This is a genomic window from Streptomyces sp. NTD91, from assembly GCF_059510455.1.
In genome coordinates this window covers 1-56900 of record NZ_JCAJZW010000046.1, presented here as the reverse complement: position 1 = coordinate 56900, position 56900 = coordinate 1, and the positions used below count along the sequence as shown (strand labels likewise).

Annotated in this window: 45 protein-coding genes and 3 pseudogenes (1 of these 48 running past the window's edge); 25 read left to right on the top strand and 23 right to left on the bottom strand. The window is 71.2% G+C overall.

Features of this window, described 5'->3' with window-relative positions; all coding sequences use genetic code 11:
• The 4 genes from AC5WRT_RS32475 to AC5WRT_RS32460 all read left to right on the top strand — a co-directional run.
• On the top strand, positions 1–1016 hold the 3' portion of the coding sequence (locus AC5WRT_RS32475) for an NAD-dependent epimerase/dehydratase family protein (protein WP_496100864.1). 34 nt of this gene lie to the left of the window's left edge; 1016 of the gene's 1050 nt are visible here — the last part of the coding sequence; the start codon falls outside the window, past its left edge; the stop codon is at positions 1014–1016.
• Positions 1017–1047: 31 nt separating this feature from the next.
• Positions 1048–2310: a sensor histidine kinase gene (locus tag AC5WRT_RS32470; protein ID WP_496092382.1), complete on the top strand. Its 1263-nt coding sequence runs from the start codon at positions 1048–1050 to the stop codon at positions 2308–2310.
• Positions 2295–2948, top strand: a complete 654-nt coding sequence (locus AC5WRT_RS32465) for a LuxR C-terminal-related transcriptional regulator (RefSeq protein ID WP_496092381.1) — start codon at positions 2295–2297, stop codon at positions 2946–2948. The genes AC5WRT_RS32470 and AC5WRT_RS32465 overlap by 16 nt, the downstream gene beginning before the upstream one ends.
• Positions 2949–3084: 136 nt before the next feature.
• Positions 3085–4614 (top strand): DUF1996 domain-containing protein, encoded by a 1530-nt coding sequence (locus AC5WRT_RS32460; RefSeq protein WP_496100863.1) that lies wholly within the window; start codon positions 3085–3087, stop codon positions 4612–4614.
• A gap of 107 nt (positions 4615–4721) precedes the next feature.
• Here AC5WRT_RS32460 and AC5WRT_RS32455 read toward each other — a convergent pair whose 3' ends face one another.
• A complete protein-coding gene (locus AC5WRT_RS32455) occupies positions 4722–5123 on the bottom strand; it encodes a hypothetical protein (RefSeq protein WP_496092379.1) in 402 nt (133 codons plus the stop codon).
• Positions 5124–5235: 112 nt separating this feature from the next.
• Here AC5WRT_RS32455 and AC5WRT_RS32450 point away from each other — a divergent pair, with 112 nt between their 5' ends.
• The 4 genes and pseudogenes from AC5WRT_RS32450 (at position 5236) to AC5WRT_RS32435 (ending at position 9230) form a co-directional block, all read left to right on the top strand.
• Positions 5236–5745 (top strand): tetratricopeptide repeat protein, encoded by a 510-nt coding sequence (locus tag AC5WRT_RS32450; RefSeq protein WP_496092378.1) that lies wholly within the window; start codon positions 5236–5238, stop codon positions 5743–5745.
• 70 nt (positions 5746–5815) lie between these two features.
• Complete coding sequence (locus AC5WRT_RS32445; protein ID WP_496092377.1) at positions 5816–7735, top strand: hypothetical protein; 1920 nt, start codon at positions 5816–5818, stop codon at positions 7733–7735.
• A 48-nt stretch (positions 7736–7783) separates the two neighbouring features.
• A pseudogene (locus tag AC5WRT_RS32440) lies at positions 7784–8493 on the top strand (PDR/VanB family oxidoreductase); the annotation flags it as partial.
• Between the two features lie 47 nt (positions 8494–8540).
• The gene (locus AC5WRT_RS32435; protein WP_496092376.1) at positions 8541–9230 is read left to right on the top strand and encodes a TetR/AcrR family transcriptional regulator; all 690 of its coding nucleotides are present in this window, start codon (positions 8541–8543) and stop codon (positions 9228–9230) included.
• A gap of 1 nt (position 9231) precedes the next feature.
• Here the strand turns inward: AC5WRT_RS32435 and AC5WRT_RS32430 are convergent.
• Positions 9232–9594: pseudogene (locus AC5WRT_RS32430) on the bottom strand (5-carboxymethyl-2-hydroxymuconate Delta-isomerase).
• A gap of 32 nt (positions 9595–9626) precedes the next feature.
• On the bottom strand, positions 9627–14999 hold the full coding sequence (gene pulA / locus AC5WRT_RS32425; RefSeq protein ID WP_496100862.1) for a pullulanase-type alpha-1,6-glucosidase: 5373 nt from the start codon (positions 14997–14999) through the stop codon (positions 9627–9629).
• 252 nt (positions 15000–15251) lie between these two features.
• Between pulA and AC5WRT_RS32420 the strand changes: the two genes are divergently transcribed.
• Positions 15252–17273 carry a carbohydrate-binding module family 20 domain-containing protein gene (locus AC5WRT_RS32420; protein WP_496100861.1) on the top strand — a complete coding sequence of 674 codons (2022 nt, stop codon included), beginning with the start codon at positions 15252–15254 and terminating at the stop codon, positions 17271–17273.
• A 116-nt stretch (positions 17274–17389) separates the two neighbouring features.
• Here the strand turns inward: AC5WRT_RS32420 and AC5WRT_RS32415 are convergent, their stop codons facing one another.
• From AC5WRT_RS32415 to AC5WRT_RS32400, 4 genes are all read right to left on the bottom strand, one after another.
• Entirely contained in the window at positions 17390–19078 is a 1689-nt protein-coding gene (locus AC5WRT_RS32415; protein WP_496092373.1) for a glycoside hydrolase family 13 protein, read from the bottom strand.
• Between the two features lie 169 nt (positions 19079–19247).
• On the bottom strand, positions 19248–20153 hold the full coding sequence (locus tag AC5WRT_RS32410; protein WP_496092372.1) for a sugar ABC transporter permease: 906 nt from the start codon (positions 20151–20153) through the stop codon (positions 19248–19250).
• Positions 20154–20172: 19 nt separating this feature from the next.
• Positions 20173–21177, bottom strand: a complete 1005-nt coding sequence (locus tag AC5WRT_RS32405) for a carbohydrate ABC transporter permease (protein ID WP_496092371.1) — start codon at positions 21175–21177, stop codon at positions 20173–20175.
• Positions 21178–21277: 100 nt separating this feature from the next.
• A complete protein-coding gene (locus AC5WRT_RS32400) occupies positions 21278–22555 on the bottom strand; it encodes an extracellular solute-binding protein (protein WP_496092370.1) in 1278 nt (425 codons plus the stop codon).
• 343 nt (positions 22556–22898) lie between these two features.
• Here AC5WRT_RS32400 and AC5WRT_RS32395 point away from each other — a divergent pair, with 343 nt between their 5' ends.
• Together AC5WRT_RS32395 and AC5WRT_RS32390 are read left to right on the top strand one after the other, a co-directional pair.
• Complete coding sequence (locus AC5WRT_RS32395) at positions 22899–23933, top strand: LacI family DNA-binding transcriptional regulator (protein WP_496100860.1); 1035 nt, start codon at positions 22899–22901, stop codon at positions 23931–23933.
• Positions 23934–24001: 68 nt separating this feature from the next.
• On the top strand, positions 24002–24874 hold the full coding sequence (locus AC5WRT_RS32390; RefSeq protein WP_496092368.1) for a phosphatase PAP2 family protein: 873 nt from the start codon (positions 24002–24004) through the stop codon (positions 24872–24874).
• Here the strand turns inward: AC5WRT_RS32390 and AC5WRT_RS32385 are convergent.
• The 3 genes from AC5WRT_RS32385 to AC5WRT_RS32375 form a co-directional block, all read right to left on the bottom strand.
• Positions 24862–27855 carry a bifunctional [glutamine synthetase] adenylyltransferase/[glutamine synthetase]-adenylyl-L-tyrosine phosphorylase gene (locus AC5WRT_RS32385; RefSeq protein WP_496092367.1) on the bottom strand — a complete coding sequence of 998 codons (2994 nt, stop codon included), beginning with the start codon at positions 27853–27855 and terminating at the stop codon, positions 24862–24864. The two genes, AC5WRT_RS32390 and AC5WRT_RS32385, sit on opposite strands and share 13 nt — an antisense overlap.
• A 40-nt stretch (positions 27856–27895) precedes the next feature.
• Positions 27896–28789, bottom strand: coding sequence for a DUF72 domain-containing protein (locus AC5WRT_RS32380; RefSeq protein WP_496092366.1), 894 nt, complete (start codon positions 28787–28789; stop codon positions 27896–27898).
• A 257-nt stretch (positions 28790–29046) separates the two neighbouring features.
• Positions 29047–29415, bottom strand: a complete 369-nt coding sequence (locus AC5WRT_RS32375) for an STAS domain-containing protein (RefSeq protein WP_496092365.1) — start codon at positions 29413–29415, stop codon at positions 29047–29049.
• A gap of 140 nt (positions 29416–29555) precedes the next feature.
• On the opposite strand from AC5WRT_RS32375, the gene AC5WRT_RS32370 reads away from it, so the two are divergent.
• Complete coding sequence (locus AC5WRT_RS32370) at positions 29556–29885, top strand: helix-turn-helix transcriptional regulator (RefSeq protein WP_496092364.1); 330 nt, start codon at positions 29556–29558, stop codon at positions 29883–29885.
• 136 nt (positions 29886–30021) lie between these two features.
• On the opposite strand, the gene glnA is transcribed toward AC5WRT_RS32370, so the two are convergent.
• Complete coding sequence (gene glnA, locus AC5WRT_RS32365; RefSeq protein WP_496092363.1) at positions 30022–31383, bottom strand: type I glutamate--ammonia ligase; 1362 nt, start codon at positions 31381–31383, stop codon at positions 30022–30024.
• 325 nt (positions 31384–31708) lie between these two features.
• Here glnA and AC5WRT_RS32360 point away from each other — a divergent pair, with 325 nt between their 5' ends.
• Positions 31709–32902: a globin domain-containing protein gene (locus tag AC5WRT_RS32360; protein ID WP_496092362.1), complete on the top strand. Its 1194-nt coding sequence runs from the start codon at positions 31709–31711 to the stop codon at positions 32900–32902.
• Positions 32903–33759: 857 nt separating this feature from the next.
• On the opposite strand, the gene AC5WRT_RS32355 is transcribed toward AC5WRT_RS32360, so the two are convergent.
• The gene (locus AC5WRT_RS32355) at positions 33760–34215 is read right to left on the bottom strand and encodes an RrF2 family transcriptional regulator (RefSeq protein WP_496092361.1); all 456 of its coding nucleotides are present in this window, start codon (positions 34213–34215) and stop codon (positions 33760–33762) included.
• 151 nt (positions 34216–34366) lie between these two features.
• On the opposite strand from AC5WRT_RS32355, the gene AC5WRT_RS32350 reads away from it, so the two are divergent.
• The 3 genes from AC5WRT_RS32350 to AC5WRT_RS32340 all read left to right on the top strand — a co-directional run bounded on the left by AC5WRT_RS32350 (position 34367) and on the right by AC5WRT_RS32340 (position 37853).
• Positions 34367–35044 (top strand): thioredoxin-like domain-containing protein, encoded by a 678-nt coding sequence (locus tag AC5WRT_RS32350; RefSeq protein WP_496092360.1) that lies wholly within the window; start codon positions 34367–34369, stop codon positions 35042–35044.
• On the top strand, positions 35044–35676 hold the full coding sequence (locus AC5WRT_RS32345) for a DUF305 domain-containing protein (RefSeq protein ID WP_496092359.1): 633 nt from the start codon (positions 35044–35046) through the stop codon (positions 35674–35676). Before AC5WRT_RS32350 ends, AC5WRT_RS32345 begins: the two co-directional genes overlap by 1 nt.
• Positions 35677–35909: 233 nt before the next feature.
• Positions 35910–37853, top strand: a complete 1944-nt coding sequence (locus AC5WRT_RS32340; protein ID WP_496092358.1) for a S53 family peptidase — start codon at positions 35910–35912, stop codon at positions 37851–37853.
• Positions 37854–37909: 56 nt separating this feature from the next.
• Here the strand turns inward: AC5WRT_RS32340 and AC5WRT_RS32335 are convergent, their stop codons facing one another.
• Positions 37910–38113 (bottom strand): DUF397 domain-containing protein, encoded by a 204-nt coding sequence (locus AC5WRT_RS32335; protein ID WP_496092357.1) that lies wholly within the window; start codon positions 38111–38113, stop codon positions 37910–37912.
• On the bottom strand, positions 38085–38948 hold the full coding sequence (locus tag AC5WRT_RS32330; protein WP_496092356.1) for a helix-turn-helix domain-containing protein: 864 nt from the start codon (positions 38946–38948) through the stop codon (positions 38085–38087). Before AC5WRT_RS32330 ends, AC5WRT_RS32335 begins: the two co-directional genes overlap by 29 nt.
• A 111-nt stretch (positions 38949–39059) precedes the next feature.
• Here AC5WRT_RS32330 and AC5WRT_RS32325 point away from each other — a divergent pair, with 111 nt between their 5' ends.
• Together AC5WRT_RS32325 and AC5WRT_RS32320 are read left to right on the top strand one after the other, a co-directional pair.
• Positions 39060–39281 carry a hypothetical protein gene (locus AC5WRT_RS32325; protein ID WP_496092355.1) on the top strand — a complete coding sequence of 74 codons (222 nt, stop codon included), beginning with the start codon at positions 39060–39062 and terminating at the stop codon, positions 39279–39281.
• On the top strand, positions 39278–39652 hold the full coding sequence (locus AC5WRT_RS32320; RefSeq protein WP_496092354.1) for an ATP-binding protein: 375 nt from the start codon (positions 39278–39280) through the stop codon (positions 39650–39652). The genes AC5WRT_RS32325 and AC5WRT_RS32320 overlap by 4 nt, the downstream gene beginning before the upstream one ends.
• Before the next feature lie 182 nt (positions 39653–39834).
• Here AC5WRT_RS32320 and AC5WRT_RS32315 read toward each other — a convergent pair whose 3' ends face one another.
• From AC5WRT_RS32315 to AC5WRT_RS32300, 4 genes are all read right to left on the bottom strand, one after another.
• Positions 39835–41052 carry an MFS transporter gene (locus AC5WRT_RS32315; protein WP_496092353.1) on the bottom strand — a complete coding sequence of 406 codons (1218 nt, stop codon included), beginning with the start codon at positions 41050–41052 and terminating at the stop codon, positions 39835–39837.
• A gap of 96 nt (positions 41053–41148) precedes the next feature.
• Positions 41149–42198 (bottom strand): endonuclease/exonuclease/phosphatase family protein, encoded by a 1050-nt coding sequence (locus tag AC5WRT_RS32310; RefSeq protein ID WP_496092352.1) that lies wholly within the window; start codon positions 42196–42198, stop codon positions 41149–41151.
• 190 nt (positions 42199–42388) lie between these two features.
• Positions 42389–43018, bottom strand: a complete 630-nt coding sequence (locus AC5WRT_RS32305; protein WP_496092351.1) for a TetR/AcrR family transcriptional regulator — start codon at positions 43016–43018, stop codon at positions 42389–42391.
• An 88-nt stretch (positions 43019–43106) separates the two neighbouring features.
• Complete coding sequence (locus AC5WRT_RS32300) at positions 43107–44693, bottom strand: MFS transporter (protein ID WP_496092350.1); 1587 nt, start codon at positions 44691–44693, stop codon at positions 43107–43109.
• A 207-nt stretch (positions 44694–44900) separates the two neighbouring features.
• Here AC5WRT_RS32300 and panB point away from each other — a divergent pair, with 207 nt between their 5' ends.
• The 3 genes from panB to AC5WRT_RS32285 all read left to right on the top strand — a co-directional run bounded on the left by panB (position 44901) and on the right by AC5WRT_RS32285 (position 47821).
• Positions 44901–45767: a 3-methyl-2-oxobutanoate hydroxymethyltransferase gene (panB, locus tag AC5WRT_RS32295; RefSeq protein ID WP_496092349.1), complete on the top strand. Its 867-nt coding sequence runs from the start codon at positions 44901–44903 to the stop codon at positions 45765–45767.
• Positions 45768–45938: 171 nt separating this feature from the next.
• A complete protein-coding gene (locus AC5WRT_RS32290; protein WP_496092348.1) occupies positions 45939–46964 on the top strand; it encodes an ATP-binding cassette domain-containing protein in 1026 nt (341 codons plus the stop codon).
• Entirely contained in the window at positions 46961–47821 is an 861-nt protein-coding gene (locus AC5WRT_RS32285) for an ABC transporter permease (RefSeq protein ID WP_496092347.1), read from the top strand. Before AC5WRT_RS32290 ends, AC5WRT_RS32285 begins: the two co-directional genes overlap by 4 nt.
• Before the next feature lie 14 nt (positions 47822–47835).
• Here AC5WRT_RS32285 and AC5WRT_RS32280 read toward each other — a convergent pair whose 3' ends face one another.
• Positions 47836–51093 carry an ATP-binding protein gene (locus tag AC5WRT_RS32280; RefSeq protein ID WP_496100859.1) on the bottom strand — a complete coding sequence of 1086 codons (3258 nt, stop codon included), beginning with the start codon at positions 51091–51093 and terminating at the stop codon, positions 47836–47838.
• 407 nt (positions 51094–51500) lie between these two features.
• On the opposite strand from AC5WRT_RS32280, the gene AC5WRT_RS32275 reads away from it, so the two are divergent.
• Positions 51501–52301 carry a site-2 protease family protein gene (locus tag AC5WRT_RS32275; RefSeq protein WP_496092345.1) on the top strand — a complete coding sequence of 267 codons (801 nt, stop codon included), beginning with the start codon at positions 51501–51503 and terminating at the stop codon, positions 52299–52301.
• Here AC5WRT_RS32275 and AC5WRT_RS32270 read toward each other — a convergent pair.
• The 3 genes and pseudogenes from AC5WRT_RS32270 to AC5WRT_RS32260 form a co-directional block, all read right to left on the bottom strand.
• Positions 52291–52482, bottom strand: coding sequence for a hypothetical protein (locus AC5WRT_RS32270; protein WP_496092344.1), 192 nt, complete (start codon positions 52480–52482; stop codon positions 52291–52293). The genes AC5WRT_RS32275 and AC5WRT_RS32270 overlap by 11 nt on opposite strands.
• A gap of 54 nt (positions 52483–52536) precedes the next feature.
• Positions 52537–53250 carry an NADPH-dependent F420 reductase gene (gene npdG / locus AC5WRT_RS32265; RefSeq protein ID WP_496092343.1) on the bottom strand — a complete coding sequence of 238 codons (714 nt, stop codon included), beginning with the start codon at positions 53248–53250 and terminating at the stop codon, positions 52537–52539.
• A gap of 37 nt (positions 53251–53287) precedes the next feature.
• Positions 53288–53616: pseudogene (locus AC5WRT_RS32260) on the bottom strand (sialidase family protein); the annotation flags it as partial.
• A 202-nt stretch (positions 53617–53818) separates the two neighbouring features.
• On the opposite strand from AC5WRT_RS32260, the gene AC5WRT_RS32255 reads away from it, so the two are divergent.
• Together AC5WRT_RS32255 and AC5WRT_RS32250 are read left to right on the top strand one after the other, a co-directional pair.
• Complete coding sequence (locus AC5WRT_RS32255) at positions 53819–54415, top strand: hypothetical protein (RefSeq protein ID WP_496092342.1); 597 nt, start codon at positions 53819–53821, stop codon at positions 54413–54415.
• Between the two features lie 59 nt (positions 54416–54474).
• Positions 54475–55755: an MFS transporter gene (locus AC5WRT_RS32250; RefSeq protein ID WP_496092341.1), complete on the top strand. Its 1281-nt coding sequence runs from the start codon at positions 54475–54477 to the stop codon at positions 55753–55755.
• Here AC5WRT_RS32250 and AC5WRT_RS32245 read toward each other — a convergent pair whose 3' ends face one another.
• The gene (locus AC5WRT_RS32245; protein ID WP_496092340.1) at positions 55756–55989 is read right to left on the bottom strand and encodes a hypothetical protein; all 234 of its coding nucleotides are present in this window, start codon (positions 55987–55989) and stop codon (positions 55756–55758) included.
• A 58-nt stretch (positions 55990–56047) separates the two neighbouring features.
• On the opposite strand from AC5WRT_RS32245, the gene map reads away from it, so the two are divergent.
• Positions 56048–56900, top strand: an 853-nt coding sequence (gene map / locus AC5WRT_RS32240; RefSeq protein WP_496092339.1) for a type I methionyl aminopeptidase, incomplete at its 3' end; no start/stop codon positions are given.

Genomic DNA, 56900 nt, shown 5'->3' with positions numbered 1-56900 from the left:
TGGGGCGGGCCGTCGTCGAGGCCGCGCTGGGGCGGGGCTGGGAGGTGACCGTCTTCCATCGAGGACGGCACCGACCTCCGCCCGTCGTACGGTCGTTGTTCGGCGATCGCACCGCCCCGGACGGCCTCGCCGCGCTCGCCGCGGACGACGGCTCCTGGGACGCCGTGGTCGACACCTGGTCGGCCGAGCCGCGTGCCGTGCTCGCCGCTGCCCGGCTGCTGCGGGGCCGCGCCGGGCGGTACGCGTACGTCTCCAGCCGGTCCGTGTACGCCTGGCCCTGGCCCTCGCTGGACGGGCCCGACGACGCCGGAGCGCTGGTCGAGGGCGCCGCCGACGCCGGACCGACCGACTACGCCCGCGACAAGCGGGGTGGCGAACTGGCCGCCGTCGAGGCCTTCGGCGCGGCGGACTCGCTGCTGGTACGGGCCGGGCTGATCCTCGGCCCGCACGAGAACGTGGGCCGACTGCCCTGGTGGCTCACCAGGATCGCCCGAGGCGGCCCGGTGCTGGCCCCCGGACCGCGCGAGCTGCCGGTGCAGTTCATCGACGCCCGCGACCTGGCCGACTGGGTCCTCGGTGCGGTGGAACAAGGGCTCAGCGGGCCGTACGACCTGATCGGGCCGCCGGGCCACACCACCATGGGCGAGCTGCTCGACCTCTGCGTCCGCGTCACCGCCTCCGACGCCGAACTGCGCTGGACCGGCCGGGAGGCGATCCTGGCCGCCGGGATCGAGCCGTGGACCGACCTGCCGGTGTGGGTGCCGCCGGACAGCGAGCTGTACGCGGGCGTGCACCGCACCGACGTCTCCCGGGCGCTGGCCACCGGCCTCGTGTGCCGGCCGGCCGCGGAGACCGTCGCGGACACCTGGCGCTGGCTCACGGAGATCGGCGGCACGGCACCGCTGCGGCCGGACCGGACGGCCCCGGGCCTCGATCCGAAGGTGGAGGCGAAGGTCCTGGCCGGAGGCCGGGGTGTATCTGGCACCACCCCCCAGGAGGGGGCCTCGGGCCAGTGACCGCCGCCCCGGGGTCGGCGAGACTTGCCGCATGAGCAGCGAAGACAAGAGCGGCCGCGTCCGGGATGCCGTGCCGGCCGGGGTGCGCGGGCTGGTACTGGCAGTGATCGTGCTGCCCTTCGGCATCGTGTTCCTGGTACTGGTCCTGCTGACCCTCGCCTTCATCCCGCTCGGCATCGGGCTGGTGACGACTCCGGTCGTGCTGACGGGCGTTCGCGCGCTGGCGGACGTGCGTCGCAGGCTGGCGGCCGAGTGGTGCGGGGTGCGGATACGGGCGGCGTACCGGCCGGTCCCGCGCGGCGCCGCTCCGTGGACCCGCACCTTCACGATGCTGGGCGACCCCCAGACCTGGCGGGACGTGCGCTGGCTGCCGGTGGACATCACGGCCGGGTTCGTCACCGCGCTGCTCCCGGCCGTGCTGCTGTTCTTCCCCGTCGAGGGGCTGATGCTGCCGTTCGGGCTGTGGCGGCCGTACACGCACGGCGGCGGCACCTACTGGTACGCGTTCGTCCCGGTCACCGGAGAGGTCAGCGCCGTCGGCGCGGGCGCCCTGGCCCTCGTCCTCCTCGGCGTCGCCCTGCGCCACACCCCGGCCCTGCTGACCGCGCACTTCCGGCTCACCCGGGCGGTACTCGACCACAGCAGGGGCGAACTCGTGGAGCGCGTGAGGGTGTTGACGGAGACCCGGCGGGACGCCGTGGACACGTCCGCCGCCGAGCTGCGCCGCATCGAGCGGGACCTGCACGACGGGGCGCAGGCCCGGCTGGTCGCCATGGGCATGGACCTCGGCACCATTGAGACGCTGGTGGAGCGGGACCCCGCGCAGGCGAAGCGGCTGCTCGCCCAGGCCCGCCGGAACTCCGCCGAGGCCCTGGAGGAGCTGCGCGACCTGGTCCGCGGCATCCATCCGCCGGTCCTCGCCGAACGCGGGCTCGGCGACGCCGTACGGGCGCTGGCGCTGCGGCTTCCGCTGCCCGCCGAGGTGAGCGTGGAGCTGCCGGGCCGGGCGGACGCGCCGGTGGAGTCGGCGGCCTACTTCGCGGTCAGCGAGGTGCTCACCAACGCCGTCAAGCACTCCGGCGCCGACCGGGTCTGGGTCGACGTGCACCACGCCGACGGCCGGCTGCGGATCACGGTCACCGACAACGGCAGGGGCGGGGCGACGATCGGCTCCGGCTCGGGACTCGCCGGGGTGGAGCGGCGGCTGGGTACATTCGACGGCGTCCTGGCCGTCAGCAGCCCCGTCGGCGGCCCCACTCTGGTGACCATGGAGATTCCGTGCGCGTTGTCCTAGCCGAAGACCTCTTCCTGCTGCGCGACGGGCTCGTCCGGATGCTGGAGGCCTTCGGTTTCGAGATCGCGGCCGCCGTCGAGTCCGGCCCCGAACTCGCCCGCGCGCTGGCCGAGCTGAAGCCGGACGTGGCGGTGGTCGACGTACGGCTGCCGCCCACGCACACCGACGAGGGCCTGCAGTGCGCGCTCGAGGCCCGGCGGGAGCGGCCGGGGCTGCCGGTGCTGGTGCTCTCCCAGCACGTGGAGCAGCTGTACGCGCGCGAGCTGCTCGCGGACGGAACCGGCGGTATCGGGTATCTGCTCAAGGACCGGGTGTTCGACGCCGAGCAGTTCGTCGACGCCGTACGACGGGTGGCGGCGGGCGGTACGGCGATGGACCCGCAGGTGATCCAGCAGCTGCTGTCCCGCCGGGCCGGCGACGACCGGCCGCTCGCGGGGCTGACCCCCCGCGAGCTGGAGGTGCTGGAGCTGATGGCGCAGGGCCGGTCGAACGCGGGCATCGCGGCCCAGCTGGTGGTGACGGAACGGGCCGTCGCCAAGCACACCTCCAACATCTTCGCCAAGCTCGGCCTGGAGGTGTCGGACGACGACAACCGGCGCGTGCTGGCGGTCCTCGCGTATCTGGACCGGGACCGCTGACCTGCCAACTCCCCTGTGTCTCAGAGGAATTTGCGAGACCGGTGAACACCTCTGGGGCGGCGTCCGTATGGAAGGACGCCGCTTCACTCCTGTCGGGCGCCTCGATGCTGCCCCGCAAGGAAGTCAGAGGAGTTCCATGGGACGCAACACACGAAAACGCCGTACGCCGCTGGCCACCAAGGCCATAGCCGCATCGGCGGCCCTAGCGCTCGGTGGGGGCGGGCTGATCTGGGCGAACTTCTACGCCTCGGCGCACGAGTCGAACCACCAGACGTGGGGAGGCAACCAGACGAAGGCCGCGACGGCGCAGGTCGCGACGATCTCCTGCCCGGACGTCCAGCAGAAGCTGACGAACGTGCCCTGGCGGGCCCGTCAGGGCGTGGCGACCGAGCTGGCGAACCTCGACCGGCAGATCACCGAGGCCTACAACCGGCTCGCCTCCACCCGCGACGCGCAGTCCAAGGACCCGAGCTTCGTGCAGAACGCGATCGTCGGGCCCCTGAAGGACAAGCGGGCGGCGACGATCGACCGGATCAGGATCGACATCCGGCGCGTCGGCGGCTCGTTCGACAACTCGCTCTCACAGCTCGCCGCCTGCACCACGCAGTCCGCCGACCAGTCCACCGCTGGGGGGAACAGCGGTGGCCAGCAGCAGGGCGGTCAGCAGCAAGGTGGCCAGCAGCAAGGTGGTCAGCAGCAGGGCGGCGGAGGCCAGCAGCAGGGCAACAACGGCGGCCAGGCCGGTGACGGCCCGTCCGCCGCGGACTTCGTGGACATCACCAAGGTCGCACCGAACGTCCAGGCCAAGCCGAACAAGACCCCCAACGCCTCGACGGGCTCGTTCACCACGCGCTGCGGCGTGAACGCGAACCAGATCCACAACAGCGACAACGTCATCGTCGCGCCCGGTGTGACCAACGGCGCCCACCACGTGCACGACTACGTCGGCAACCAGAAGATCAACGCCTTCTCCAGCAACCAGACGTTCCTGCAGGGCGGGACCAGCTGCCAGAACCGCAACGACCTGTCGGCGTACTACTGGCCGGTCATCCGCGAGCAGGACGGCACCCAGGAGAAGGACGCCAACGCCGACGGCGGCGGCAAGGACCTCAACGTCGGCAAGATCCTGGTGGCGCAGCAGGCGCAGATCAAGTACGTGGGCAGCCCGGCGAGCAAGGTCGTCGCGATGCCGCAGTTCCTGCGCATCATCACCGGTGACGCGAAGGCCTTCACCAACGGCCCGACCAACGCCAACGCGCACTGGAGCTGCACCGGCTTCGAGAACAAGGTGCAGCTGACGGACAAGTACCCGATCTGCCCGTCGGGCAGCAAGGTGGTGCGCACGTTCGCCTACCAGAGCTGCTGGGACGGCCAGAACATCGACAGCGCCAACCACCGTACGCACGTGGCCTTCGCCGACCCCGCGAGCGGTGTCTGCCCGAACGGCTTCAAGGCGATCCCGCAGCTGACGATGCGGCTGGTGTACAACGTGCCGCAGCCGGTGATCCAGGCGGACGGCACGGTGAAGAACGCCTACGCGGTCGACGGCTTCCCGGAGCAGCTGCACAAGCCGATCACCGACCACGACGACTTCATCAGTGTCACGACCGGCGGCCTTGCCAACCGGATCGCCAACTGCATCAACCGCGGTCAGAACTGCGCATGACCCGCTGACCGGGGCCGAGAGCCCCGGACCGAGAACAAGGCCGGTGACGGACCCCCTCCCGTCACCGGCCTTCCTCGTCCCCGGCGTAGTGCCTCCGCTGTGGCGCCTCAGCCGTGGTGCCCGGAATGGGCGGAGTGGTCGGTGCCGATCTCCACGTCCCCGCCGAGGGTGCCGCGCAGCGCCTTGACCACGCCGTCGTCGCCGACGGCGACCCACTTGCGGCCGACCAGGTAGTAACCGCCGTAGTCCTTCGCATCGTTGATCCACTCACGCTGGCCGCGGTCGGTGGCGAAGGTGGCGAGGACGAACTTCCCGTCGGCGTTCGTGCAGATGGCCTGGCGGACCGTGTCGGCGTCGGTCTGCATGTTCGGCTTGCACTTCACCTCGGCGGCCAGGCTCTCCAGGCTGCCGGTCGCGGTGGGCGGGACCGTCCTGGTCCCACCGCCCGCACCGCAGCCCGCGAGCGCCAGTACGGCCACGGCGGCCGGCAGCAGTCGTGTCACCCTCATCCGTTCCTCCGGTCCTTGGGCCAGGCGTGCCTCAGCGCCTTCGGATACGGCTGCGGGCCGCCGTGCGCTCAAATCCGGTGACGCAGTGGCACGAGTGTGCGAAGGTGACCCGGTGAACAAGGACTGGGAAGACCGCGTGGCCGCCGCCTGGGCCACCCTCGACGACTGCCCGGAAGAGCGGGCGCACGAGTTCCGCGCGGTGATCGACGCGCTGGCCGCCGAGCTGCCGGACGGCAGCCCGCTGGGCCTCTTCGAGCAGGCCAGCGCCTGGGACTCCACCGGCCACTCGGACAGGGCGGTGCCGCTGTACCGGGAGGCGCTGGCGCGCGGGCTGAGCGAGGCGAGCCCGTACAAGGGCCGCCGGGCCAAGATCCAGCTGTCGAGTTCGCTCCGGAACATCGGTGAGGCGCAGGAGGGCGTCAAGCTGCTCACTCCCGAACTGGACGCGCACTCGGACGAGTTGGACGACGCGGTACGGGCCACGCTCGCCCTGTGCCTGTCCAGTCTCGGCCGCGACCGCGAGGGCCTGTCCCTCGTCCTCGGCGCCCTCGCCCCCCATCTGCCGCGCTACCAGCGGTCGATGGCCAACTACGCCCGCGCGCTCGTCGATCCGGAGCACTGACGACGGCCGCCGCCGAGCCGGGTCACTCGTCCGGCGGTGACCAACGGCCGGTTCTCTCGTTCTCCATGACGTGCAGTCACAGGATGTGGCCCAGCGTCACGCACCCGTCTCCGAAGCCTCCGGTCCGTTCGACGTCGAGCAGGCCGAGGCCGCGCTCGTCGAGCACTATCCACGGCTGGTCCGGATCGCCTATCTGGTGCTGCCGCCGGGCCTCGGCCGCGGCCGCCGGGTCCTGACCGCACACGCGCTCGCCCAGCGCGCCCTGCCCAAAGGCCGCAGGCGGCAGCCCGCGATCCCGGCCCAGCCCTCGGGCCGTCACGGCGGCGACCCCGGGTACGCCTTCCTGCGCGAGCGCGTGCTGCGTACGGCCCTGGAGGCGTCGCGGTCCCGCAAGGGCCTGCCCCGGCCGGTCCAGCTGCCGCCGCTGCTGCCCCAGGTGTGGGGCCTGAGGCTCTTCCCACGCTCGGGTGGCAGCGAGGAACTCGCCCTGGACCAGCGACTGTCCGATCTGTCCGGCCCGGCCCGCGCCGCCTATGTGCTGCGCGGCCTGGAGAAGCTGTCCGACGCCGAGATCCGGCGGCTGCTCAAGGCCGCCGGGGTGGACGACCCGGGCGCCGCGCTGACCTCGGCGAACGACGTGCCCATGCGGCCCGCGCTGCTCTCCTCCCCCGAGTTCGACGCCTGTCTGCTCCAGGCCCGGCCCACCGAGCTGATGCGCCGCCGCCTGCACACCAAGGCCGCCCTCGCCGCCGCTGCCGCGCTCGTGGTGTGCGGGGCGCTGGTCGCCCTGCCCTCCGGCGGCTGGGGCCCGGACGGCGCCGCCGCGCCCGCCTACGCCGAGAACCCGTCCGCGGAGGCCGCCCTCGACCCGGCCCGGCTGGTCCGGGTCTCCCCCGCCGACTGGGAGTCGGCCGCGCGCGACGACTTCTCGGTGTGGCCCGCGCGCGGCCCGCTGACCGGCGACACGGCCCTGCTGCGCCGCGCCCTCGCGGTGTGGGCCCGCCCCGGCGAGACGGTCCACGTCTCCGCGACCCCCGGCACCCAGACCGGCGGCCCGGCCGGTCCGCCCCAACTGCTGTACGCGGGCCGGGTCGACAACGCCCGCGTGGTGATCTTCTACGACGGTCTGCGCGTCGCCCGGTACGCCGAACCGGTCGACGGCACCCAGGGCGCGGCCCTCGACTTCGCCCGGGTCGACGGCGCGACCGGCGCCGAGGCGAGCGCGCTGGTACTGGACCGCTCCGACGGCAACGTCCGGTATCTGACCGCGCCCTGGGTGAGGAAGGCGGCCTCGCGGGACCTGACGAAGCCGGCCGCGGCCGCGACCCCGCTGAGGATCACCGACGGCATCACCGCACCGCTGGCCAGCCCCGCGCTGCGGCCCGGCGGCTGTACCTCCTGGACGGTGCTCCAGCTCACCGACACCTCCGGCACCCGGCTCACCACGGACCTCGGCGAGTTGGTCCCGGCCCATCTGACCGCCGGGCGGCCCGGCGCGGCGGGAGAGGCGTCCGGCGCGGACGGGCTCAGAACCTGGGCGCCGTTCGCCTGCTCGCTCCAGGCCGAGCGCTCCGCCGGGGTGCGCGACGTCAACGCCTGGACCTTCGCCGAGCAACCACTGCCCGACGGCAGCGGGGCGGCCGGCTGGGTGTGCACCAGGGCGGAGACCTGGCGTGGCGGCGGCACCGGCGCGCTGGCCCAGTTCCGTACGCCGGGCGGGCCGGTCGGCGCGGTGGTCGCCAAGGGCACGGACGCGCGGTCCTGCGGTCCGCGTGACCCGCATGTGCTCGCCGGGGTGCTGTGGAAGTCCGCGGCGGGGCACTGGTACCTGCTGGCGGCGGGCGACAAGGACACGGCGGCCATCCGGGCCGGGGGAGGAGTCACGGCGGCCGGGCAGGGACAGTTCCTGGTGGCCAGGGCCGAACAGGGGGCCCGGGCCACGCTGACGGGCACGCTGACGAGCGGAGCCGAGATCAGCGGACTGCGCTAGGAGACCTTACTGACAGTCGCGTAAACAAGAGCCGTCACAGGGGTTCTCAGGGGCGGCTCGCGCGAGGTGCACGAGCAGATCACGGAGGGCACGGAGCTGGAGGTACGGGGCCCACGGAACCGTTTTCCACTGGTCGAGGCGGAGTCGTACGTCTTCGTCGCGGGCGGGATCGGGATCACCCCGCTGCTGCCGATGCTGCGGGCGCTGCCGGAGCACGCCGAGTGGCGGCTGCTGTACGCGGGGCGCGACCGGGCCTCCATGCCGTTCCTCGAGGAGGTCGAGAAGCTGGGCCGGATGGGGGTCGCCCCGGGCGGACGAAACCGAGCCCGGAGGAGGTGACCGTCGTGGAGGGCCGGCCCGACCTCGGCACGCTGGAGGTCGCCGAGAACGCCGTCGTGTACTGCTGCGGTCCCGAGGGGCTCATGGCGGCGGTCGCGGAACGCTTCCCGGACGTCCGCCTCGAACGGTTCGCGCCACGCGCGCCGTCCGGCGGCGACACGGAGTTCGAGGTCGAACTCCGGCGCAGCGGGGGGACGCTGACCGTGCCGGCCGACTCCTCCGTGCTGGCCGCCGTACGCCGGGAACTGCCGGGGGTGGCCTACTCCTGCGAGCAGGGCTTCTGCGGCACCTGCCAACAGCGCGTGCTGGAAGGGGAGATCGACCATCGGGACGAGCTGCTGACGGACGAGGAACGGGACGACTCGATGCTGATCTGTGTCTCGCGTTCCCGCGGTGATCGTTTGATGCTCGATATGTGAGCACCTGCGCCCGATCGGATCGGTCATCCGATCGGTAAGGTGTGCGCATGAGTACCGGGGTTCGCCGCAGGATGGGCGTCGAGGAGCGGCGGCAGCAGCTGATCGGCGTCGCCCTCGAACTGTTCAGCCAGCGCTCGCCCGACGAGGTCTCCATCGACGAGATAGCCTCGGCGGCGGGCATCTCGCGCCCACTGGTCTACCACTACTTCCCCGGCAAACTCAGCCTGTACGAGGCCGCGTTGAAGCGGGCCGCGGAGGATCTCGCCGACCGCTTCGACGAGCCGCGCGAGGGCCCGCTCGGCGCGCGACTGCTGCGGGTGATGGGCCGCTTCTTCGACTTCGTGGACGAGCACGGCCCCGGCTTCTCGGCGCTGATGCGCGGCGGCCCGGCGGTCGGTTCGTCGGCCACCAACGCGCTCATCGACTCCGTACGGCAGGCCGCCTACGTACAGATCCTCTCGCACCTCGGTGTCACGGAGGCGCCCGCGCGGCTGGAGCTGGTCGTCCGCTCCTGGATCTCCCTCGCCGAGTCCACGGCGCTGATCTGGCTGGACGGCCGGCGCGTCCCGCGCGCCGAGCTGGAGGTCCAGCTGGTGCACGACTTCGCCGCGCTCGCCGCGGTCAGCGCCGCGTACGACGAGGACATGGCGGCCCTGCTGAAGAAGATGGCCGAGGACGAACCGGCCGACGGCCCCTTCGCGGAGCTCGTCGGCCGGCTGCTGTCCCTCGCGCCCTGAGCTACCGGTCGACCTTCCGGTAGGACGCGTCGAGCTCACGGACCTCGGCGGAGGGCGTGCAGGGCGACGCCCGTGTCCGTCACGTGCTCGCGGAGCAGTTCCAGGACGGTCTCCGTCAGCCTCGCCTTCGTCTCGTCGGCACGTCCGGCGAGGAGCCCGATCGTCACGTGCGCGACGGCGTGCCGCGCGCCTCGGGATCCTCGTATCCGAACACCGTGTACGCGCTCGGCCGGAACTGTGTCTTGCACGCCTCCGGCCTCGCCGCCGCGATCTCCACAGCGGCCTCGTGCAGTGCCCGGGCGAAGCCCTCGCGGTCGAGGGCTTCCTCCAGGATGTCCGAGTAGTCGATGGTGATCTGCGGCATGGGCACTCCTGGTCCACGGCGTCGGCCCGACCCTACTTCCCCGCCCGTGTGAACACCGCCACGGTCCGCGCCGGGACGCTGAACGTGCCTGTGCCGGCCGTGCAGGAGGAGGTCTTCACCACCGGGTCGGCGCCGCTCGCCTGCACCGGGTGCAGCCGGTACGCGGTGCCGGCCAGGCTGTCGATCGTCTGCTCCTGCCGCTCGGGCGTGGCGTTGAAGACGACGACCAGGTCACCCAGCTTCATGGTGATGACTCCCGGGGTCTCGTCCTTCCCCGACAGCGGGAAGGACAGCGCGTCCTGCACCTGCGCGGCCGTGCCGAGCGAGAACGCCTTCTCGGTCGTACGGATCCTCAGCAGGTCCTGGTAGGCCGCGGAGGCGCCGGTGATCTGCGGGCAGCCCACCTTCACGCTCGTGAGCAGGGGCCGGGCGAAGTCCCACTTGGACTGGTTGTCGGCCGCCATGGGCAGCCCGCGCCCGAAACCGTTGCCGTCGGCACAGTTCCAGTGGATGGCGTTGAACCAGTCGCCGCTGTCGTAGGAGTTGCGGTCCAGCGACTTCGAGCGGAGCAGGTCGGTGCCCGCCTGGGACAGGGCCGGCCCCTGCGACAGGGCGGCCGTGGCCATGGCCAGGACCTGCATGCGGGCCCGGTCGGACGCGGAGGTGTCCTTGGGCAGCTTGTAGGTCAGGGCGTCGAAGAGGGACTCGTTGTCGTGTGCGTCCACGTAGGCGAGGGCGTCGCCGGGGGCTGCCGCGTAACCGGCGGGCGAACCGTTGTAGTCGATCTCCGCTCCGGTGACCTCCTTGCCGTCGGTGTCCGTGAAGTGGTACTTGGCGAGGTTTCCGGTCAACCCGACCTTGATCAGGTCCTGGTAGTGCAGCAGGCGGGCCTTCTGCTCCTCCTTCGAGCCGTTGGCGCTGGAGCCGTTCGGGTCGGTGTAGAGCCCGGACGCGAAGCCCTGGACGCCGGGGTCGGAGTCGAAGGGGCTGCCGCCGCGCACGGCGTCACGGGCGCGGTCGGAGAAGGTGGCGATGCCGGTGCCGGCCATGTTGGCCTGGGTGGCCTGGACGAACCGGGCGTCGTTGGCGACCTCGCCGAAGTTCCAGCCCTCGCCGTACAGGATGATCTTCTTGCCGTCGACGCCGTCCTTCTTCAGGGTCAGCGCGTCGAGTGCCTTGCGGACCGCGAGGATGTTGGCCTTCGGGTGGTGGCCCATGAGGTCGAAGCGGAAACCGTCGACCTTGTACTCCTTGGCCCAGGTGACGATCGAGTCCACGACCAGCTTGCCCATCATCGCGTTCTCCGGCGCGGTGTTGGAGCAGCAGGTGCTGTTGGCCACGCTTCCGTCGGCGAGCAGCCGCTGGTAGTAGCCGGGCACGATCTTGTCCAGCACGCTGGTGTCCGCCTGGCCGCTGGCCGCCGTGTGGTTGTAGACGACGTCCATGACGACCCTGAGGCCGTCCTGGTTGAGCGCCTGCACCATCTTGCGGAACTGGACGGTGCGGGCCGTGCCGTCCGGGTCGGTGGCGTAGGAGCCCTCGGGGACCGTGAAGTGGTACGGGTCGTAGCCCCAGTTGTAGGCGTCCTTCGCGGCGGTCTTCGCCACGCACGCCTGCTGCTGGTCGGAGTCGGCCGGGTAGGAGGCCAGGTCGCAGCCGGGGGTTGCCTGGTCGGCCTTCTTCTCGGGGACGGTGGCGAAGTCGAAGGCGGGCAGCAGGTGGACGTACGACGTGCCGGACTTCGCCAGCGCCCGCAGGTGCTTGGAGCCGTCGCTGTTCTTGTCGGTGAAGGCCAGGTAGGTGCCCTGCTCCTGGGCCGGGACGGTCTCGTCGGCGACCGAGAAGTCCCGGATGTGCAGCTCCTGGATCTGGGCGTCCCGCAGCGGTACGGCCTTGGGCTTGCGCAGGGACGACCAGCCGCTCGACGCGAGCGCCCTGTCGTTCAGGTCGACGACCAGGCTGCGCTCGGAGTTCGCGGTCAGGGCGACCGAGTAGGGGTCGGTGACCTTGTTGACGACCATCTTGCGGACGCTGGGCGCCCACACCTTCACGACGTACCGGTAGGGCTTGCCCTTCCAGGACGCCGGTCCGGTGACGGACCACACGCCGGTGGTGTCGTCGCGGTGCATGGCCCTCAGGGAGCCGTCCAGCTCCAGGGAGACGCTCTGCGCGGTCGGAGCCCAGACGGAGAGGGTGGGCTTTCCGTCGTGGAAGACCGGGCCGAGCCGCGCCTTGGTCGCGGCCGGATACAGGTCGTCCAGCACGCCCGCGATCTGCACGCCGGTCGCGGCAAGGACGGCACCGTTGGCGGCACGCTGGGAGGCGACCAGCTGACCCCCCAGCGCCGCACGCACGCGGCCGCGGTCACGCGGGTCGACGGACCAGGCGGTGTAGTCCTTCAGGTAGGGGAACCTCGCCTTCTGGGCGTCGGTCAGCGTGGTCTTCTCCAGTCGGATCCAGCGCTCGTCGTCGCTGGTCAGCGTGGAGTCCTTGACGGCGATCGAGCCGTCGAGGGAGTAGAGCAGCTGGGTGGAGGCGGCACCGTCGGCACCGTTCCAGGCGACGGTGTCCCGGTCGATCCAGACCGCCTTGGAGGTCGTCAGGTCGAGCGCGGCGGCGCTGCCCGCCGGCTGCGGCAGCAGGTACTTCTCCTGGCCGTTCAACAGCCACACCTCGTAGCCGTTGGCCTTGAGGTCAAGGGACTGGTCGGCGGGCAGGTCCTTCTCGTCCCCCTTGTGGATGATGTAGCTGAGGCTGGTGGCACCCTCGGCGAGCGGCACCTCGAAGACAGCGCCATAGGCATCAGTCTTCACCGGCTTCAGCGGGTTCGACCAGTCGGTGGGGTTCGCCGCACCGGTCCAGACGTGCAGGCCCCAGCCGTCGTAGTTCCCGTCGGCGCGGTGGTAGTGGATGACCGCCCTGGTCTTGTCCTGCGCCGGGTAGTCGGGCCTCTGGGTCAGTACGTCCGTCTTCCCCTGCTCGACCCAGACCTCACCCGTCCTGGTGACGTCGATGCTCCGGTCGGCCGAGACGTCCTTGTTCCCGTTCTTGTCGATGACCAGGAAACCGACGTTCGAGGCACCGGGCTTGAGCTTGACGTAGGCGAAGGCGCCCCAGGCGTCCCGGCCGACGAAGGGGTGGCTGGCCGGCCAGTTCGTGGCCTCGCCGTCGGCGATGTCGCCCCAGGCGTACAGGCCCCAGTTGTCGTAGTCGCCGTCGGTGCGCTTGTAGTGGACGATCGCGTAGTCGCGGGAGGAGGCCGTGGGGACCTCGGGTGCGGGTGGGGTGCCGGAGGTGCTGCTCGCCAGGGCGCTCGCGGTGTGCCCCGCGGAGTCGATCACGACGGCCTTGTAGCGCAGCGCGGTGCCGGCGGGCACGTGCTTGCCGAGGGTCTGGGTGACCTTGTACGGGGCGTGGTCTGCGGAGCCGAGCACCTGCCACTTGGCGTTGCCGACCTGGGCGGCGAAGACCACCCGGTTCAGCTGACCGCCGTCGACGCCGGCGGTGACGTCCACCGTGCCGGTGGCTCCGGCGGCGGGGGCGGTGAGGGTGATCGTGGGCCGCGAGGCGGGCTTGGCGAGCGCGCCGGCGGCCTTGTAGACGACGGCGGACTCGGCCGGGACGGTGACGTCGACCTTGCGGTCACCGTCGGACTTCACCGTGCCGGTGGCACCGTAGATGCCCTGGTACGACATTCCCGCCGAACCGGTCGCGAAGGTCGCCGTCCTGGCCTCGTCCGCGTTGTTCAGGGCGACGACGTACTCCTGGCCGGTCTTCGCGTCCGTACGGGTGAAGGCGTAGATCCCGGCGCCGTCGGCCGCGTACCGCTCGGTCTGGACGCCGTCGGTGAGGGCCGGGTTGGCCCTGCGCAGCCCCGCGAGCGCGGCGATCCGGCGGTAGAGCGGGGCGCTCGTGTCGTAGGAGTCGCTGGCATGGGTGCGGGTGGTGCCGATCTCGTCGTCCTTGAGATAGTCGGGCACCTTGGAGGCGAACATGGTCTGACGGGCGTCCTTGTCGCCGCCGGCACCGGTGAAGCCCTGCTCGTCGCCGTAGTAGACGACCGGGTTGCCGCGGCTGAGGAACATCAGCTCGTTGGCGAGTTCGTCCTTCTTCAGGATCTCGGCGTCGGTGGCCTTCGGGTTGTCCTGCTCGAGGAAGTACCCGATGCGGCCCATGTCGTGGTTGCCGAGGAAGGTGACCTGCTCGTACGCGTTCGCCTTGTCGGTTGTGTACTTGTAGTCGTCACCGAAGACGCTCGCCAGCTTCTGCGCGCTGCCACCCTGGGAGGCGTAGGTGCGGGCCGCGTCCTGGAAGGGGAAGTCGAGGGTGGCGTCGAGGCGGCCCTGGGTGACGTACGGGGATGTGACGCCGGTGTCCGCGGAGTAGGTCTCGCCGAACATGAAGAAGTTCTTCCGGCCGTGCGCCGCCGCGTACTTGTCCAGCGCGGTCGCCCACTGCGTCCAGAACTCCATGTTCACGTTCTTGACGGTGTCGATCCGGAAGCCGTCGATGGCGAAGTCCTTCACCCACCGCTCGTAGATCTTCTCCATGCCGTGCACGACCTCGGGGCGCTCGGTCCACAGGTCGTCCAGGCCGGAGAAGTCGCCGTAGGTCGCGGACTCGCCGGCGAAGGTCGAGTCGCCCCGGTTGTGGTACATCGTCGGGTCGTTGAGCCAGGCCGGGACCTTGGACTGGCCGGTGACCTCGGGGGTGTACGGGAAGGAGGCGCTGGAGACCGCCGGGAACTTCCTGCCGCCGTCCGCGTAGTCGGCGTCATCGAAGGGCCGGCCGTCCTCGGTCAGGTAGGGGTAGGCGCCCTTGGACCGGTAGTCGTATGACTTCTCCTGGTAGTCCACGACGTCGGCGGTGTGGTTGGTGATGACGTCGAAGAAGACCTTCATGCCCTTGGCGTGCGCCTTGGAGATGAGGTTCTTCAGGTCCTGGTTGGTGCCGAAGTGCGGGTCGACCTGGGTGAAGTCGGTGATCCAGTAGCCGTGGTAGCCGGCGGAGGCGTTCGCGCCGGTGCCCTGCACGGGCCGGTTCTTGAAGATCGGTGCCATCCAGATGGCGGTGGTGCCGAGGCCCTTGATGTAGTCGAGCTTCTTCGTCAGGCCCTTGAGGTCACCGCCCTGGTAGAACCCCTTGTCGGTGGGGTCGTAGCCGGTGTTGAGCCGGGAGCCGGTCAGTCCGCCCTTGTCGTTGGACGTGTCGCCGTTGGCGAAACGGTCCGGCATGACGAAGTAGAACTGCTCGTGGGTGTCGTCGTGCCGGGCCGGCTGGGCGGCGAGGGAGGCGTCCGAGGGGGGCGCGGGCGGACTGGCGGCGTGGGCCGCCAGTGGCTGGATCAGTGCGGCGGCGAGGGCTGCGGCGGTGACGGCCGCGGCCCGTTTCGCTCTCGGTATCACAGGCGGTAACTCCTAGCGCATGCGGCTCTCTTGGGACCGACCCCGCGCGACCGTATCGCCGTCGAAAGCCTTACTGCAAGAGTCTTGAAACTCATGGCAAGAAGTTTCAGAGTCACCATTGACGTGCCCTTCTCAACTGGCACAGGCTCACCGGTTGTTGAACCCCCACACTTTTCTTCGGAGCCGCACATGACCGGAAACCGACACCGCCCCCCTGGCCCGCCGGGGCCCGTCCGCCGCACGGCCGGAGCCGTGGCCGCCGGCGCACTGGCCCTCGCCGGTGTGCTCGCCCTTCCGGCGTCACCCGCGCAGGCGGCCACCACCGCCAAGGGCGACGTGATCGCCAACCTCTGGGAGTGGAACTGGGACTCGATCGCCTCGGAGTGCACCAACGTGCTGGGCCCGGCGGGTTACGGCGCGGTCCAGGTGGCACCGCCCGAGGAGTCCCTCAAGCAGTCCTCGTACTACTGGTGGGACGTCTACCAGCCGTACTCGTACAGCCTGAACAGCCGCTTCGGCAGCCAGGCGAAGTTCGGTGCCATGATCAGCGCCTGCCACAAGGCGGGGGTGAAGGTCTACACGGACGCGGTGATCAACCACACCGCGGCGCAGACCGGCACCGGCTACAACGGGTCGACCGTCACCGACAAGTACACCACCCCGAACTGGACCCGCACCGACTACCACGACTCCGGCCAGTGCCCGACCTCGGACCTGACCATCCAGGACTACTCCAACCTGACCCAGGTCCAGAACTGCGAACTGCTGGGCATGCCCGACCTGAAGACCGAGTCGGACACCGTCCGCGCGGGGATCGCGGACTACCTCAACTCCCAGTTGGCGCTGGGGGTGGACGGCTTCCGGATCGACGCGGCCAAGCACATCCCGGCGACCGACCTGGCGGCGATCGAGGGCAAACTGGCCCACACCGCCTCGGGGACGGCGCCGTACGTCTTCCAGGAGGTCTACCCGGGTGCGACACCGCAGCCGAGCGACTACTACGGCACGGGTGACGTCCTGGACTTCACCTACGCGAGCAAGCTGAAGTCGGCGTTCCAGGGCAATGTGAGCGACCTGGCGTCACTGTCCTCGTCCGGCATCCTGCCCGCCGCGAACTCGGTGTCGTTCGTGACCAACCACGACACCGAGCGCAGCGGCATGGACATGTCGTACAAGGACGGCGACACCTACAAGCTCGCCAACCTCTTCCAGCTCGCCTACAAGTGGTCGACGCCCACGGTGTACGCCAGCTGGGAGTGGACCCAGAGCGACCAGGCCCCGCCGAACTCCTCCGGATTCGTGACGAACACGGACTGCGCCGGCGGCGCCTGGTACTGCCTGGACCGGGACACCGCCGTGGTCGGCATGGTGGCCTGGCACAACGCGACCGACACGGCCGCGGTGTCCGACTGGCAGACCAAGTCGTCGTCCGTGATCGGATTCGGCCGCAGCGGCAAGGGCTTCTTCGCACTGAACAACGGGACGTCGGCGGCGACCTACACGTTCGCGACGGGTATGGCCGACGGCACGTACAGCAACGTCGTCGACGGCGGCAGGACGACGGTGACCGTCTCCGGCGGCAACGCGTCCCTCACCGTTCCGGCGAAGAGCGCAATCGCCTTCTACAACGCGTCCTACACCTGCACGGCGGGCTGCGGGGACGCGGGCGGCAGCTCCGGTGACACGGTCAGTGCCACCTTCGACGAGTACGCCTCCACGACGCCCGGCACCGACGTGTACGTGAGCGGCTCGATCCCCGCCCTGGGCGGCTGGGACACCTCGAAGGCGATCGAACTGTCCTCGGCCGGCTACCCGGTCTGGTCCGGTGAGGTGAGCGTCCCGGTCAACACGTCCTTCACCTACAAGTACGTGAAGAAGGACGCCTCGGGCAACGTCACCTGGGAGTCGAACGCCAACAGGTCGGCGGCCACCACCACTTCGGCCCTCTCCCTGAACAACTCCTGGAACGTGGCGGACGCGGACGCCACCGACGTCACCTTCAACGAGAACGCCACGACCGACTGGGGCACCAACGTCTACGTCGTGGGCTCCGTCCCGTCCCTCGGCTCCTGGAACACCAGCGACGCGATCCCGCTGTCGTCGGCCGCGTACCCGACGTGGAGCAAGCTGGTGATCGTCCCGAAGAACACGACCTTCACCTACAAGTACCTCAAGAAGGACGGCTCCGGGAACGTGACCTGGGAGTCCGGCACGAACCGCTCGTACACGACGGGCAGTTCGTCCGGATACACCACCGGCGACACCTGGCAGTAGCAGCCCCCAGAGCCGCAGGGGCCCCGGCCCCTGCGGCTCTTTCCCCTGCCCGGCTTCCGTGCCCGCAACAAAAGCCGAGGGCCCGCCGCACCGGTGCGGCGGGCCCTCGGCCGGTGTCACTCCGCGGTGGTCCACCAGACGGTCGTGTCGGCCGGGACCTTCGTCTCGTCGCCGGTCTCGGTCACCTCGCCGCTGGCCAGCAGCACCCGGCCGTACGCCGGGGTCGTCACCGACTCCCCCGAGGTGTTGGCGACGCAGACGAACTCACCGCGCCGGAAGGCGAGGACGCCCTCGGGGGCGCGCAGCCACTCCACGGCCTCGCCCGCGCCCAGGTCGGGCTGCGTCCGGCGGGCGGCCAGCGCGGCACGGTACAGCTCCAGCGTCGAGCCGGGCACACCCGTCTGCGCCTCCACGCTCAGCTCGCCCCAGCCGGCCGGCTGGGGCAGCCAGCTGCCTCCGCCGCCGAAACCGTACGAGGAGCCCTCGCGGGTCCACGGGATCGGGACGCGGCAGCCGTCGCGGAAGCCGTCCTGCCCGGCGCCGCGGAAGTACGCCGGGTCCTGGCGCACCTCGTCCGGCAGGTCGACGACGTCCGGCAGGCCCAGCTCCTCGCCCTGGTAGATGTACGCCGAGCCGGGCAGGGCCAGCATCAGCAGCGTGGCCGCCCGCGCCCTGCGCAGGCCCAGTGCGCGGTCGCCGGCCGTGCGGATCTGGGTGCCGAGGCCGGGCGGGTTGGCGAAGCGGGTGGCGTGCCGCGTGACGTCGTGGTTGGACAGGACCCAGGTGGCCGGGGCGCCGACCGGGCGCATCGCCTCCAGGGTGCGGTCGATGACCGTGCGCAGTTCCTTCGCGTCCCACTCCGTCGACAGGTACTGGAAGTTGAAGGCCTGGTGCAGTTCGTCCGGGCGGACGTAGAGGGCGGTGCGCTCGACGGTCGGCGTCCAGGCCTCGGCCACGAAGATGCGCTCGCCCGAGTACTCGTCCAGGATCCGGCGCCACTGCCGGTAGACCTCGTGCACGCCGTCCTGGTCGAAGAACGGCATGACATCGTTGCCCAGCAGCTTGAGCTGGTCGTGCGAGCCGAGGTCGGGCAGCCCGTCGGCCTTCACCAGGCCGTGGGCCACGTCGATGCGGAAGCCGTCGACGCCCATGTCCAGCCAGAACCGCAGGATCGAGCGGAACTCGTCGCCGACGGCCGGGTGCTCCCAGTTGAAGTCGGGCTGCTCGGGGGCGAACAGGTGCAGGTACCACTCGCCGGGGGTGCCGTCCGGCTCGGTCACCCGGGTCCAGGCCGGACCGCCGAAGATGGACTCCCAGTCGTTGGGGGGGAGTTCACCGTCCTTCCCCTTGCCGGGGCGGAAGTGGTAGCGCTCGCGCAGCGGGGAGCCGGGGCCCTCGGCGAGGGCGCGCCTGAACCACTCGTGCTGGTCGGAGGAATGGTTCGGGACGAGGTCGACGATGATCCTGAGTCCCAGCTCATGGGCGTCGCGGATCAGCGCGTCGGCGTCCAGGAGGTTGCCGAACATGGGGTCGACGGCACGGTAGTCCGCGACGTCGTAGCCCGCGTCGGCCTGCGGGGAGGCGTAGAAGGGGCTGAGCCACACGGCGTCCACGCCGAGGTCGCGCAGGTACGGCAGGCGGGAGCGTACGCCTTGCAGGTCGCCCATGCCGTCGCCGTTGCTGTCGGCGAAGCTGCGCGGATAGACCTGGTAGATGACCGCGTCCCGCCACCAGTCGCGGCGGCGGTCGGCGACGGCGGCAAAGGCGGCGTGGGGGGCCGGTGCGGCGGAGTGCTGCTGGCTCATGGCGTCCTTGATTACTGAGGGAGTTCGGGTCATGGGCGCGTGGGTGGTGCGGCGGCGGAGGCGGACCGGGGAAGGGTGCGAGGCGGCCGCGGTGACAGCGGGGTCGGATGGGCACCGCGGCCGCCTACCCGCGCGCACCCGGCGCGCGGGAGCCTCGGTCGAAGGGCCGTCAGCCCTTGGTGCCGCCGGCGGTCAGGCCGGTGACGAGGTTCTTCTGCACGAGGTAGAAGAACACCGACACGGGTATCGCGATCAGCACCGCGGTGGCGGCCATGTAGTTCCACTGTGCGTCGTGCTCGCTGACGAAGGTCTGCAGACCGACGGCGAAGGTGTACTTGGAGTCGTCCAGCATGAAGGTCGTCGCGAAGGCGACCTCGCCGACGGCGGTGATGAAGTTGTAGAAGGCTGCGACGGCCAGGCCCGGCCGGGCCAGCGGCAGGATCAGCCGGAAGAAGGTGCCGAACGGGCTGAGCCCGTCGACGCGTCCGGCCTCGTCGATCTCGAAGGGGATGGTGTCGAAGTAGCCCTTGAGCAGCCAGGCGCTGTACGGCACGGCCGTGGTGCAGTTGATGATGATCAGCGCCCAGTAGGTGTCGATGAGGTCGAGCCGGCTGAAGATCTCGTACATCGGCACGATCAGGATGGCGATCGGGAAGGCCTGGGTGAGCAGCAGCACCCACATCAGCTGCTTGTAGCCGGGAAAGCGCATGCGGGAGACCGCGTAACCGGTGGTGGCTGCGACCAGGACACCGATCAGGGTGGTGCCGAGAGCCACGATCATCGTCGACTTGAACCAGTCGAAGAAGCCGGTGTGCTCCAGCACGAAGCTGTAGTTGGAGAAGCCGGCCTTGGCCGCGATCCTGCCCGGGTGCAGGTAGTCGTCCTTGTCGGGGCCGAGCGACAGGTAGATCAGCCAGGCCACCGGGGCGAGTGCGATCAGGCTTGCGACGGCGAGGCCGCCGTGCAGCAGTGCGGCGCCGAGCGGGCCGCGTTCGCCGCGCCGGCGCACGCGCCGCAGGGGCTGTGCTGCGGGGGCGGGCCCGGCCTCGGTCTTTTCCAGGGTCGTGGTGCTCATGGCGGCGGCTCCTGCGGCGTCAGACGGCGAGCTGGTCATTGCGCTTCAGCCAGCGGAAGTAGAAGGAGGTGAAGACGGTGATGATGGACAGCAGCAGTACGCCGTACGCGGCGGACTGGGCGAAGTCGCGCGGCTGCTGTCCGAAGCCCAGGAAGTAGGCCCAGGTGACGAGGATCTGCGCGTCGGGGGCGCTGGTCGGGCCGAACAGCAGGAAGATGATGGCGAACTGGTTGAAGGTCCAGATGATGCCGAGCAGGACGACGGTGGAGCTGACCGAGCGCAGACCGGGCAGGGTGACGTGCCGGAAGCGCTGCCAGGCGCTCGCGCCGTCCATCTCGGCGGCCTCGTAGAGCGAGGAGTCGATGGACTGCAGGCCGCCGAGCAGCGAGAGCATCATGAACGGCACACCGCACCAGGTGTTGACCATGATCGCGGCGAACCGCTGCCAGAAGGTGTCCTCCAGCCACTGCGGCTGGGGCACGTGGACGGCGTGCAGGATCTGGTTGATCACTCCGGAGTCGGAGAGCATGATCCGCCAGGAGAAGACGGTGACGAAGGTCGGCACCGCCCAGGGCAGGACCAGCAGCACGCGGTAGAAGGTGCGGCCGCGCAGCTTCTCGTTGAGCATGAGCGCGAGGCCCAGGCCGATGGTGTAGTGCAGGGCCACACAGGCGGCCGTCCAGACGACGGTCCACAGGAAGTGCGACCAGAACCGGTCGTACGACAGCGGGCCGAACAGGATGTCCTTGTAGTTGTCGAGCCCGATGAACTTGTAGGTCGCCGGGATGTGGTTGACGCCGATCGTGCGCGCCGAGTTGAGGCTGTTGGCGTCGGTGAGGGTCAGGTACACACCGCGGAGCAGCGGGTAGCCCACGATCACGGCGAGCACGACGACCACCGGAGCGATCATCGCGTAGGCGTACCAGTACTTCTGGTAGCCGTTCTTGACGCGCTGCCCCAGCCCGGGCCGAGGCGCGCGGTCACCGCGGCGCTTGCCGGTCGCGCGGTCGATGGCGACTGTCATGGTTCGACACCTTCAAAGGATCAAGAAGTTGGGCTGGGCACAGGGCGGTGGCCGCCGGATCCTTCCCCTCCTTCGAGAGGATCCGGCGGCCACCCGGGCGTCACTTGCTGAAGTCGGGCACCAGCTTCGCGATGGCGGCCTGGGCGTTGCTCAGGCCCTGGTCCAGCGACTCCTTGCCGCCGGCGATCTTCGGCAGCTCGGTGTCGAGCGGACCCCACAGGGAGCTGTACTCGGGCAGCGCCGGGCGGGGCTGGGCGGCGGGCAGCACGGACTGGTAGCCGGCAATGCCCGGGTCGGCCTTGACCTGCGCCGTGTAGGCGTCCGAGCGGGTCGGCAGGGTGGAGTTCTTCAGGGCGATGGTCTCCTGGGAGGAGGCCGAGGTCATGAACTTCACGAACTTCAGCGCCGCCTGCTGGTGGGCCTTGTCCGAGCCGGCGTACACCGCGAGGTTGTGGCCGCCGGTCGGGGCGCCCGCCTTGCCGGTGGAACCGGCCGGGACGGTGGCGATGCCCAGGTTGGACTTGTCCTGGAAGGCGCTGCCCTTGTAGAAGTTCGTGATCTCCCAGGGGCCCTGGATGATCGCGGCGACCTTGCCGTTGACGAACGCGTCCTGGATGTGGGCGTAGGCGTCGGCGGTGGTGTCCGCCTTGTGCAGGCCCTTGCCGGAGAAGGTGCTCAGCCAGGTGGCGTAGGCCTTCTTCGCGGCCGGCGAGTCGACGGTGATCTTCTTGGCCGTCGCGTCGACCGTGTCGGTGCCCTCGCCGTAGAGGAAGGTCTGCGCGTAGTAGGCCTGGGTGGAGCCCCAGTAGCCGTACTGGCCGGTCTTGGCCTGGACCTTGGCGGCGTCGGACTTCAGCTCGTCCCAGGTCCTGGGCGCCTCGGTGATGCCGGCCTTCTTGAACAGGGCCTTGTTGTAGACCAGCGCGAGGGTGTCGGTGACCAGCGGCACGCCGTAGGTCTTGCCCTGGTACTGGGCCTGCTTGATCAGGCTGGGCTGGAACTTGGCCTGGTCGGCGAGGGCCTCGGTGCCGTCGAGCGGCAGGAAGTAGCCCTTCTTCGCGAATGCCGGGGTCCAGCCGACCTCGGAGCGCAGCACGTCCGGGGCTCCCTTGGAGCCGGCCGCGGTGTCGAACTTGTTCTGCGCCTGGTCGAAGGGCACGTTGACGTACTTGACCTTGATGTTCTTGTTGGCGGCCTCGAACTTCTGGACCAGGGCCTTGTACGTCGGCGCCTCGTTCGTGGCGTTGGAGGTGTCCCACCAGGTGATGGTGACCGGGCCGTCCGACTTACCGCTGCCGCTGTCGCTCCCGCTGCCGCAGGCCGTCGCCGCGAGGGCGAGGGACGCCACCAGCGCGGAGGCCGCTATGCCACGCCGCATGAGTTCTCCTTGAGGGTTAAAGCCCGTGATGCAGGGCGGTCCCGTCCGCCGTCCCTGCCGTCTTGCCGACTGCGCCGTTGCGGCCGCCGGGCGACCAGGAACGTAACAGCGTTGTAAGCGTTGCGAAAGACCTTGCAGAAAAAAAGTGCAAGGGAACACGATGGTTACCCTGTCGTTACCGCTCAGCGGTCGACGGAGACTTGTGCAAGACTCTGCAAGCTCTTGCCACCATCCACTTCGAGGGAGCCCGATGAGGCAGCAACCCAGGGCGAGCCGTCCGGCCGCTCGTATCCGGCGTCCCGTCGGTGTGCAAGGCGACGTACGACCGGTACAGTCCAGTGCCGTGACCACACGGCTTGCCGACATCGCTGCGCAGGCGGGGGTGAGCGAAGCGACCGTCAGCCGGGTCCTGAACGGGAAGCCGGGCGTCGCCGACACCACCCGCCAGTCCGTGCTGGCCGCTTTGGACGTGCTGGGCTACGAGCGCCCGGTGCGGCTGCGGCAGCGCAGCGAGGGCCTGGTCGGGCTGATCACCCCCGAGCTGGAGAACCCGATATTCCCGGCCCTGGCCCAGGTCATCGGCCAGGCGCTGACCCGCCAGGGCTACACGCCGGTGCTCGCCACGCAGACCCCGGGCGGGTCGACCGAGGACGAGTTGACCGAGATGCTGGTGGACCGCGGGGTCGCCGGGATCATCTACGTCTCCGGGCTGCACGCGGACACCACTGCGGACATGTCCCGCTACGAACGGCTGCGGGGGCAGGGCGTGCCGTACGTGCTGGTGGACGGGTTCTCGCCGAAGGTGCAGGCGCCGTTCATCTCCCCCGACGACCGGGCCGCGATGACGCTCGCGGTGACCCATCTGGTGTCGCTCGGGCACACCCGGATCGGGCTCGCCCTCGGGCCGAAGCGGTTCGTGCCGGTGCAGCGCAAGATCGAGGGCTTCGTGCGGGCCGTGCAGGACCAGTTGGGGATCACTGCCGAGTCGGTCGAGACCGAGCTGATCCAGCACTCGCTGTACACGCTGGAGGGCGGCCAGGCCGCCGCGACCGCGCTGATCGACCGCGACTGCACGGCCGTGGTGTGCGCCAGCGACATGATGGCGCTCGGTGCCATACGGGCGGCCCGGCAGCGGGGCCTGGAGGTGCCCCGGGACGTGTCGGTGGTCGGCTTCGACGACTCCCCGCTGATCGCCTTCACCGACCCGCCGCTGACCACGGTCCGCAAGCCGGTGCCGGCGATGGGACAGGCCGCGGTGCGCACGTTGCTGGAGGAGATCGGTGGCACGCCCGCGCCGCACAGCGAGTTCGTGTTCATGCCGGAGCTGGTGGTGCGCGGTTCGACCGCTTCCGCACCCCATGTCGTCCGTACGTCGTAGAAGGTGCGTGGCGGACCCGACCTTGGGATGATCGGTCGAAGGAGCCTTGTCTGGCAGACTTGATGCCCATGAGTGACTCGACCGTGACGCAGTCGGAAGGTCGCGAGGAGGTGGCCGTTCCGCGGACCGTCACGGATGAGGACGAGCGGGACGCGCGCGGTTCCGCCGGCCGGCTGCGACGCCCGCGGCGCCCCCGGCTCTGGTTCGAAATCCTTCTGATCGCGGTGAGTTACTGGACGTACTCACTGATTCGCAACGCCGTCCCGGAGCAGAAGGGCAAGGCGCTGCGGAACGCCGACTGGGTGTGGCGCGCCGAGCACCATCTGGGTATCGCCGTCGAGCAGTCCGTCAACCACGGCATGAACTCGATGACTTGGCTGATCATCGGGCTGAACTACTACTACGCCACCCTGCACTTCGTCATCACGATCGGGGTGCTGGTGTGGCTGTACCGGTGGCATCCCGGCCGCTACTCGGCGGCCCGTCTGGTGCTGTTCGCCACGACCGGTGCGGCACTGCTCGGTTACTACCTGTTCCCGCTGGCGCCGCCGCGGCTGATGCGTGGCGGGCACTTCGTGGACACCGTGATGGTCCACCACACCTGGGGCTCGATGGCCTCCGGCGACCTGAAGGACATGTCGAACCAGTACGCCGCGATGCCCTCCATGCACATCGGCTGGTCGCTGTGGTGCGGGCTGACCGTCTTCGCGCTGGCGTCCGTGCCGTGGGTACGCGTGCTGGGCCTGCTCTACCCGGCGGCCACCCTGCTGGTCATCGTGTCCACGGCCAACCATTTCTGGCTGGACGCGGTGGGCGGCGTGCTGTGCCTGGCCTTCGGTTTCACCGTGGCGCGGGTCTGGTTCGGGGCGCTGCCGTACGCCCTGCCGAGGCGGGCGCCGGCCCGGGGAGCCGAGCCGGTGCCTTCGGCTCAGTCCGCGTAGAACAGCTCCTCCACCACCGTGCGGGCCCTGCGGGCGGTGCGGCGGTACGCGTCCAGCATGTCCCCGGCGTGCCCCTCGCCGTGGCCCAGGTAGCGGCCCACGGCGGCCAGCTCGCGGGGCTCGGTGGGGAAGGTGTCCCCGGCCCGGCCGCGCACCAGCATCACCGCGTTGCGCACCCGCGTCGCCAGTACCCAGGCCTCGTCCAGGATCTCCGCCTCCTCGGCGGACAGCAGCCCGGCCGCACGGGAGGCGGCCAGCGCGTCGCGGGTCCGGGTGGTGCGCAGACCGGACTGCTCCCAGCCGTGCCTGAGCTGGAACAGCTGGACGGTCCACTCGACGTCGGACAGCCCGCCCGGACCCAGCTTGGTGTGCAGCTTGGGGTCGGCGCCGCGCGGCAGGCGCTCGGACTCCATCCGGGCCTTCAGCCGGCGGATCTCGCGCACGGAGTCCTCGCCGAGGCCGCCCCGCGGATAGCGCAGGGGGTCGATCAGCTCGATGAAACGACGGCCCAGTTCCTCGTCCCCGGCGACCGGCTCGGCCCGCAGCAGCGCCTGGGACTCCCAGACCAGGGACCAGCGGCGGTAGTACGCCTCGTACGACTTCAGGGTGCGCACCAGCGGGCCCGACTTGCCCTCCGGGCGCAGGTCGGCGTCGATGAGCAGCGGCGGGTCGGCGCTGGGCAGCGCCAGCAGGCGGCGCATCTCGGCGACGACCTTGTTCGCGGCGGCGGACGCCTCGTGCTCGTCCACGCCGTCCTGCGGCTCGTGCACGAAGACGACATCCGCGTCCGAGCCGTAGCCCAGCTCGTGACCGCCGAACCGGCCCATCCCTATGATCGCGAACCGGGTGGGCAGCGTGTCGCCCCAGCCGTCGCGGACCACCGCGCGCAGGGTGCCCGCGAGGGTGGCGGCGGTGAGGTCGGAGACGGCCGCTCCGACCCGGTCCACCAGGGCGCCCTGGTCGGCCTCGGCGGGGCTCGTCTCGGTGCCGTAGGAACCGACGATGTCGCCGGCGGCCGTGCGGAACAGCTCGCGCCGGCGGACGCCGCGAGCGGCGGTGACGCCCTGCTCGGCGTTCTCCGCGCGGCCGACGGCGGCCAGGATCTCCTGCTCCAGGGCGGCGCGCCCGCGCGATGCGAGGCCGCCGCCGTCGCCGTCGCCGAGCAGGGCCACCGCCTCGGGGGCGCGCATGAGCAGGTCGGGGGCGAGACGCCCCGCCGACAGCACGCGGGCCAGGTTCTCGGCCGCGGCGCCCTCGTCCCGCAGCAGGCGCAGGTACCAGGGGGTCTTGCCGAGCGCGTCGGAGACCTTGCGGAAGTTCAGCAGACCCGCGTCCGGGTCCGCCGAGTCCGCGAACCAGCCGAGGAGGACCGGGAGCAGGGTGCGCTGGATCGCCGCCTTGCGGGTCACGCCGGAGGCCAGGGCCTCCAGGTGGCGCAGGGCGGCCGCCGGGTCCGCGTAGCCGAGGGCGACCAGGCGCTCGCGGGCCGCCTCGGGGCTCAGGCGGGCCTCGCCCGGGGCGAGCTGGGCCACCGCGTCGAGGAGCGGCCGGTAGAAGAGCTTCTCGTGCAGCCTGCGTACGACCCCCGTGTGCCGCTTCCACTCGCGGTTCAGCTCGGCCACCGGGTCCGTGCGCAGGCCCAGTGAGCGGCCCAGGCGCCGCTGGTCCTCCTCCGCCACGGGCACGAGGTGGGTGCGGCGCAGGCGGTAGAGCTGGATGCGGTGCTCCATCGAGCGCAGGAAGCGGTACGCCTCGTCCAGGCGGGCGGCGTCGTCGCGGCCCACGTAGCCTCCGGCGGCCAGCGCCTTGAGGGCGTCGAGGGTGGTGCCGCTGCGCAGGGCGGGGTCGGTGCGGCCGTGCACCAACTGCAGGAGCTGCACGGCGAATTCGACGTCACGCAGGCCGCCGGGGCCCAGTTTCAGTTCGCGTTCGATCTCGGCGGCGGGGATGTTCTCGACGACGCGGCGGCGCATCTTCTGCACGTCGGCCACGAAGTTCTCGCGCTCGGCCGCCTTCCAGACCAGCGGTTCCAGCGCGTCCACGTAGGCCTGGCCGAGGTCGGCGTCCCCCGCCACCGGGCGGGCCTTGAGGAGGGCCTGGAACTCCCAGGTCTTCGCCCAGCGCTGGTAGTAGGCGAGGTGGGAGGAGAGGGTGCGGACCAGGGGGCCGTTGCGGCCCTCGGGGCGGAGGTTGGCGTCCACCGGCCAGATGGAGCCCTCCACGGTGGTCTCGGAGCAGATCCGCATGAGGTGGGAGGCGAGGCGGGTGGCGGAGGTGAGGGCCTTGCTCTCGGGGGTGCCCTCGGCCGCCTCGGCCACGAAGATCACGTCCACGTCGGAGACGTAGTTCAGCTCGTGGCCGCCGCACTTGCCCATCGCGATCACCGCGAGGCGGCAGGCCGCGGCATCCTCCGGGGCCTGCGCCCGGGCGAGGGAGAGCGCCGCGCGCAGGGTGGCGGTGGCGAGGTCGGCGAGTTCGGCGGCCGTCTCGGCGACGCCGGTGGTGCCGCACACGTCGCGGGCGGCGATGGAGAGCAGGCAACGGCGGTAGGCGACGCGGAGGGTGACGGGGTCGGCGGCCTCGGCCAGGCCGCGCTCGAACTCGGCGACGCCCGGGTGCAGGTCCTGCGGTTCGTAGGTGACCAGGGCGTGCCAGTCGGCCGGGTGGCGGGCCAGGTGGTCGGCGAGGGCGGCGGACGCGCCGAGGACGCCGAGGAGGCGGTCGCGCAGGGGCTTGGCCGCGATGAGGGTGTCCAGCAGTTCCCGGTGGGCCGTAGAGCTCGCCTGGGCCTCCAGGAGGCGGACCAGGCCGTGCAGGGCGAGGTCGGGGTCGGCGGTGGCGCCGAGGGCTTCCAGGAGGACGGGGTCGTTGCGGACGGGGGCGAGTTCCGGACCGTCGAGGAGGCGCTCCGCCGCGGAGGGGTCGGTGAAGCCGTGTCGGAGCAGGCGGGTGAAGGTGGTGCTTCTGCGCCCCGGCGTCATGTCCGCGGCCTCCCCTCGATGCGGTCGTCCTGGCCAGAGCCTAGCCGGAGGGGGGCCGGGGGGCTTGGGGGGCGGCACGTCCCCCGTCCGCCGTGCGCGGTCGCGGCACCGTCGGGCCCAGCAGGTCGCGCAGGGCTTGCGCCGCCTTCGGCGCCGCGTCGCCGCAGCAGTTGTTGAACAGGGCGTGGACCTCCGCGGTGGCCGCTGCCAGGGATCGGATGCGGGGGAGCCACTCGGTGAGTTCCGGGGTGGTGTAGGTGTGCCGGAAGCGGTCCTCCTTGCTGCCGGTGCCCCAGTGCGGGCTGCAGCCGTGGAAGCGGACCAGGGCCAGGCGGGGTGTGGTGACGGGGGCCGCCGGGGGGAGGCCGGGGGCGTCCACGGCCACGGCTGTGGCGTCGAGGTCCCGCAGGAGGGCGGCCGTACGGTCGCTGCGCCACCAGGCGCGGTTGCGGAACTCCACGGCGAAGGGCCAGTCCCGGGCACGTTCCCTGGCGGCGCGGATGAAGGCCTCGGCCTCCGGGCCGGGGGCGAGGCCCGGCGGGTACTGGAAGAGGAGGGTGCCGAGGCGGCCGGCGTCGCGGAGGGGGGTCATGGCCTCGGCGTAGCGGGTCCAGACCTCCCCGAGGAGGCCCTCGTCGCGGGGGCGGTCGCGTAAGTCCCGGGGCAGGGCGGCGGGGCGGGTGGGGTGGCCGGTGAGGAGGGAGAAGGCCTTGACGTCGAAGCGGAAGCCCGGTGGGGTGCGGTCCGCCCAGAGGCGCGTGGTGCGGGGCCCGGGGAGGGCGTAGTACGGGGAGTCGGCCTCCACGACGGGGAAGCGGGCCGCGTAGTGGCGCAGGCGGCCTTCCGGGCCGCGGTGGCCGGGCGGGTACCAGCCGCTCGTCAGGAGTGCGCGGTCGGTCCAGCCGCAGGTGCCCACGAGGATCCTCGCTGTCATGGGAGCGGGAGTACCCGGCGTCCGTCCGCTCCTCACCGGCGACGTCGACCTGCCTGTGCACGGTGACCACCGTGCGCGAGAGCGTCGCATGCCCGTCCCGCTGCCCCGACGGCAGCCGCATCGCCTCCAAGGAGCGGGTCCCGCCACGGCGCCGGCCTGCACCGGGTCCCGGCGGACGGTCCAAGAAGGCCCCGGCGGATCGCGCCGGCCGCGGTCCCACCGGCGTACCCGTGCCCGAGCGCGCACTTCAGCGGGACTCAGGAGACGGCGGCGTCGTCCACGGTCTCCCGGATCTCCAGGACGGTGTCGGCTCCGGTGATCGCGAGCAACCGCTGAAGCTGCGGTGTCGGCGCGGCCACCCGCAGGGTGCCCGTCTGGTGGGTGAGGATCAGCAGATTGAGAAGCGACGAGTCCGCGAAGACAATGCCGGAGGCGTCCAGGACCACCTTCGGATGGTTCCTGACGGCGGCTTCCAGTGCGTCCGCCAGGGGCGGCACCGACTGCATGTCGTAGGAGCCGCGAGCGACGACGACCCAGGCACCGCGCCACGCGTACTGGGTCGACGCAGCTCCCGGGTCGGACCGGCCGGCCAGGTCCGAGCCGTGCTTCCCGCCTGTGTTGCTCATGAGCCTTGGCATGACGGCCTCGTCCCAGGACACCTTCGGGCTCCTTCCATGGCTCTTCATCACGGGAAGATGTCAGCGAATACCTGAAATCTATGTCATGTATCTAGGTTCCTGCAATGGCGTCCCCTAAAATGCAGGGCATGGTTGGAGTGCCCGAACCTCACACCGGATGGACGTTCATCACCAACCACGCGCGCGTACTGGCAGCCATCGCCGACAACCCGAACGTCCGGATCCGCGACATCGCTGCCCGCTGCAGACTCACGGAGCGTGCCGTCCAGCGCATCATCTCCGATCTCGAGCAGGACGGTTACCTCTCCCACACCCGGGACGGGCGCACGAACACCTACCGCATCGAGCCGGACAAGGTGCTGCGCCATCCGGCGGAGGCCGGCCTCTCCGTGGCCTCCCTGCTCTCCCTGCTCGTGCGGGACGAGACCGAGCGCTTCAAGAAGCCGGTCGCCCCTTGAGGCGCGTCCGGCGAGCGCCGACGGCTCGAAGCGGTGGCCCGCAGAGGGCCCGGAGCGTACGAGAGGCGGCGGGGCCACCGGTCCGCGACCGCCGGCCCCGCCGCCTCTTCGACGGAAAACCTGTCCTGACCCGCGCCTACAGCACCGGCAGGTTCTTCTTCAGCTCGAACGCCGTGACCTCCGAGCGGTACTCCTCCCATTCCTGGCGCTTGTTGCGCAGGAAGAAGTCGAAGACGTGTTCGCCGAGGGTCTCGGCGACCAGGTCGCTGCCCTCCATGAGGGTCAGCGCCTCGCCGAGGTTCTGCGGGAGCGGCTCGATGCCCATCGCGCGGCGCTCGGCGTTGGACAGGGCCCAGACGTCGTCCTCGGCGCCCGGCGGGAGCTCGTAGCCCTCCTCGATGCCCTTCAGGCCGGCGGCCAGGAGGACGGCGTAGGCCAGGTAGGGATTCGCGCCCGAGTCCAGGGAGCGGACCTCCACGCGCGCGGAGCCGGTCTTGCCGGGCTTGTACATCGGGACGCGGACCAGGGCGCTGCGGTTGTTGTGGCCCCAGCAGATGTACGACGGGGCCTCGCCGCCCGCGCCGGCCGTGCGCTCGGAGCCGCCCCAGATGCGCTTGTAGGAGTTCACCCACTGGTTGGTGACCGCGGAGATCTCCGCCGCGTGCCGCAGCAGACCCGCGATGAAGGAGCGGCCGACCTTGGAGAGCTGGTACTCGGCGCCCGATTCGTAGAACGCGTTGCGGTCGCCCTCGAAGAGGGACAGGTGGGTGTGCATGCCGGAGCCGGGGTGCTCGGAGAAGGGCTTCGGCATGAAGGTCGCCTGCACCCCCTGCTCGAGCGCGACCTGCTTCATGACCAGGCGGAACGTCATGATGTTGTCGGCCGTGGACAGGGCGTCGGCGTAGCGCAGGTCGATCTCCTGCTGGCCGGGCGCGCCCTCGTGGTGGGAGAACTCCACCGAGATGCCCATCGACTCCAGCATGGTGATCGCCTGGCGGCGGAAGTCCATCCCGACGTTGGTCGGGGTGTGGTCGAAGTAGCCCGAGTTGTCCGCCGGGGTGGGGCGGGAGCCGTCCAGCGGCTTGTCCTTCAGCAGGAAGAACTCGATCTCGGGGTGGGTGTAGAAGGTGAAGCCCAGGTCGGAGGTGCGGGCCAGGGCGCGCTTCAGCACGTACCGGGGGTCGGCGAAGGACGGGGAGCCGTCCGGCATGAGGATGTCGCAGAACATGCGGGCGGTGCCGGGAGTCTCCGCGCGCCAGGGCAGGACCTGGAAGGTGGACGGGTCCGGCTTGGCGATCATGTCGGACTCGTAGACCCGGGCGAAGCCCTCGATGGCCGAGCCGTCGAAGCCGATGCCCTCGTCGAAGGCCTGCTCCAGCTCGGCGGGGGCCACGGCGACGGACTTCAGGAAGCCCAGCACGTCCGTGAACCACAGGCGTACGAACCGGATGTCGCGCTCCTCCAACGTCCGGAGCACGAACTCCTGCTGCTTGTCCATCTTCCGATTCCCCATCCTTGCTGGTCAGGCCGCCTGTCCTCGGTCCCTCGGGAGGCGGTCGGCTCCTGAGCATCCCACCACAACACCGTTTCGTGCGCGTTGCGGACCTTGATCGCGGACGCGTCCTCGGCCTGAACGCCTCTCGTACGGCGGATGTACTGCCGTGTCGCCCATCTTGCCTGCTCGGACCGACATCCGTAATGGGCGATCCGCATCCGGCACGAGCAGTCCGGTTCGCGGAGTGAGGGATACCACGCCCGTTTAATTTGCATCGAGGATGCAACTTTTCTTAGCGTACTGATCAGTCGAGTAGCAAGGAGTTCCGATGCTGACCGAGCAGTCCGCAGCCACCGTCCGCGCCACCCTTCCCGCCGTCGGCGCGGCCATCGGCGACATCACCGAGCGCTTCTACGCCCGGCTCTTCGCCGCCCACCCCGACCTGCTGCGGAACCTGTTCAATCGCGGCAACCAGGCCTCCGGCGCCCAGAAGCAGGCCCTCGCCGGTTCGATCGCCGCGTTCGCCACGCACCTGCTGGAACACCCCGACCAGCGGCCCGACGCGATGCTCGGCCGCATCGCCCACAAGCACGCCTCCCTGGGCGTGGCCCCCGAGCACTACCCGATCGTCCACGAGCACCTCTTCGCCGCCATCGCCGAGGTCCTCGGCGACGCCGTCACCCCCGAGGTCGCCGCCGCCTGGACCGACGTCTACTGGCTGATGGCGAACGCGCTCATGGCGATCGAGAAGCGGCTGTACGAGGAGAGCGGCAGCTCCGGGAGCCGGCCCTGGGAGGTCGTGGAGCGCGTCCAGGAGACCGCGGACGTGGTCACGTTCCGGCTGCGCCCGGCCGACGGCGGCCCGGTCCGCGACTTCCGCGCCGGACAGTACGTCTCCGTCCAGGTCGAGCTGCCCGACGGCGCCCGCCAGATCCGGCAGTACAGCCTGTCCGGCGCACCCGGCGAGACGCTCCGCCAGTTCAGCGTCAAGCGCTTGCAGGGTGACGACGCCACCCCCGACGGCGAGGTCTCGAACCACCTCCACGCGCACGTGCGGGCCGGCGACGTCCTGGACCTGTCCGAGCCGTACGGCGACCTCGTCCTGGACGCCGACGCCGAAACGCCCCTGCTGCTGGCCTCGGCCGGCATCGGTGTGACCCCGATGGTCGCGATGCTGGCCGACCTCGCGGCGAGCGGCCACGCCTCTGCGGTCACCGTGGTCCACGGCGACCGCTCCCCCGCCGACCACGCCCTGCGCACCGACCACGAGACGTACGCCGGAAAGCTCGCCGAGGCGTCCGTGCACTTCTTCTACGAACAGGACGCCGAGCCGGGCACCCGCACCGGCCTCGTCGACCTCGCCGACATCGCCGTACCGGCCGGCACGCGCGCGTACCTGTGCGGACCGCTGGCGTTCATGCGCGCGGTGCGCGGCCAGCTGATCGAGAGGGGTGTGGCCCCGGCCGACATCCACTACGAGGTGTTCGGCCCGGACCTGTGGCTGGCCCGGCAGGGCAGCTGACCGGTCGGCCGGTCGGGTCGCGCCCGCCGGCCACCTCGGTCACCTTGTTCATGCGCGGTGACCGCCCGTCGACCAGGGCCCGGTGGTCGGCGCCACGGCCGTACGGCCACGGGGCCGCGCCGACCGGCAGCAGCCCGGCGTGAGCGGCGAAGGACTGCACCAGCCCGCTGTCAGCAGGCAGCGTGCGCGGACGGGATCCAGCGGGCGGCGTCCGCCCACCCATCTCGTGGTCCGTGGGGTGCGGGGCCGGCTGGGCGACCGTGTGGACGACGTCGGCCGGGTCCTTCATGCCGAACGCGACGCTCGTGCACCGGTTGCCGGACGTGTCCTTGGAGAGGGCCCCGATCACGCCGCGGCAGCCCCTGCTCCGCTCGACCAGCGCGGTCAGGTCCGGACCGACCATGCCGGAACCCGCGCAGTGCGGGCCGCCCGACCGTGTGACCTCGGTGCAGCCGCCGACGTGTGCGGGGAACGCCTGGCCCCCGGTGCCCGTCCCCGTCGCCGCCGAGGGCGACCTCGCCAAGGGTGTCGGCCCGCTCGGCGGGTACGGCCGACGCGCGCCCCGCCGTTGCGGCCGCCGTCTCGTGCCGCGTGCGGTGCGCCGCACGCGGCCGGGAGGCCGCCCCCGTCCCCGCCTCCACGGCCACGGCCACGGCGCCGGCGACGGCCGTCGCCATCGGTCCCCGGCGTCGCGGTCGCCGTGCGGCGGCCCCGGGTCCAGCCGCGACCGGCTGGTGCGCCCCCGGCTCTTCTCGAACCCCCCGACGAACTCGTTCCACCGTTCGTCGCCCGTCCCCCGGTTCCCCTCCCACGCGCGCACCCCGACCCCGTCGATGAACGCGATGCGCCGGGAACCGTCAACCGCCCTGCGGCCCCCGGGAGATGCCCAGCAGCAGCGGTCCCGTCGGGGCGGTGACGATGTCCGACACGGTGACCGGGTCCAGCGCCGCGTAGAACGCCTCCTGGGCCCGGCGCAGCGCACCCCGCAGGCGGCAGCCGGCGCTCAGGGGGCAGGGGGCCGTACCCGCCGTGCCCTCGCAGTCGACGACGTCCCCCTCGCCCTCGAAGGTGCGGACCACGGCGCCGACCGAGGCCGTGCGGCCCTTCTCGGTCAGCGCCAGACCGCCGCGCCTGCCGCGCCTGGTGTCGACCAGACCCAGGTGCTGGAGTTCGGCGACGACCTTCGCGGCGTGCGTATAGGGCACGTCCATGTCCTCGGCGACCTGGCGGGTGGTGGGCGTCGGGGCGTCGCCGGCCACGGCCAGTCGCATCAGGACGCGCAGGGCCAGGTCGGTGGAGCGCAGGAGCCGCATACCACGAGCCTAGGTAATGCGCATCCTTCGTTCAAATTTTCTCCCGGTCACTCTTTGCTTGCGTCCTGTCTGCGGAAGTGGGCTCCTTCCCCACTACGATCAGCGGGCCCCACCCTTCCCGTTGCCGTCTCTTTCCCCAGAAGGACACCTCATGGGTTCCGCCAAGAACACCGACGCGACGCGCAAGGCGCGCATCGAGGAGATGCGTCGCGCCGAGCGTGCGCGCGAGCGCCGCAACCGCGTGGTCACCATCGCCGCGAGCGTGGTGGTCGTCGCCGGCCTCGTCGTCGGCGGTGTGGTCCTCGTGAACTCCCAGTCCGGGAAGAAGAAGGACACCGTGAGCGACTCCAAGCCCGCCGGGAGTTCCGGGGACGCCGGGCACTGGATCACCGGCAAGGACGGGGTGAAGACCTGGTCCGGCAAACTGACCCGGACGCACGTGCAGACCAAGGTGTCGTACCCGATGCACCCGCCCGTCGGCGGCAACCACAACCCGGTCTGGGCGACCTGCGACGGCACCGTCTACACCAAGCCGCTGCAGGACGAGAACGCCGTGCACTCGTTGGAGCACGGCGCGGTCTGGGTGACGTACACCAGCAAGGCGCGCAAGGCGGACGTCGACGCGCTCGCGGCGAAGGTGAAGAAGACGCCGTACTCGCTGATGAGTCCGTACGAGAACCAGGCGGCGCCGCTGATCCTGTCGGCGTGGGGCCACCAGGTGACCGTCAGGAGTGCGTCGGACCCCGAGGTGGACAAGTTCTTCGCCGCCTACGTCCAGGGCCCGCAGACCCCGGAGCCGGGCGCCGCCTGCACCAGCGGGGCGATGTAGTGAGGCGGCGGCACGTCGGCTGGATCGCCGGAGCCGCGGCGGCGGTGCTCGTCGCGGCCGGCGCCGTCACCTATGCGGTCGCCGAGGACCTGGGCGGCTCGGCCCCGAAGGTGCCGGGCGCGGAGTCGGCGGACGCCGGGTTCGCCCGGGACATGGCCGTGCACCACCAGCAGGCCGTGGAGATGTCGTACATCGTCCGGGACCGCACGAGGAATCCCGAGGTGCGGCGGCTGGCCTACGACATCGCGCAGACGCAGGCCAACCAGCGCGGCATGCTGCTGGGCTGGCTGGACCTGTGGGGCCTGCCGAAGGTGTCGGCGAAGCCGCCGATGGCCTGGATGGGCATGGGCGGCATGCCCGAGCGCGGGGACGGCTCACTGATGCCGGGCATGGCGACGAACACGGAGCTGAACAGGCTCCGGTCGCTGGACGGCAAGCAGGCAGAGGTCCTCTACCTCCGGTTGATGACGGATCACCACAAGGGCGGGATCCACATGGCCGAGGGGTGTGTCCGGAAATGCACCGTCGGCGTGGAGAAGCGGCTGGCGCAGGGCATGGTCGACGCACAGCAGTCGGAGCTTCAGGTGATGGCGCAGATGCTCAAGGAGCGGGGCTCCGCGCCGCGTTCGTGAAAGCGGGACAGCGGTTTCGTAATCGACCCGTGAGGACAAAAAGGGCCAAATCACTGTACCTGACGGTTACTTGAGCTTCTCTTGACCATTCCCTTCCCCTGACATGAACGGTTCATCGAAAGAGTGACCCCCATCGTGTGATCCATACGGTCGGCCGAACCGCCGCGGGCCGGCACGCGGACGCATGACGCACCAGCCACTACATGCATGCGAACCGCATCGCAGGGGGTTCTATGAGATCCAACCGCGCCAAGCTGCGCGCCGTGAGCATGGCAGCGACACTGCCCATGGTCGCCGGCGCGCTGGCGCTGGGCATACCCGCGGCACACGCCGCGGACAGCCCCGCCCGTGAGGCACTGAAGGGCACCAAGCCGCTGTGGGCCACGGCCAGGGCGGACAAGGGCGCGACGTCCGACAGCGCCAAGGTGAACGCCCGGGTCTACCTGGCCGGCAAGGACGCGGCGGGCCTCGCCGCCTACGCCAAGGCCGTGTCCGACCCCAGCTCACCGCTGTACGGCAAGTACCTGAGCGCCAAGAAGGCGCAGGCCGCCTTCGGGGCCACCAAGGCCCAGGTGGCCGCCGTCAAGTCCTGGCTGACGTCGGCCGGTCTTGAGGTCACCGAGGTCACCCAGCACTACGTCGCCGTCTCCGGTGACGTGGCCGCCGCGGAGAAGGCGTTCGGCACCCAGCTGCACAACTACGCGAAGGGCTCGGCGACTTACCGCGCCCCCGCGCAGACGGCCACCGTCCCGGAAAGCCTGAAGGGCGCCGTCCTGACCGTCACCGGTCTGGACAGCGCTCCGCACAAGGCGAACCACGACGACCAGCTGCCGCCGCCGGACGCCGTGTTCAAGAACGCCGGGCCGTTCTCCTCGTACTACGGCTCGAACATCGCGAGCACGCTTCCGGACGCGTACGGCCAGAAGATCCCGTACGCCATCAAGGGCTACACCGGCAAGCAGCTGCGCGCCGCCTACGGCGCCGGCGCCTACACCGGCAAGGGTGTCCGCGTCGCCATCACGGACGCGTACGCCTCCCCGACGATCGCCTACGACGCCGGCACGTACGCGGTGAAGAACGGCGACGCGGCCTGGAAGACCAGCCAGCTGCACCAGGCGCTGCCGAAGAACTACACCAAGACCAAGGAGTGCGGCGCGGCCGGCTGGTACGGCGAGGAGACCCTCGACGTCGAGGCCGTGCACGCCGTCGCCCCGCACGCCGACGTCACGTACGTCGGCGCGGCCTCCTGCTACGACGACGACCTGCTGGACTCGCTCAGCAAGGTCGTCGACAACCACCTGGCGGACATCGTCTCCAACTCCTGGGGCGACATCGAGGCCAGCCAGACCCCGGACCTCGCGGCCGCCTACGACCAGGTCTTCCAGCTGGGCGCGGTGCAGGGCATCGGCTTCTACTTCTCCTCCGGTGACAACGGCGACGAGGTCGCCCACACCGGTACGAAGCAGGTCGACACCCCGGCCAACTCCGCCTGGGTGACGGCGGTCGGCGGTACGTCCCTGGCCGTGGGCAAGGGGAACACGTACGAGTGGGAGACCGGCTGGGGCACCGAGAAGGCGACCCTGTCGGCCGACGGCAAGAGCTGGACCAACTTCCCCGGCGCCTTCACCTCGGGCGCGGGCGGCGGCACCAGCAAGACGGTCGCCGAGCCGTACTACCAGAAGGGCGTCGTCCCGGACGCGCTCGCCAAGGCCAACAGCGCCGACGGCAACCGCGTGGTCCCGGACATCGCGGCCATCGCCGACCCGAACACCGGCTTCCTGGTCGGCCAGACCCAGACCTTCCCGGACGGGTCCCAGCAGTACAGCCAGTACCGCATCGGCGGCACCTCGCTCGCCGCTCCGGTCATCGCGGCGGTCCAGGCGCTGGCCCAGGAGGCGCGCGGCGGCAAGGCGATCGGCTTCGCCAACCCGACGATCTACGCCAAGTACGGCAAGCACGGCGTCTTCCACGACGTCACGGACAACCCGACGGGCTCCGGCCTGGCGGTCGCCCGCATCGACTTCGCCAACGGCTACGACGCCGCCAACGGCCTGCTGACCTCGGTCCGCAGCCTGGGCAAGGACAGCTCCCTGTCCGCGGTGAAGGGCTACGACGACGTCACGGGCGTCGGCTCCCCGGCGAACGGGTACGTCCAGTCGTACGCGAAGAAGCGGTGACGCTCCGCTGAGCGGAAGGGGGCCCGGGGTCGCCGAGACTCCGGGCCCCCTTTGCGTTACTCGGACTTGAGTGAGGTGATGAAGGGGGTCCAGGCGGTGGGAGGGATGAGGAGGGTGGGGCTGCCGGGCACTTTTGAGTCGCGGACGGTGATGACGCCGGAGACGCCGGCGCCCACTTCGACACAGTTGCCGCCGTCACCGTTGCTGTAGCTGCTCTTGAACCAGAGAGCGTCACTCAAGTCGATCCGGGTGCTTGCCATTTCGGTAATCCTCTGCCGCGGCCTTGATCATGGCGAGGGACGTGTCTGGTGACAGCGCGACGGCCCTGAGCCGATCGTATGCCTTGCGGTACTGCTTCACGAGGGCCGGATCATCGATGGTGTCGCCGCTGTAGGACGCCTCGGTGTAGATCAGCGGCGGGGCGTCCGGGAAAGTCATCACCATGATGGAGGCGGCCATAAGCGGGTACGTGCGGCACTTCCGCGGAATGATCTGCGGAGTGATCCGGCGCCGGTCGGCCAGCTCCACGATGTGGTCAAGCTGCGCGGTCATGTCCTGGGGAGACAGAAGCGGTTCGGTTACCAACGACTCGTGCAGGACCGCCCAGTACTCCGGGGTGGAGTGGTCCTCCTCGAACAGGCGGGCACGACCGAGCCGGGCCGTCACCTTCGCCTCGACCCACTCGTCGGAGGCCGCCGGGTGCGCCGACCTGACCAGCTCCCGCGCATACGGCGCTGTCTGGAGCAGCCCGGGGAACGCGATGGGGCACCACTCCTCGATGGACTCCGCGAACCTCTCGGCCTCCAGGACCTTCTCGAAGTAGGCGGCATGCGGCCCCCTCCGCGCCCTCCGCACATCCTCGCAATGCCGCTCGAAGAACCCGTCCGTCCTCAGGACCCGGTCCGCATGCCGGGCCAGGTCGAGCGGCATTCTCCGCTCCCCGCGCTCGATGTCGCTGAGGTAGGTCTTGCCGTAGAAGCTGCCCTCGAGAAACGCCTCCAGGGACAGACCCGCCGCCTCCCTCTTCCACCGCAACTCCTTGCCGTAGAAGGTGGGGACGCTCATCGAGCCGTCGATGTCCTTGCGCCGTGCCATCGCTCACCTTTCGCTGCCCCGGTCGCGAACGCGAAACCTCTTTTACGGTAGCCACCGGGGCGACAGTCTGTGAGGCGTTCGTCACAGACCGCACAGAAGGCTGCTCACCCCATGCCCGACCACTCCCCCACCGCCTACGACGTGACCCTCTGCGTGGAGGACCTCCGGTCCGCCCTCGCCCTGCACGGCATCACGCTCCCGTCCCTCCGTGTGGACCTGCCGAGCCTCGCGGGTGGGTACGGCCGGCCCGGCGGACTCGTCACGCTCGGGAACTGCAACACGGCCACGGCGCGGGCGCTGGCCGCCGCGCTCAGGAAGACGGCGGGTCAGTGAGGACGGCACTCGAACTCCGCTTGCTCGCCACGGCGAAGGCCGCGCCGGAGCTGCGCGACCAGCTCCGCGAACACGAATACGAAGTGCTCCTGGTCGCAACCGAGTTACTGACGAACGTCATCGACCATGTCGGCGAAGGCACCCCGGTGACCGTACGCGTCATGGCTACGGCGGCGGATCGCGGCCGTGTCCGCATCGAGGTGACCGACCCCGCTCCGCGCGCCCTGCCTGTCCGGCTGCCCGCAACGGAGACCGGGGAATCAGGGCGAGGGCTGGCACTGCTCGACGCGCTCGCCGAGCGGTGGGGCGTGGAGCAGTGGCCGGACAGGAAGACGGTGTGGTGCGAACTGCGGTCTGCCGAGTCGCCGTAGGGCCGCCCGGGAAAGTGGGGGCCCGACCGGTGCCGGTCCCATGGCCGACGGCATCCCGCCCAGCACCCGCGGGGCCCGGCACCGGTCCGGGCTCCGCCCCACGGCAACTCGCAAGCCGCCCCGGCAGCAGCCGCCCCCTCGGCTCACCTTCCAGCCGACCGAGTCGGATGGGCACAGCGCACTCAGTGGCGCAACGCCCCCGACCCCTCGGGAAGGTGGGCCGTGACGATCCGCCCTGCCGACGGGGTCACCCGGCGCCGGTCCACCGCCCACGCCACGCTCGCCACGCCCAGCCCCAGCACCGCCAGCATCGCGCCGGCCGGCGCGGGGGACGTCGTGCCGAGGCCCGCCGCCAGGGCGAGGCCGCCGATCCACGCGCCTCCGGCGTTCGCCAGGTTGAAGGCAGCCTGGTTGGCGGAGGAGGCCAGCGACGGGGCCGCGGCCGCCTTGTCCATCACCATCAGCTGGAGCGGCGAGCCCGTGACGAACGCCGCCGTCCCCAGCAGGGCCACAGCCAGTGCCGCACTCCACTGCGCCCTCATCAGCAGCGGAAACAGCAGGAGCACGAGTCCCAGCGACGTCAGGCCGCCGAACAGGGTGCCGCGCAGGGAGTGGTCCGCCAGGCGGCCGCCCAGGAGGTTGCCCGCCGTCGCGCCCACGCCGAACAGGGCCAGGAGCAGCGTCACGTTCGTCTCCGCGTACCCCGCCGACCGCGTCAGCATCGGGGTCACATAGCTGTACGCCGCGAAGAGCGCGCCGAAGCCCGCCACCGTCGTACCGAGGGCCAGCCAGACCGGCAGGGACTTCAGCGCGGCCAGTTCGTGGCGCAGGCCCGTCGGCGCCGCCGTGCGCCCCCCGTCACGCGGAACGAGCAGCGCCAGCGACGCGATCGCCGCCAGGCCGATCGCGCTCACGCCCAGGAAGGTGGCGCGCCAGCCCAGGTGCTGGCCGACGAGGGTCGCCACCGGCACGCCCGCGACGTTGGCGACCGTCAAGCCCAGGAACATCAACGACACCGAGCGCGCCTTGCGCTCCGGCGGGACCATCGCCGTGGCGACGACCGCGCCCACGCCGAAGAAGGCGCCGTGCGGCAGGCCGCTGAGGAAGCGGGCGGCCAGCAGCGCGTCGTTGCCGGGGGCGAACGCCGAGAGGGCGTTGCCCGCGACGAACAGCGCCATCAGGGCGATCAGCACCGTGCGGCGGGACATGCGCGCGGTGAGCGCGGCGAGCAGCGGGGCGCCGACCACCACGCCCAGCGCGTACGCCGAGACCAGGTGCCCGGCGGTGGGGATGGAGATGTGCAGGTCGTCCGCGACGTCGGGCAGCAGGCCCATCATCACGAACTCGGTCGTGCCTATTCCGAAAGCGCCGACGGCCAGAGCGAGCAGGGCCAGGGGCATGGAGGGCCTGTGCCTTTCGAGGTCAAGGGGGGCGATGTTCCGTACTGCTATGTTCAGCTGCGGAACAAAGTCTCACAGGCCCAGTATTCCACGGGGTTACGACGACGTGTCGAGCTTCACACGCGCAGCCACCGGAAGGTGGTCGCTGCCGGTGCGCGGCAGGGTCCAGGAGCTCTCCGGCTCCACGCCCCTGACCATGATCTGGTCGATCCGCGCCATCGGGAACGACGCCGGCCAGCTGAACCCGAAGCCGCTGCCCGCCGCGCCCTGGGTGGAGCGCATCTGCGAGGTGACCGCGTTGAGCGAACGGTCGTTCATCGTGCCGTTCAGGTCGCCGAGCAGGATCACCCGCTTGAGCGGTTCGGCCGCGATGGCCTCCCCCAGCGCGTCGGCGCTCGTGTCGCGCTGCCGGGCGGTGAACCCGGCCTCCACCTTCACCCGCACCGAGGGCATGTGGGCGACGTACACCGCCACCGGGCCCTCGGGGGTGGCGAGGGTGGCCCGCATCGCGCGCTTCCAGCCGAGCTTGATGTCGACCGACCGCACGTCGCTCATCGGGTACTTGCTCCACAGGCCGACCGTGCCCTCGACCGCGTGGTACCGGTAGGTCGGCGCGAGCGCCTTCTCGTAGACGGGTACGGCGGCGGCGGGGACCTCCTCCAGGGCCAGGACGTCCGCGCCCGAGGCGGCCACCTGGCGGGCGGTGCCGGTGGGGTCGGGGTTCTCGGCGTTGACGTTGTGGGTCGCCACCATCAGGTCGCCGCCGGCGCCGGTCTTGTCGGTGAGCAGCCCGCCGAAGAGGTTGAGCCACACGACGGCCGGGAGGAGCACGGCGACCAGCGCCGTCGCCGACCGGCGCAGCAGGCCGAGGAGCAGCAGCACCGGGACGGCGAGGCCCAGCCACGGCAGGAACGTCTCGGTGAGACTGCCGAGGTTGCCCACCCGGTTCGGGATGCGCGAGTGCAGCAGCATGACCAGGGCGAGGATCACGGCCAGCGCTGCCAGGACGACGCCGCGGCGCCAGATGCGTGGATCGTCCCGCCAGCCGGCGAGCAGCCGATGCAGCAGGCGCCGAAGCCGGGTTCCCGGTCGCTCGGGCCCCGAGCCGCCGCCTGCCGTCTCCGTCATGTACGCCTGCTGCGCCATACCGTCTGCCTCACTGCCTGCCGTGCACACACCGTCGTTCCCCCGTGCTCTTGTCGACCCTAGGGGATGACCGGTTCCGTTCCCGCCGTCCCGTGACGGCCGTACGGAAGACGATGACGAGCGAAGCGGGACGCGGAGTTCCGTCACTCCGGGGACACCCCGGGTTTGTGACGAAACGCGCACATCGGTGCTACGAGGCTGTCGAGCTGACGGGCCGTAGGCCGGCCAGGACCGCGTCGACGATCCGCTCCGCCAGGTCCTCGGGCAGGTCGCCGTCGGGGCGCAGCGTGGTGCGCACGAGCATGGGGCCGACGAACAGGTCGTTGGCGAGTTCCAGGTCGACGTCCGGCCGCAGTTCGCCGTTCTCCCGCCCTCGGCGCAGCACCTGCATCCCGAGTTCGCGCCGGGGCGCGATGACACTGGCGTGGTACGCCGACCAGAGCTTCGGGCTGTGCTTCATCTGCGCGTACACGTTGTGCAGGATCGCCGAGGTGCGCTGGACGAGCCCGCGTTGGCGCAGGGACTCCAGCAGCACCACGAGGTCGTCGCGCAGACAGGTGCCGGGGAGTTCGGGGTCGGGGGGTTCGGCGGCGCGTACGACGTCGACGAACAGTTCCTCCTTGCCGCTCCAGCGCCGGTAGATGGTGGCCTTGCCGACGCCGGCCGTACGCGCGACGCGCTCGATGGAGAGTTCGGCGAGCGGTACGCCGTCCTCCAGGAGCTTCATCACGCCTTCCAGGATGGCCCGTTCCACGGCCTCGCTGCGGGGTCGTCCCCGCGCGGGCCCGTCCGGTCGCGGCCGGCTCTCGGCAAGGCTCACGTCGTTTCCGTCCTCTCACTGTGCTGCGGGAATTGTCCCGCAGCCGCCTCCTTCCCCCGTGTACGACCGGATACAGCCGCGATCCGCGTCACTCCGCGGCGACGACCAACTCCGCCTCCTGCTCGCCCGCCTGAGCGGCCGGCGACCTGCCGGGCAGGAACAGGCCCGTCACCACGGCGCCGATCAGCGCGACGCCCACGCCGCACAGCGCGGTGACGTGCATGGCGTGCAGGAACGCGTCGTTGGCGGGGGTGACCAGGGCCTTGCCCTGCGGGCCGAGCCGGCCGGCGATGCCCAGGGTGGCCTCGATGGACTCGGCGGCCCTGTCGCGCAGCGCGGGCGGCAGCATGCCGAGCTTGCCCTCGATGCCGTTGCGGTACGCCGTGGCGAGCACCGAGCCGAGGACGGCGATGCCGAGCGCGCCGCCGACCTGGCGGAAGGTGTTGCTGAGCGCGGAGGCGGAGCCGGCCTTCTCGCGCGGCAGCGCCTGCATGATGACGACCGAGGTCGGGGTCATGATGTGCGCCATTCCGGTGCCCATGAGGAAGAAGACGACCTCGAGGATCCAGATCGGCGTGTCGGCCTCGAAGGTCGCGAACGCGGCCAGTGTGGCGGCGATCAGCACCAGGCCGGCGGTGGTGGTGGCCTTGTTGCCGAACCGGTCGACCAGCAGCCGGGCGCGCGGCGCGAAGATCAGCTGGGCGCAGGCGAGCGGCAGCATCAGCACGCCGGACTCCAGCGGGGAGTAGCCGCGCACGCTCTGGGTGTAGAAGACGCCGAAGAACGTGACGCCCATCAGCGCGAAGAAGACCAGCGCGATGGCGCTCATGGCGGCCGAGAAGACCTTGTTCTTGAAGTAGGTGACGTCGAGCGAGGGGTGGTCGCTGCGCTTCTCGAAGATGACGAAGCCGGTCAGGACGACGAGACCGGCGATGATGGTGGCGAGCACCTTGGCGTCGGTGAAGTCGGCCAGCTCGCCGCCCTTGATGATGCCGTAGACCAGCAGCACGAGGCCGACGACGGACAGGACGACGCCGACGGGGTCGAGGCGGCCGGGCTTCGGGTCGCGCGAGTCCGGCACCAGCCAGGTCATCAGGACCAGCGCGACGACCACGATCGGCACGTTGACGAAGAAGACCGAGCCCCACCAGAAGTGGTCGAGGAGCGCGCCGCCGGTGATCGGTCCGATGGCGATGGCGAGGCCGACGCCACCGGCCCAGATGCCGATGGCCTTGGGCTGCTCCTCGCGCTCGAAGACGTTCATCAGCACGGCGAGAGTGGCCGGCATCACGAAGGCGGCGCCGAGGGCCATCAGCGCGCGGTAGGCGATCAGCTGGTCCGGGGTGCCCGACTCGGCGGCGAGCATCGAGCCGATGCCGAACACGGCGATGCCGCCGAGCAACACCTTCTTGCGGCCGAGGCGGTCGCCGATGAGGCCGGCGGTGAACAGCAGGCCGGCGAAGACGAGGGTGTAGGCGTTGATCGCCCACTCGATCTGCCCCTGGGAGGCGCCGAGGCCGGTCGGCGCGGGGCTGGAGATGGTCTTGATGGCGACGTTCAGGATGGAGTTGTCGAGCACCACGATGAGCAGGCTCAGCATCAGGACGCCGAGGATCGCCCAGCGGCGCCGGTGCACCGCTTCGGGTATCCGGGAGGCAGGGACAGGACTTGTCATGTGTTCGAGCCTACGACAATTCCGATACGGAACGGTCTCGTATCTTACGTCTTTATCAAGGCGTTACAAGGCCGTCGGAGGCCGGGATCGGCCCATCGGCGGGGATCACAGGCGGCCCCTCTGGCCGTGACTGGCACGAGGTGCCACCATGGAAGCGATCCGGGGACGCCGTGAGGGCGCCTCGAGATGACTGAAGGAGCCGTTGCCATGACGCAGCTTTCGGCTGCCCAGAACAAGTCCTCCGACGGCAGCAAGTCGCTGTACGGGGGGAAGGGCACTCGCCGCATCACCGTCCGCGACATCGCTCTCGCCAAGGAACGCGGCGAGAAGTGGCCCATGCTCACCGCCTACGACGCGATGACCGCGTCCGTCTTCGACGAGGCCGGGATCCCGGTGCTCCTGGTCGGCGACTCGGCGGGCAACTGCCACCTCGGGTACGAGACGACCGTGCCCGTCACCCTCGACGAGATGACCATGCTGTCCGCGGCCGTGGTACGCGGCACGCAGCGCGCCCTGATCGTCGGCGACCTCCCCTTCGGCTCCTACCAGGAGGGCCCGGTGCAGGCGCTGCGCTCGGCGACCCGGCTGGTGAAGGAGGCCGGGGTCGGGGCGGTCAAGCTGGAGGGCGGCGAGCGCTCGCACGACCAGATCCGGCTCCTCGTCGAGTCCGGCATCCCGGTCATGGCCCACATCGGGCTGACCCCGCAGTCCGTCAACGCGATGGGCTACCGCGTGCAGGGCCGGGGCGAGGAGGCGGCCCAGCAGCTCCTGCGCGACGCGAAGTCCGTCCAGGACGCGGGGGCCTTCGCCGTCGTCCTGGAGCTGGTTCCGGCGGAACTGGCGGCCGAGGTGACGCGCGTGCTGCACATCCCGACCGTCGGCATCGGCGCCGGGCCCGAGACCGACGCGCAGGTCCTGGTCTGGACGGACATGCTCGGCCTGACCTCCGGCCGGGTGCCGAAGTTCGTGAAGAAGTACGCCCGTCTGCGCGAGGTCATGGGCGACGCGGTGAAGTCGTTCGCCGAGGAGGTCGTCTCCGGCGCCTTCCCGCTGGAGGAGCACTCCGTCCACTAGACGGTGCCACTGAGCCATTGCGGCAACACCGGGCAGCCCGCCGATCTTCCCCCGTCGGCGGGCTGCCGCTTTGTGGGGGCCGCTGTCCGTGGGCCCCGCAACCGGGCGGTGTCGGTGCCCTGTCGGTCGGCTGTCGGTGGTTTGTCGGTGGGTGCTGGCACTGTCTCTCGCATGACGCGAATCCATGAGAACCCCGGCGGCACAAGCCACGCCGTGACGGTACGGGGACTGGTCAAGCACTACGGCGAGACCAAGGCGCTGGACGGTGTCGACCTGGACGTGCGCGAGGGCACCGTGATGGGTGTGCTCGGTCCGAACGGCGCCGGCAAGACCACCCTCGTCCGGATCCTGTCCACCCTGCTCGCCCCGGACGCCGGCCAGGCCACCGTGGCCGGCCACGACGTCGTCCGGCAGCCCCGTCAGCTGCGCCGGGTGATCGGTCTGACCGGGCAGTACGCCTCCGTCGACGAGAAGCTGTCCGGCCGGGAGAACCTGTACATGATCGGCCGGCTGCTGGACCTGTCCCGCAAGGACGCCCGCGCCCGCGCGGACGAGCTGCTGGAACGGTTCTCCCTGACCGAGGCGGCCAAGCGCCCGGCGAGCACGTACTCCGGCGGCATGCGGCGGCGGCTGGACCTGGCCGCCTCGATGATCGGGCGGCCCGCCGTCCTCTTCCTGGACGAGCCCACCACCGGGCTCGACCCGCGCACCCGCAACGAGGTGTGGGACGAGGTGAAGGCGATGGTCGGTGACGGCGTGACCGTGCTGCTGACCACCCAGTACATGGAGGAGGCCGAGCAGCTCGCCTCCGAACTGACCGTGGTGGACCGCGGCAAGGTCATCGCGGGCGGCGGGATCGAGGAACTCAAGGCCCGCGTCGGCGGGCGCACCCTCCGGGTCCGGCCGGTCGATCCACTGCAGCTGCGGCCGCTCGCCGACATGATGGACGAACTCGGCATCACCGGTCTCGCAAGCACCACCGTGGACACCGAGTCCGGGACCCTGCTGGTGCCGATTCTCAGCGACGAGCAGCTGACCGCCGTGGTCGGCGCGGTCACCGCGCGTGGCATCACCATCTCCTCCATCACCACCGAACTGCCCAGCCTGGACGAGGTGTTCCTGTCCCTCACCGGCCACCGCGCCAGTGCCCCACAGGACGCCACGCCCGCCGACTCCCGCGAGGAGATCGCCGTATGAGCTCCCACCCGTCGCCCGCCGCCACCCTGAACGAGGCGCTTCGCGCCGCCCCTGCGATCACCGCCGCCTCCACCGACGTCCGCATCCCGCTGCGCGGGCACCTGCGGCACACCGGCGCGCTCATCCGGCGCAACCTGCTCTGGATCCGACAGGACCCGGAGTCGATGTTCGACGCGCTGCTCATGCCGGTCGTCTTCACCCTGCTGTTCGTGTACGTCTTCGGCGGCTCGATCGGACAGGCGCTGGGCGGCGGCCAGGCCAAGTACGTGCAGTACGTCATCCCCGGCATGATCGCCATGATGAGCATGACGCTGGCCCAGGGCGTCGGCACCGGGTTCAGCCAGGACTTCAACAGCGGGGTCATGGACCGGTTCCGGTCGCTGCCGATCGGGCGCGGATCCGTGCTGTTCGCGAAGATCGCCGTCGAGCTGGGGCGGATGCTGTTCGCCACGGCCGTGCTGATGATCGTCTCTGTGCTGGTCGGCTTCCACGTCACCAGCTGGACCGGCCTGCTCGCGACCGTCGGCCTGTCCGCGCTGTTCGCCTCCTCGATCATGTGGGTGTTCCTCACCCTCGGCGTCATCCTGAAGAACGCGCAGTCGGTGCAGGCGATGGGCTTCCTGGTGCTGTTCCCGCTGCAGTTCGGGTCCTCGATCTTCGCGCCGACCACGTCGATGCCGGGCTGGCTGCAGCACTTCACCGACTACAACCCGCTGTCCACGCTCGCGGACGCGGCCCGCGGACTGATGATCGGCGGCCCGGTCGCCCACGACCTGTGGGTGACGGTGGCCTGGTCGGTCGGGATCACGGCGGTCATGGGACCGGTCGCGATCCACAAGTTCCGCACCAAGCACTGACACTCGCCGTGCCGTCAGACCAGGGCGGTGGCCTCCGCGAGGGAGAGGCCACCGCCCTCGGCGTACGCGGCCCGGAAGGCCGGCTCGTCCAGCACCTGCCGGATCCGGCCCTCGGCCAGGTCGTGGCAGCGGCGCTCGACGCCGGAGAGGATGTGGCCGGGCGGCAGCAGCGCGTCGGCGGCGCCCAGGCAGCGGGCCGCGTCGAGGGCGCGGCTGCCGCCGCCGACGTCGGCGAGGGCCATCGCCGCGCTGTTGAGGCAGACGGACTCCAGGTGCGGGGCGATCGTCTGGGTCAGCGGGTCGCGGGCCAGGCGCAGCGCCCGGCGGCACCGCTCGAGCGCCTCCTCGCCCCGGCCGTCGAGGGCGTCCAGCCAGGCCTCCTGGGTGAGGAGCATGGAGTCGAACACCACGAAGTGCGCGATCTTGAACTCCTCGCGCAGCAGGACCAGTTGCTGCCGGGCCTCGGCCACGCGGCCGGTCAGGCCCAGCCAGCAGGCGAGGAAGAGCCGGGCGGCGGGCATCGCCTCGTTGAGGGAGCCGTCCTGGCTCGCGATGACGTCCCGGAGCATCCGCTCGCCGCGCTCCATCTCTCCCACCTCCATGAGCACGGCGCCGAGGCGGGCGCGGAGGATGGCGATCTGGCCGCGGGCGCCGAGGCGTTCGGCGTGTTCGATGGCCTCGCGGTAGTCGGCGGCGGCCTCGTGGTAGGCGCCCCGGCGTTCATGGGCCTCGCCGCGGGCGGACAGCGCCTCGGCGGTGCCCCAGGAGTCTTCGAGGCGGCGGAAGATCTCCAGCGCCTCCTCGGCGTCCTGGGTGGCGTCGCGGGCCCAGGCGGTGCGGTTGGCGAGGAGGTTGGCGCGCATCTGCAGGGTCGTGGCCAGTTCCCACTCGAAGCCGGGTGTGTCGCGGCTGGTCCGGACGCAGGCGTCGATGACGGTCCACATCTGCTCGGCGCCGCCGGTGAGCATGACGGCGTAGAACCACAGCAGGCCGGGGACCCGGCAGGTCTGCGGCATCCCGGGTTCGTAGGCCCGGGTGATGGCGCGCAGCTTCGCCTGCGCCGCGGGCGTCTGCCAGGCGGCCAGGTCGTGGTCCATGCAGGCGAGATGGGCGAGGTGGACGCCGCGCCGGGCCTCGGCGAGGACCTCGCCGGTGTACGGCGGCGGGGTCTCGGTGCAGGGCCGCCACACCGGCCGGGCGGGCCGGACCGGTTCGGCGAAGGGGTCGGGGCCGAGCGCCATCACCTCCTCGCACCAGGTGCGGGTCTCGATGCGCTGGTCGCGCATCTGCCAGAAGGACGCCAGGGACAGCACCAGGCACAGCCCCTCCTGCTCGTCGCGGTCGGCGACGGCATGCCGCAGGGCGGTGCGCAGGTTCTCGTACTCCGTCTCGAACCGGTCGATGGCGGCACGCTGACCGGGACCGCGCAGCAACGGGTCGATGGTGCGGGCGAGTTCGCGGTAGTACGCCAGATGGGCGCGCTCGGCCTCGCGGCGCCGCCCCCTCTCGTCGAGCCGTTCGCCCGCGTACTCGGCGACGGTCTCCAGCAGCCGGTAGCGCATCTGGCCGTCGGCCGACGGCGCCGCCACCACCAGGGACTTGTCGACCAGGGAGCCCAGCACGTCCAGGGCGACGGGGCCGCACACGGCCTCGGCGGCGGCGAGGTCGCAGCCGCCCGCGAAGACGGACAGCCGGGCGAGGACGTCCCGTTCGTCGGCGTCCAGCAGTTCCCAGGACCAGTCGACGACGGCCCGCAGGGTCTGCTGGCGGGGCAGCACGGTGCGGCTGCCGGAGGTGAGCAGCCGGAAGCGGTCGTCGAGCCGGTCGGCTATCTGGCGCGGGGTGAGCATCCGCAGCCGGGCCGCCGCCAGTTCGATCGCGAGCGGGAGTCCGTCGAGGCGCCGGCAGATCTCGGCGCACGCCTCGGGGTCGTCCTCGACCCGGAAGCCGGGCCTGGCGGCCGCGCCCCGGTCGGCGAGCAGCCGCAGCGCGACGGGCTCGGGCAGCGGCTCCACCGGGCGCACCCGCTCCCCCGGGACACCGAGGGGTTCCCTGCTGGTGGCGAGGACGGTCAGCCCGGGGCAGCGGGCCAGCAGCCGCTCGGTGAGGTGGGCGGCCGCCTCGACCACGTGCTCGCAGTTGTCGAGGACGATCAGCATCCGGCGGCGGGCGCAGTGCTCCACGATCCGTTCGAGCGGGTCGTCGGGCCGGTCGGTGACCGCGCGCATGCTCTCCGCGCCGGCGCCGTGCAGCACGGTCTCGCGGGCGCCGATGGCGGTCAGCACGGCCTGCGGTACCGCCTCGGGGTCGTCGACGGGCGCCAGCTCGGCCAGCCACACCCCGTCCCGGACGGTGTCCCGTACCGCCTCGGCTGCCTCCTGGGACAGCCGGGTCTTGCCGGCGCCGCCGGGCCCGAGCAGGGTGACCAGGCGGGCGCCGGCGAGGTCGGCGCCGATGGCATCGATGTCGCGCTCCCGGCCGACGAAGGAGGTGAGCCGGGCGGGCAGGTTGCCCAGGACCCGGCGCTGGGGCTCCCTCGGGGCCTGCGCGGTCAGCAACTCGGCGTGCAGGGAGCGCAGTTCCGGCCCGGGGTCGGAACCGAGCCGGTCCGCGAGCAGCCGTCGTACGTCCTCGTAGGCGGCGAGCGCCTGCGCCGGGCGGCCGGTGTCACGCAGGGCGCGCAGCCTGAGCGCCTGCAGCGGCTCGTCCAGCGGATGGCCGTCGCACAGGGCGGTCAGCTCGGGCAGCGCCTGCTCGGCGTGGCCGAGGGCGAGGGCGGCGGTGTGCCGGGCGCGCAGCGCGTCGAGCCGGCGGGCCTCCCAGCGGGCCGCCTCGGCGTGGTGGTCGGGCAGGTCGGCGAGGGCGGGGCCGCGCCACAGGGCGAGCGCGTCGTCCAGGACGGCGGCGGCCTTGGCCGGATCGCCGTCGCCGAGCGCGGCGAGGCCGTCGCCGGTCAGCCGCTCGAAGCGGATGAGGTCGACGTCGTCGGGCGCGGCGGTGAGCCGGTAGCCGCCCTCGGCGGAGGCGACGGCGTCCGCGCCGAGGGTCCGGCGCAGCCGGCCGACCAGCGCCTGGAGCGCCCCGGCGGCGTCGGCGGGCGGATCGGCGCCCCACACCTCGTCGACGAGCACGCCGACGGGCACGGTCCGCCCGGCGCGCAGCGCGAGCACGCCCAGCAGGGCACGCAGCCGCGCCCCGCCGACCGGGACGGCCGTGCCGTCGGGGCGGAGTACCTGGGTGGTGCCGAGCAGGCGGTAACGCACGGGGTCCATTGTCTCCGGGGACGGCCGGGTACCGCCTTCGGGTTCCGGATGCGCATGAACGTGGAGGAGTCGGGAGTGAGGGTCCGATCGGCCACGGGCACCTGGATCTCCTTGCCGAAGGGGCCGCACCGGGTGCACGGGTGGGCGCCGTTCTCCGGCTTGGTCACGGATCCGGTCCGGTGGCAGCGCCGACGCCTCGGGCTCTCGCTTGTGGCCCTCCCGGGGCGGGACGACCGAGAATTCGCCCGTCGCGGCCCGGCCGGGCGGTCCTTCCTCGATCTGGTCGGCGATGCGCCGGGCCGTGGTCACGTGCGCCTGAGTGACGGGTCCCGGGAACCGCGGGCCGCCCGCAGGACGTTCTCCCGGGACCACCTGTACGGTCGATCCGCTCGCACCAGCTACGCAGGGAGCCGCACATGACCACCGCCACCACCCGCCGCGACGACCGCCGGGTCAGTCCCGTGTTCGTCGGGATCCTGGCCGTGACGGCGGTCACGGGCTGGGCCACCTGGACGGGAGCCGCGGCACAGCCGGGCGTCGCGGTGTTCCTGTTCGTGACGGCCGCCTGGATCGTCTCCCTGTGCCTGCACGAGTACGCGCACGCGCGCACGGCCCTGCACAGCGGCGACATCACGGTCGGCGCGAAGGGGTACCTCACGCTGAACCCGCTGAAGTACACGCACGCGCTGCTGAGCATCGTGCTCCCGGTGCTGTTCGTGATCATGGGCGGGATCGGTCTGCCGGGCGGCGCGGTGTTCATCGAGCACGGCCGGATCCCGGGCCGCTGGCGGCACAGCCTGGTCTCGGCGGCGGGCCCGCTGACGAACGCGCTCTTCGCGGCGGTGTGCACGGCGCCGTTCTGGCTGCACGCGCTGGACGGCGTGCCCGCCGGCTTCCAGTACGGGCTGGCGTTCCTGGCCCTGCTCCAGGTCACGGCGGCGATCCTGAACTTCCTGCCGGTGCCGGGCCTGGACGGCTACGGCGTCATCGAGCCCTGGCTGTCGTACAAGGTCAAGCGGCAGGTGGAGCCGTTCGCGCCGTTCGGTCTGCTGCTCGTGTTCGTGCTGCTGTGGCAGCCGTCGGTGAACACCGTGTTCTTCGACGCGGTCGACGCGATCCTGCGCGACCTGGGCGTGGGCGACTTCCCGCGGTACTGCGGCCAGGAGTTGTACCGATTCTGGCAGGGCACGCCGGAGATCTGCCAGGTCAGCCCGTGACGGACTCGCCCTGCGCGGCGGTGGCCCGGTTCCGCTTGACGTAGTACCAGGTCATGTTGGACGTCAGACCCGCCAGCAGCACCCAGACGAGTCCGAGCCAGCTGCCCTGGACGAAGGAGACGACGGCGGCGGCCACGGAGAGCACGCAGACGACGAGGGTGCACAGGGCGATGCGGGGCATGGGGTCGGCTCCTTGCGGGGGACACTGCTACGACGACCAGTGTCCCCCATCCGCTCAGACGTCGGTGATGCGGAGCCCGGCGTGTGCCTTGTAGCGGCGGTTGACGGAGATCAGGTTCGCGACGAGCGACTCGACCTGGTGGGCGCCTCGCAGCCGTCCCGCGAAGACGCCGCGCATCCCGGGGATGCGCCCGGCGAGGGCCTGGACGAGCTCCACGTCGGCCCGCTCCTCGCCCAGCACCATCACATCGGTGTCGATCTGCTCGATCTGCGGATCCTGGAGCAGGACGGCGGACAGATGGTGGAAGGCGGCGGTGACGCGGGAGTCCGGGAGCAGGGCGGCGGCCTGCTCGGCGGCGCTGCCCTCCTCGGGCCTGAGGGCGTAGGCGCCCTTCTTGTCGAAGCCGAGCGGGTTGACGCAGTCCACGACGAGCTTGCCGGCCAGTTCCTCGCGCAGGGACTTCAGCGTGTCGCCGTGGCCGTCCCACGGTACGGCGACGATCACGATGTCGCTGCGGCGCGCGGTCTCGGCGTTGTCGGCGCCCTCGACGCCGTGGCCGAGTTCGTCGGCGGCCGCCTGCGCGCGCTCGGCGGCGCGGGAGCCGATGATCACCTTCTGGCCGGCCCGGGCGAGCCGGTAGGCGAGGCCCTTGCCCTGCGGTCCGGTGCCGCCGAGCACGCCGACGACGTACCCGGAGACGTCGGGCAGGTCCCAGGGGTCCTTGGCGGGCGCCTTGGCAGGGGTCTGTGCGCTGTCGGTAGAGGTCATGGGGCGACTCTACGTCCGTGCCGGGTACGGCACCGGCTCAGGTGAGCCGCCGCACGGGGACCCGGCGGAAGGTGATCGTCCCGTAGGCGCCGAAGCCGCCGGTCTCGTGGAGGAGTCCGACGGTGGCCGCATCGACGCGGACCAGGTCGGAGTGGGCGGCGGGCAGCCCGTCGACGGTGAACGCCGTGCGCCAGGTGGTGCCGCCGTCGGTGGAGGCGCGGATCGGCATCGGGGCACGGTGGACGGCGTCGGCGGGGCCGGAGCAGGCAGCAGGCCGGGTGCGCGGATATGGAGGACGGAGGCCTGGCAGACGGGCGCGGTCGGGCCGGCCTGCAGGCGGAACGGCTCGACCAGGTGGCCACGACCGCCGGGATCCGGAAACCGGTGCAGCCCTCGTGTCCGGCACGAAGGGAACGGCGATGTCGGTCATGGGGCGGCTCCTCGGGATCGGCGGGACGGCGATACGGGCGACCGGTGTTCGCACGGTGACCGGTGCATGTCCCCGGGTCGGGCGAATTCCGGGTGAACTCGACATCACGAGCGCCTCGTTGCGGCAGGATGCGGGCGCATGGACGCCGTACGGGTCGCGCTGTTGCGGGAAGTGCTCGCCGGGACCGAGTGGCTGGGGGCCACCCGGAGGTTCGCGGGGGTGCTGCGCGGATCCGTGGTGGCGCACGGGGGCGGGCTGTTGCTGGTGGGCACGCCGGAGTACGAGCCGTGGCATCTGGCGGCGCACCTGGTCGACGAGGCCGCGTGGTCCGGGACGCCCGAACTGGCGCCCACCCTCGTACGGCATCACGCCCGCTCCTGCGACCCCGCGCACCTGGCCGTCGGCCCCGGGCGCATCGAGGCGGCACGGCGCGGCGAGACGCTGCTGGTCGTGGCCCCCTCGGAGCCCGCGCCGCTGCTCGAGCGGGTCCACTCGGCCCGGCGGGCCGGGGCGACCGTGCTGGCCCTCGGCTCGGGCGACGGCGACCTCGCGGCGATGGCCCACGACACCCTGGCCGTGCCGGAGGGGGCGGAGCTGGACCTGGACACGGTGCAGCACCTGGTCAGCGCGGCGGTCGGCGAGAACGCGGGCACCCCGAGGTCCCGGCGCGGCTTCCGCGACCGGCTGGCCCGGCTGGCGGAGACGTTGACGGCACCGCCTCCGGCCTCCTGGTGACGCGGCTGTGGCGGAGAAAACCGGTTGCCCGGTGACCCCGCCCCGCCGAGCATGCCTGAGTGACCCGCGCCCTCCTCCCCGACCTCTCTCCCTGGAAGGCCTCCGTCGACTTCCGCCGCCTGTGGAAGTCCGGCCTGATCAGCAACTTCGGCAGCTTCCTGACCTTCGTCGCGCTCCCCGTCCAGCTGAAGGACCTCACCGGATCCGCGGCGGCGGTCGGCGCGATCGGCGCAGTGGAGCTGCTGCCGCTCGTCGTGTGCGGCCTGTACGGCGGCGCCCTGGCCGACGCGCTCGACAAGCGCGGGCTCATCGTGCGGACGGAGGCCGGGCAGGGGCTGCTGAGCGCGGCCCTGCTGGTCAATGCCCTGCTCCCGCGGCCCGCGGTGTGGCCGCTGTACGCCGTCGCCGCCCTCTCCTCCGCCCTGGTCTCCGTGCAGCGCCCGGCACTGGACTCCCTGTGGCCCCGGATCGTCGCCCACGACGACATGCCCGCCGCGGCCTCGCTGAACTCCCTGCGCTGGACCGTCGGAGGCGTCGCGGGCCCGACCGTCGCGGGTGTGGTCGTCGCCTACGCGGGCCTGGGCTGGGCGTACGCGGCCGACCTGCTGACCTTCGCCGTGTCGCTGGCGTACATGGTCCGGATCGCCCCCTCCCCCGCCTCCCTCCCCATGGCGTCCAAGCCGTCGCTCGGCGCCATCCTGGAGGGCGCCCGGTACGCCTGGAGCCGCAAGGAGCTCCTCGGCACCTACGTCGTCGACCTCGCGGCGATGTTCCTGGCCGTGCCGCTCGCGGTGCTGCCGTTCCTCGCGGACGAGCTGCACGCCGACTGGGCGCTGGGTCTGATGTACGCCACTGTCCCGGCCGGGGCGATGCTGGTGAGCCTGACCAGCGGCTGGGCCTCCCGGATCCACCGGCACGGCCTGATGGTGGTGCTGTCGGCCGCCGGCTGGGGTTTGGCGGTCGCGGCGGCCGGTGTGTGCGGGAACGTATGGCTGGTCCTGGTCTTCCTGACCGTCGGCGGTGGCTTCGACATGGTCAGCGGGATCTTCCGGTCGGCCATGTGGAACCAGACGATCCCGGACGAGCTGCGCGGCCGGCTCGCCGGGATCGAACTGCTGTCCTACTCGGTCGGTCCGCAGCTCGGCCAGGTCCGGGCGGGCGGCACGGCGGCCTGGGCGGGCGTGCGGACCTCCGTCGTCTCCGGCGGGCTGGCCTGCGCGGGCGCCATGGGCCTGCTCGCGCTCTGCCTGCCGGGACTCATGGCGTACGACGCCCGCACCAACGAGCACGCGGTACGGATGCGCGAGTGCCGCGCCGCCGCCGCGCCCACCGGGGTGTGATCACTCCTCGTCGCCGCTGCCGCCCGCCGGGGCGTCGTGCCACCGGGGATCGTTATCCCACTCGAGGTTGCGCTCGGCGGCGATCTCCATGGCCCGCTGGGCCTCCGCCGGGGAGGCGTACGGCCCGAAGCGGTACTTGGCCGGGCACTCCGGGCCCTCCTCGACCTTCTTGTGCTTCAGGCAGTAGTACCACTCGCCCGGCTTGCCGACGGTGCGCTTCTTGAACAGGGGCATGACCAGCTCCTCTCGCCATCGACATGTTCCCCCATGCCGGCTGGATAGACTCGCTGGCATGTCTGGCCAGTCGCTGCTCGTACCAGGGGAACTGTCCCCCACCCGTTCGGTTCCCGGAAACATCCGCCGCCCCGAGTACGTCGGCAAGCCCGCGCCGGCGCCGTACACCGGGCCGGAGGTGCAGACCCCGGAGACCATCGAGGCGATGCGGATCGCCGGCCGTATCGCCGCGCGGGCGATGGGGGAGGCCGCGAAGATCATCGCGCCGGGCGTCACCACGGACCAGCTGGACAAGGTCGCCCACGAGTACATGTGCGACCACGGTGCCTATCCCTCCACGCTCGGCTACCGGGGCTTCCCGAAGTCGCTGTGCACCTCGGTCAACGAGGTGATCTGCCACGGCATCCCGGACTCGACGGTCCTCAAGGACGGTGACATCGTCAATCTGGACGTCACGGCCTACATCGGCGGGGTGCACGGCGACAACAACGCCACCTATCCGGTCGGGGACGTGGACGAGGAGTCCCGGCTGCTGGTGGAGCGCACCCGGGAGGCCCTCGACCGCGCGATCAACGCGGTCAAGCCGGGGCGGCAGATCAATGTCATCGGCCGGGTCATCGAGTCGTACGCCAAGCGCTTCGACTACGGGGTCGTCCGGGACTTCACCGGTCACGGCATCAGCACCTCGTTCCACTCGGGCCTGATCATCCCGCACTACGACAGCCCGCACGCGACGATGGTCATGCAGCCGGGCATGACGTTCACGATCGAGCCGATGCTGACGCTGGGCACCCACGAGTACGACATGTGGGACGACGGCTGGACGGTCGTGACGAAGGACCGCAGGCGCACGGCGCAGTTCGAGCACACGCTGGTGGTGACGGAGACCGGCGCGGACATCCTGACCCTCC

Excerpts from the sequence above, each read along its gene's own strand:
- AC5WRT_RS32370 (WP_496092364.1), top strand. The coding sequence starts at position 29,556 with ATGGTTGGAGTGCCCGAACCTCACACCGGATGGACGTTCATCACCAAC.
- panB (WP_496092349.1), top strand. The coding sequence starts at position 44,901 with ATGACGCAGCTTTCGGCTGCCCAGAACAAGTCCTCCGACGGCAGCAAG.
- AC5WRT_RS32350 (WP_496092360.1), top strand. The coding sequence starts at position 34,367 with ATGGGTTCCGCCAAGAACACCGACGCGACGCGCAAGGCGCGCATCGAG.
- AC5WRT_RS32405 (WP_496092371.1), bottom strand. The coding sequence starts at position 21,177 with ATGACAGTCGCCATCGACCGCGCGACCGGCAAGCGCCGCGGTGACCGC.
- AC5WRT_RS32330 (WP_496092356.1), bottom strand. The coding sequence starts at position 38,948 with ATGGCACGGCGCAAGGACATCGACGGCTCGATGAGCGTCCCCACCTTC.
- AC5WRT_RS32375 (WP_496092365.1), bottom strand. The coding sequence starts at position 29,415 with ATGAGCAACACAGGCGGGAAGCACGGCTCGGACCTGGCCGGCCGGTCC.
- AC5WRT_RS32285 (WP_496092347.1), top strand. The coding sequence starts at position 46,961 with ATGAGCTCCCACCCGTCGCCCGCCGCCACCCTGAACGAGGCGCTTCGC.
- AC5WRT_RS32470 (WP_496092382.1), top strand. The coding sequence starts at position 1,048 with ATGAGCAGCGAAGACAAGAGCGGCCGCGTCCGGGATGCCGTGCCGGCC.
- AC5WRT_RS32245 (WP_496092340.1), bottom strand. The coding sequence starts at position 55,989 with ATGCCCCTGTTCAAGAAGCGCACCGTCGGCAAGCCGGGCGAGTGGTAC.
- AC5WRT_RS32315 (WP_496092353.1), bottom strand. The coding sequence starts at position 41,052 with ATGCCCCTGGCCCTGCTCGCTCTGGCCGTCGGCGCTTTCGGAATAGGC.
- AC5WRT_RS32335 (WP_496092357.1), bottom strand. The coding sequence starts at position 38,113 with ATGGCAAGCACCCGGATCGACTTGAGTGACGCTCTCTGGTTCAAGAGC.
- glnA (WP_496092363.1), bottom strand. The coding sequence starts at position 31,383 with ATGGACAAGCAGCAGGAGTTCGTGCTCCGGACGTTGGAGGAGCGCGAC.
- AC5WRT_RS32355 (WP_496092361.1), bottom strand. The coding sequence starts at position 34,215 with ATGCGGCTCCTGCGCTCCACCGACCTGGCCCTGCGCGTCCTGATGCGA.
- AC5WRT_RS32435 (WP_496092376.1), top strand. The coding sequence starts at position 8,541 with ATGAGTACCGGGGTTCGCCGCAGGATGGGCGTCGAGGAGCGGCGGCAG.
- AC5WRT_RS32380 (WP_496092366.1), bottom strand. The coding sequence starts at position 28,789 with ATGACAGCGAGGATCCTCGTGGGCACCTGCGGCTGGACCGACCGCGCA.
- AC5WRT_RS32410 (WP_496092372.1), bottom strand. The coding sequence starts at position 20,153 with ATGAGCACCACGACCCTGGAAAAGACCGAGGCCGGGCCCGCCCCCGCA.
- AC5WRT_RS32340 (WP_496092358.1), top strand. The coding sequence starts at position 35,910 with ATGAGATCCAACCGCGCCAAGCTGCGCGCCGTGAGCATGGCAGCGACA.
- AC5WRT_RS32290 (WP_496092348.1), top strand. The coding sequence starts at position 45,939 with ATGACGCGAATCCATGAGAACCCCGGCGGCACAAGCCACGCCGTGACG.
- AC5WRT_RS32280 (WP_496100859.1), bottom strand. The coding sequence starts at position 51,093 with ATGGACCCCGTGCGTTACCGCCTGCTCGGCACCACCCAGGTACTCCGC.
- AC5WRT_RS32455 (WP_496092379.1), bottom strand. The coding sequence starts at position 5,123 with ATGAGGGTGACACGACTGCTGCCGGCCGCCGTGGCCGTACTGGCGCTC.
- AC5WRT_RS32360 (WP_496092362.1), top strand. The coding sequence starts at position 31,709 with ATGCTGACCGAGCAGTCCGCAGCCACCGTCCGCGCCACCCTTCCCGCC.
- AC5WRT_RS32400 (WP_496092370.1), bottom strand. The coding sequence starts at position 22,555 with ATGCGGCGTGGCATAGCGGCCTCCGCGCTGGTGGCGTCCCTCGCCCTC.
- AC5WRT_RS32460 (WP_496100863.1), top strand. The coding sequence starts at position 3,085 with ATGGGACGCAACACACGAAAACGCCGTACGCCGCTGGCCACCAAGGCC.
- AC5WRT_RS32390 (WP_496092368.1), top strand. The coding sequence starts at position 24,002 with ATGAGTGACTCGACCGTGACGCAGTCGGAAGGTCGCGAGGAGGTGGCC.
- AC5WRT_RS32415 (WP_496092373.1), bottom strand. The coding sequence starts at position 19,078 with ATGAGCCAGCAGCACTCCGCCGCACCGGCCCCCCACGCCGCCTTTGCC.
- AC5WRT_RS32310 (WP_496092352.1), bottom strand. The coding sequence starts at position 42,198 with ATGGCGCAGCAGGCGTACATGACGGAGACGGCAGGCGGCGGCTCGGGG.
- npdG (WP_496092343.1), bottom strand. The coding sequence starts at position 53,250 with ATGACCTCTACCGACAGCGCACAGACCCCTGCCAAGGCGCCCGCCAAG.
- AC5WRT_RS32385 (WP_496092367.1), bottom strand. The coding sequence starts at position 27,855 with ATGACGCCGGGGCGCAGAAGCACCACCTTCACCCGCCTGCTCCGACAC.
- AC5WRT_RS32270 (WP_496092344.1), bottom strand. The coding sequence starts at position 52,482 with ATGCCCCGCATCGCCCTGTGCACCCTCGTCGTCTGCGTGCTCTCCGTG.
- AC5WRT_RS32325 (WP_496092355.1), top strand. The coding sequence starts at position 39,060 with ATGCCCGACCACTCCCCCACCGCCTACGACGTGACCCTCTGCGTGGAG.
- AC5WRT_RS32255 (WP_496092342.1), top strand. The coding sequence starts at position 53,819 with ATGGACGCCGTACGGGTCGCGCTGTTGCGGGAAGTGCTCGCCGGGACC.
- AC5WRT_RS32300 (WP_496092350.1), bottom strand. The coding sequence starts at position 44,693 with ATGACAAGTCCTGTCCCTGCCTCCCGGATACCCGAAGCGGTGCACCGG.
- AC5WRT_RS32275 (WP_496092345.1), top strand. The coding sequence starts at position 51,501 with ATGACCACCGCCACCACCCGCCGCGACGACCGCCGGGTCAGTCCCGTG.